General features: G+C 67.7%; 43 protein-coding genes, 1 tRNA gene and 1 pseudogene (1 of these 45 running past the window's edge). 19 read left to right on the top strand and 26 right to left on the bottom strand.

The genetic code is table 11. From position 1 onward, the window contains the following. The first annotated feature begins 254 nt into the window (after positions 1–254). The gene (locus tag SOM18_RS11605) at positions 255–1,790 is read left to right on the top strand and encodes a lipopolysaccharide biosynthesis protein (RefSeq protein WP_192007748.1); all 1,536 of its coding nucleotides are present in this window, start codon (positions 255–257) and stop codon (positions 1,788–1,790) included. 13 nt (positions 1,791–1,803) lie between these two features. On the opposite strand, the gene SOM18_RS11610 is transcribed toward SOM18_RS11605, so the two are convergent. Continuing rightward, positions 1,804–2,256: a CBS domain-containing protein gene (locus SOM18_RS11610; protein WP_031394021.1), complete on the bottom strand. Its 453-nt coding sequence runs from the start codon at positions 2,254–2,256 to the stop codon at positions 1,804–1,806. A gap of 71 nt (positions 2,257–2,327) precedes the next feature. On the opposite strand from SOM18_RS11610, the gene SOM18_RS11615 reads away from it, so the two are divergent. Further along, the gene (locus tag SOM18_RS11615; RefSeq protein ID WP_031394022.1) at positions 2,328–2,618 is read left to right on the top strand and encodes a hypothetical protein; all 291 of its coding nucleotides are present in this window, start codon (positions 2,328–2,330) and stop codon (positions 2,616–2,618) included. A gap of 101 nt (positions 2,619–2,719) precedes the next feature. Here the strand turns inward: SOM18_RS11615 and SOM18_RS11620 are convergent, their stop codons facing one another. The 4 genes and pseudogenes from SOM18_RS11620 to hisS all read right to left on the bottom strand — a co-directional run bounded on the left by SOM18_RS11620 (position 2,720) and on the right by hisS (position 7,474). Then, the gene (locus SOM18_RS11620; protein WP_031438850.1) at positions 2,720–3,946 is read right to left on the bottom strand and encodes a DUF4167 domain-containing protein; all 1,227 of its coding nucleotides are present in this window, start codon (positions 3,944–3,946) and stop codon (positions 2,720–2,722) included. Positions 3,947–4,206: 260 nt separating this feature from the next. Continuing rightward, positions 4,207–5,010, bottom strand: a pseudogene (prmC, locus tag SOM18_RS11625) (peptide chain release factor N(5)-glutamine methyltransferase); the annotation flags it as partial. A gap of 39 nt (positions 5,011–5,049) precedes the next feature. After that, complete coding sequence (gene prfA, locus SOM18_RS11630) at positions 5,050–6,123, bottom strand: peptide chain release factor 1 (protein WP_037531654.1); 1,074 nt, start codon at positions 6,121–6,123, stop codon at positions 5,050–5,052. 106 nt (positions 6,124–6,229) lie between these two features. Beyond that, positions 6,230–7,474 (bottom strand): histidine--tRNA ligase, encoded by a 1,245-nt coding sequence (gene hisS, locus SOM18_RS11635; protein ID WP_107045049.1) that lies wholly within the window; start codon positions 7,472–7,474, stop codon positions 6,230–6,232. A gap of 49 nt (positions 7,475–7,523) precedes the next feature. Here hisS and SOM18_RS11640 point away from each other — a divergent pair, with 49 nt between their 5' ends. From SOM18_RS11640 to ppa, 3 genes are all read left to right on the top strand, one after another. Beyond that, positions 7,524–8,174, top strand: coding sequence for a DUF1345 domain-containing protein (locus tag SOM18_RS11640; protein ID WP_031440458.1), 651 nt, complete (start codon positions 7,524–7,526; stop codon positions 8,172–8,174). Between the two features lie 238 nt (positions 8,175–8,412). Then, positions 8,413–10,326 carry a M61 family metallopeptidase gene (locus SOM18_RS11645; RefSeq protein ID WP_031440457.1) on the top strand — a complete coding sequence of 638 codons (1,914 nt, stop codon included), beginning with the start codon at positions 8,413–8,415 and terminating at the stop codon, positions 10,324–10,326. 77 nt (positions 10,327–10,403) lie between these two features. Beyond that, complete coding sequence (gene ppa / locus SOM18_RS11650) at positions 10,404–10,982, top strand: inorganic diphosphatase (RefSeq protein ID WP_031440456.1); 579 nt, start codon at positions 10,404–10,406, stop codon at positions 10,980–10,982. Positions 10,983–11,107: 125 nt separating this feature from the next. Here the strand turns inward: ppa and egtD are convergent, their stop codons facing one another. From egtD to SOM18_RS11670, 4 genes are all read right to left on the bottom strand, one after another. Beyond that, complete coding sequence (egtD, locus tag SOM18_RS11655) at positions 11,108–12,085, bottom strand: L-histidine N(alpha)-methyltransferase (RefSeq protein ID WP_031440455.1); 978 nt, start codon at positions 12,083–12,085, stop codon at positions 11,108–11,110. Beyond that, positions 12,085–13,362, bottom strand: coding sequence for an ergothioneine biosynthesis protein EgtB (gene egtB, locus SOM18_RS11660; protein ID WP_320481746.1), 1,278 nt, complete (start codon positions 13,360–13,362; stop codon positions 12,085–12,087). The genes egtD and egtB overlap by 1 nt, the downstream gene beginning before the upstream one ends. A gap of 67 nt (positions 13,363–13,429) precedes the next feature. Further along, a complete protein-coding gene (locus tag SOM18_RS11665) occupies positions 13,430–13,996 on the bottom strand; it encodes a cob(I)yrinic acid a,c-diamide adenosyltransferase (protein ID WP_031440452.1) in 567 nt (188 codons plus the stop codon). Positions 13,997–14,015: 19 nt separating this feature from the next. After that, positions 14,016–14,243, bottom strand: a complete 228-nt coding sequence (locus SOM18_RS11670; RefSeq protein WP_031395690.1) for a twin transmembrane helix small protein — start codon at positions 14,241–14,243, stop codon at positions 14,016–14,018. 137 nt (positions 14,244–14,380) lie between these two features. On the opposite strand from SOM18_RS11670, the gene SOM18_RS11675 reads away from it, so the two are divergent. Further along, positions 14,381–15,856, top strand: a complete 1,476-nt coding sequence (locus tag SOM18_RS11675; protein ID WP_320481747.1) for a S41 family peptidase — start codon at positions 14,381–14,383, stop codon at positions 15,854–15,856. Positions 15,857–16,010: 154 nt separating this feature from the next. On the opposite strand, the gene gluQRS is transcribed toward SOM18_RS11675, so the two are convergent. Further along, positions 16,011–16,889, bottom strand: coding sequence for a tRNA glutamyl-Q(34) synthetase GluQRS (gluQRS, locus tag SOM18_RS11680; RefSeq protein ID WP_320481748.1), 879 nt, complete (start codon positions 16,887–16,889; stop codon positions 16,011–16,013). Positions 16,890–16,963: 74 nt separating this feature from the next. On the opposite strand from gluQRS, the gene SOM18_RS11685 reads away from it, so the two are divergent. From SOM18_RS11685 to ppc, 3 genes are all read left to right on the top strand, one after another. Beyond that, on the top strand, positions 16,964–17,530 hold the full coding sequence (locus SOM18_RS11685; protein ID WP_031440448.1) for an HNH endonuclease: 567 nt from the start codon (positions 16,964–16,966) through the stop codon (positions 17,528–17,530). A 37-nt stretch (positions 17,531–17,567) separates the two neighbouring features. Continuing rightward, complete coding sequence (locus tag SOM18_RS11690; RefSeq protein ID WP_031440447.1) at positions 17,568–17,945, top strand: EF-hand domain-containing protein; 378 nt, start codon at positions 17,568–17,570, stop codon at positions 17,943–17,945. A gap of 105 nt (positions 17,946–18,050) precedes the next feature. Continuing rightward, positions 18,051–20,744: a phosphoenolpyruvate carboxylase gene (gene ppc, locus SOM18_RS11695; RefSeq protein WP_320481749.1), complete on the top strand. Its 2,694-nt coding sequence runs from the start codon at positions 18,051–18,053 to the stop codon at positions 20,742–20,744. Between the two features lie 108 nt (positions 20,745–20,852). On the opposite strand, the gene SOM18_RS11700 is transcribed toward ppc, so the two are convergent. The 3 genes from SOM18_RS11700 to SOM18_RS11710 all read right to left on the bottom strand — a co-directional run bounded on the left by SOM18_RS11700 (position 20,853) and on the right by SOM18_RS11710 (position 24,068). Next, a complete protein-coding gene (locus tag SOM18_RS11700; RefSeq protein WP_192141153.1) occupies positions 20,853–21,251 on the bottom strand; it encodes an acyl-CoA thioesterase in 399 nt (132 codons plus the stop codon). Further along, positions 21,248–21,811 carry a DedA family protein gene (locus tag SOM18_RS11705; RefSeq protein WP_320481750.1) on the bottom strand — a complete coding sequence of 188 codons (564 nt, stop codon included), beginning with the start codon at positions 21,809–21,811 and terminating at the stop codon, positions 21,248–21,250. Before SOM18_RS11705 ends, SOM18_RS11700 begins: the two co-directional genes overlap by 4 nt. A gap of 169 nt (positions 21,812–21,980) precedes the next feature. Then, positions 21,981–24,068, bottom strand: a complete 2,088-nt coding sequence (locus SOM18_RS11710) for a S9 family peptidase (protein WP_235188380.1) — start codon at positions 24,066–24,068, stop codon at positions 21,981–21,983. A gap of 380 nt (positions 24,069–24,448) precedes the next feature. On the opposite strand from SOM18_RS11710, the gene SOM18_RS11715 reads away from it, so the two are divergent. Then, the gene (locus SOM18_RS11715; RefSeq protein ID WP_031440849.1) at positions 24,449–26,260 is read left to right on the top strand and encodes an aminopeptidase P family protein; all 1,812 of its coding nucleotides are present in this window, start codon (positions 24,449–24,451) and stop codon (positions 26,258–26,260) included. 5 nt (positions 26,261–26,265) lie between these two features. Here SOM18_RS11715 and SOM18_RS11720 read toward each other — a convergent pair whose 3' ends face one another. Further along, complete coding sequence (locus SOM18_RS11720; RefSeq protein WP_168427513.1) at positions 26,266–26,415, bottom strand: hypothetical protein; 150 nt, start codon at positions 26,413–26,415, stop codon at positions 26,266–26,268. An 89-nt stretch (positions 26,416–26,504) separates the two neighbouring features. Between SOM18_RS11720 and SOM18_RS11725 the strand changes: the two genes are divergently transcribed. Both SOM18_RS11725 and SOM18_RS11730 read left to right on the top strand, forming a co-directional pair. Beyond that, positions 26,505–26,579: transfer RNA gene (locus tag SOM18_RS11725), tRNA-Thr, on the top strand. A 204-nt stretch (positions 26,580–26,783) separates the two neighbouring features. Continuing rightward, positions 26,784–28,751, top strand: coding sequence for a beta-N-acetylhexosaminidase family protein (locus tag SOM18_RS11730; protein WP_249403216.1), 1,968 nt, complete (start codon positions 26,784–26,786; stop codon positions 28,749–28,751). A gap of 25 nt (positions 28,752–28,776) precedes the next feature. Here the strand turns inward: SOM18_RS11730 and mdoH are convergent, their stop codons facing one another. The 3 genes from mdoH to SOM18_RS11745 all read right to left on the bottom strand — a co-directional run bounded on the left by mdoH (position 28,777) and on the right by SOM18_RS11745 (position 32,885). Further along, positions 28,777–30,645: a glucans biosynthesis glucosyltransferase MdoH gene (gene mdoH / locus SOM18_RS11735; RefSeq protein WP_320481751.1), complete on the bottom strand. Its 1,869-nt coding sequence runs from the start codon at positions 30,643–30,645 to the stop codon at positions 28,777–28,779. Positions 30,646–30,648: 3 nt separating this feature from the next. Beyond that, positions 30,649–32,196 carry a glucan biosynthesis protein gene (locus SOM18_RS11740; protein WP_192007764.1) on the bottom strand — a complete coding sequence of 516 codons (1,548 nt, stop codon included), beginning with the start codon at positions 32,194–32,196 and terminating at the stop codon, positions 30,649–30,651. A 113-nt stretch (positions 32,197–32,309) separates the two neighbouring features. After that, complete coding sequence (locus SOM18_RS11745) at positions 32,310–32,885, bottom strand: TetR/AcrR family transcriptional regulator (protein ID WP_320481913.1); 576 nt, start codon at positions 32,883–32,885, stop codon at positions 32,310–32,312. Positions 32,886–33,013: 128 nt separating this feature from the next. On the opposite strand from SOM18_RS11745, the gene SOM18_RS11750 reads away from it, so the two are divergent. From SOM18_RS11750 to SOM18_RS11760, 3 genes are read left to right on the top strand one after another with little or no spacing between them, the layout of a single operon-like run. Next, a complete protein-coding gene (locus SOM18_RS11750; RefSeq protein ID WP_031441553.1) occupies positions 33,014–34,216 on the top strand; it encodes an efflux RND transporter periplasmic adaptor subunit in 1,203 nt (400 codons plus the stop codon). Between the two features lie 6 nt (positions 34,217–34,222). Further along, on the top strand, positions 34,223–37,408 hold the full coding sequence (locus SOM18_RS11755) for an efflux RND transporter permease subunit (RefSeq protein ID WP_192007765.1): 3,186 nt from the start codon (positions 34,223–34,225) through the stop codon (positions 37,406–37,408). A gap of 4 nt (positions 37,409–37,412) precedes the next feature. Beyond that, entirely contained in the window at positions 37,413–38,897 is a 1,485-nt protein-coding gene (locus SOM18_RS11760; RefSeq protein ID WP_031441552.1) for an efflux transporter outer membrane subunit, read from the top strand. A 68-nt stretch (positions 38,898–38,965) separates the two neighbouring features. Here SOM18_RS11760 and SOM18_RS11765 read toward each other — a convergent pair whose 3' ends face one another. Further along, positions 38,966–39,589, bottom strand: coding sequence for an NADPH-dependent FMN reductase (locus tag SOM18_RS11765; RefSeq protein ID WP_052148883.1), 624 nt, complete (start codon positions 39,587–39,589; stop codon positions 38,966–38,968). A 121-nt stretch (positions 39,590–39,710) separates the two neighbouring features. On the opposite strand from SOM18_RS11765, the gene SOM18_RS11770 reads away from it, so the two are divergent. The 3 genes from SOM18_RS11770 (at position 39,711) to SOM18_RS11780 (ending at position 43,947) form a co-directional block, all read left to right on the top strand. Next, positions 39,711–41,900: a transglycosylase domain-containing protein gene (locus SOM18_RS11770; RefSeq protein WP_192007766.1), complete on the top strand. Its 2,190-nt coding sequence runs from the start codon at positions 39,711–39,713 to the stop codon at positions 41,898–41,900. 116 nt (positions 41,901–42,016) lie between these two features. Beyond that, a complete protein-coding gene (locus SOM18_RS11775) occupies positions 42,017–43,018 on the top strand; it encodes a threonine aldolase family protein (protein WP_031441549.1) in 1,002 nt (333 codons plus the stop codon). Further along, positions 43,015–43,947, top strand: a complete 933-nt coding sequence (locus SOM18_RS11780) for a DMT family transporter (protein WP_031441548.1) — start codon at positions 43,015–43,017, stop codon at positions 43,945–43,947. The genes SOM18_RS11775 and SOM18_RS11780 overlap by 4 nt, the downstream gene beginning before the upstream one ends. Here SOM18_RS11780 and SOM18_RS11785 read toward each other — a convergent pair. Next, complete coding sequence (locus SOM18_RS11785; RefSeq protein WP_031441547.1) at positions 43,860–44,696, bottom strand: epimerase; 837 nt, start codon at positions 44,694–44,696, stop codon at positions 43,860–43,862. The genes SOM18_RS11780 and SOM18_RS11785 overlap by 88 nt on opposite strands. Beyond that, positions 44,693–46,447: a M28 family metallopeptidase gene (locus SOM18_RS11790; RefSeq protein ID WP_037527145.1), complete on the bottom strand. Its 1,755-nt coding sequence runs from the start codon at positions 46,445–46,447 to the stop codon at positions 44,693–44,695. Before SOM18_RS11790 ends, SOM18_RS11785 begins: the two co-directional genes overlap by 4 nt. A 119-nt stretch (positions 46,448–46,566) precedes the next feature. Here SOM18_RS11790 and pepN point away from each other — a divergent pair, with 119 nt between their 5' ends. Further along, positions 46,567–49,179: an aminopeptidase N gene (pepN, locus tag SOM18_RS11795; protein WP_320481752.1), complete on the top strand. Its 2,613-nt coding sequence runs from the start codon at positions 46,567–46,569 to the stop codon at positions 49,177–49,179. 34 nt (positions 49,180–49,213) lie between these two features. On the opposite strand, the gene SOM18_RS11800 is transcribed toward pepN, so the two are convergent. The 6 genes from SOM18_RS11800 to SOM18_RS11825 all read right to left on the bottom strand — a co-directional run. Further along, positions 49,214–49,558, bottom strand: coding sequence for a tRNA-binding protein (locus SOM18_RS11800; RefSeq protein WP_031441545.1), 345 nt, complete (start codon positions 49,556–49,558; stop codon positions 49,214–49,216). Positions 49,559–49,560: 2 nt separating this feature from the next. Then, complete coding sequence (locus tag SOM18_RS11805) at positions 49,561–50,235, bottom strand: glutathione S-transferase family protein (protein WP_031396481.1); 675 nt, start codon at positions 50,233–50,235, stop codon at positions 49,561–49,563. Between the two features lie 323 nt (positions 50,236–50,558). Then, positions 50,559–55,073: a glutamate synthase large subunit gene (gltB, locus tag SOM18_RS11810; RefSeq protein WP_031441544.1), complete on the bottom strand. Its 4,515-nt coding sequence runs from the start codon at positions 55,071–55,073 to the stop codon at positions 50,559–50,561. Positions 55,074–55,075: 2 nt separating this feature from the next. After that, the gene (locus tag SOM18_RS11815; RefSeq protein ID WP_031441543.1) at positions 55,076–55,657 is read right to left on the bottom strand and encodes a DUF2059 domain-containing protein; all 582 of its coding nucleotides are present in this window, start codon (positions 55,655–55,657) and stop codon (positions 55,076–55,078) included. Further along, on the bottom strand, positions 55,654–57,096 hold the full coding sequence (locus tag SOM18_RS11820; RefSeq protein ID WP_320481753.1) for an NAD(P)-dependent oxidoreductase: 1,443 nt from the start codon (positions 57,094–57,096) through the stop codon (positions 55,654–55,656). Before SOM18_RS11820 ends, SOM18_RS11815 begins: the two co-directional genes overlap by 4 nt. A gap of 152 nt (positions 57,097–57,248) precedes the next feature. After that, a protein-coding gene (locus SOM18_RS11825) for an undecaprenyl-diphosphate phosphatase (protein ID WP_031441542.1) crosses the window boundary here: on the bottom strand, positions 57,249–57,671 show its 3' portion. It continues 387 nt past the right edge of the window; only the last 423 of its 810 coding nucleotides appear in the window; its start codon lies beyond the right edge, outside the window — the gene reads right to left on this strand; the stop codon is at positions 57,249–57,251.

Below are 57,671 nucleotides of genomic sequence, written 5' to 3' on the forward strand. Positions count from 1 at the left end.
CCGCAGCAACCAGACCGTGTGGCCGTTCGCTGCGGTGACACCCCTCTAGGCCCACTCCCCAATCCCGTCAAACGCAAATTTCACTTTTATGGCAATTTTCTTCATTTCGACCGACTTACGCCCCCAGGCAGCGTGTGTGGGCCGTGCAGGGCACGACGACGACGCCCCTGCGTGCCAGCAAGGGACGCGACGCGGCATCCTCGCGCAGCTTTCTTAAGTGCTTGTGAAGCGCAGGCGATTATAGGGCCGGTCCGATGACCACGCCGATTCCCAGCGCCCCGCCGGCGGCAGACCCGCTGGCGGCCCGGCCGCCCGACGGGCCGATCGACGGCTTGGCCGCCCCGGCGCCGCTCGCCGGACAGGTCCGCAGCGCGCTGATCTGGCGGTCGGGAAGCCAGATCGTCGCGCAACTCGTCCAGTGGAGCGCCACCTTCCTGGTGATCCGCATCCTTGCGCCCGCCGATTACGGGCTGTTCGCGATGTGCCAGGTGATCCTGACCTTCATGGCGATGCTCAACGGCTATGGCCTGGCGAGCGGGCTGATCCAGCAGGCGACGATCAGCCGCCACGAGGTGCGCCAGCTCTTCGGCATGCTGATCCTGCTCAACGCGACGCTGGCCACAGCGCAGCTGGTGCTCGCGCCGCTCGCCGCGGCCTATTACCGCCAGCCGGTCGTCGCCGACATGCTGCGCGTCCAGGCGCTGCTCTATCTCACCACGCCGTTCATCGCCCTGCCCTATGCGCTGCTGTCACGCGCGATGGATTTTCGCCATCAGGCCAAGGCGAACATCACCGCCTCGATCGCCTCGGCGAGCACCGCGCTCGGCGGCGCGCTCTACGGACTGGGAGTATGGACGCTCGTCATCGCCCCGCTCGTGCTGTTCGCGGTCCGCGGTACGATGATGACGTGGAGCGCGCGGTCGCTGGTCTGGCCGAGCTTCGACTTTCGCGGCGCGGGCCGGATCGCGCGCTATGGCGGGGTGATGGCGGCGAGCCAGCTCTTCTGGTTCCTGCAGAGCCAGGCCGATGTGTTCATCGCCGGGCGCCGGTTCTCGCCGCACATGCTCGGCATCTACACGACCAGCCTGTTCCTCACGCAGATCTTCGTCAGCAAGTTCGTGCCGCCGCTCAACGAAGTCGCCTTTTCCGCCTATGCGCGGATGCAGGCGGATCCCGACGCGATCGGACGGGCGTTCGTCAAGGGCGTGCGGCTGGTGATGATCGTCGCCATGCCCTTCTATCTCGGGCTCGCGGTCACCGCCGAGCCGCTGGTGCTGACCGTGCTCGGCGAGAAATGGGTCGAGACCGCACCGATCGTCCGGCTGCTCGCGCTGGCGATGCCGTTCATGACGCTCCAGGTGCTGCTGACCCCCGCCTCCGATGCGCGCGGGCGACCGGGTATCGGCGTGCGCAACGGCGCGACCGGCGCGGCGATCCTCGGCACCGCGTTCCTGATCGGGGTTGAGTGGGGGCCGACCGGGCTCGGCCTCGCCTGGATCGCGGCCTATCCCCTCTATTTCGCGATCAGTGCGTGGCGGAGCCTGCCGGTGATCGGCGTCCCCGCACGTGCGGTCGCCCGCGCGGTCGCGTCGCCCGCGCTGGCCGCGATCGCGATGGCGCTCGCGGTCTGGCTGGTCGATCAGCGCCTGCCAGTGCTCGATCCGGTCTGGCGACTCGCGGTGCTGCTCGCGGTCGGCGGCGTAGTCTATGCGGGCGGGATGCTCGCCTTCGCGCGCGCGGCGCTGGGCGAGCTCGTCGCAGTGCTGCGCAAACGCCCCGTTACGCCCTAACCGGGTCCGCGGGTCAGGCGGACTGGATATAGGCGCGCATCGCCGCGGCATCCGCCTCGATCCGGTCGATCCGGAATTTGACGAGATCGCCGATCGAGACGAAGCCGACGAGCTGATCATGGTCGATCACGGGCAGATGCCGGATCCGCCGCTGGGTCATCAGCGACAGCGCGCCGATCACCGATTCGGTCGGCGCGACCGATTTGACCGCGCGCGTCATCACGTCGCCGATCCGCTGCGTCAGCGCCCCCGCGCCCTTGGCCTGCAGGCAATGGATCACGTCGCGTTCGGAAAAGATCCCGACGACGCGGCCGTCGTCGAGCACCGGCGCCGCGCCGATCCGCTGTTCCGCGAGCATCGCCACCGCGTCCGCGACGCTCGCATCGGGGTGCAACGACAGCACCATGTCCGCGCGCGTGCCGTCACCGGTCCGCCGCTTCGTCTCGAGGATCGTCGCGATCGTCATCTCCGCCTCTCCTTGTCGCGTCTCCATGCGCGTGGCTTGAGAAAACCATGTTTGCGCGGCAATGAAAAGCGATGACCGATCCTTCTGCCGAGACACCGACCGGACTCGACGATCCACACTATGCCGCGTTCGCCTGGGGCCGGTTCCGGACGATCATGGCGTGGATGATACTGGCGGCGGCGATCTGCGCCGCGGGCGTCATCGTCGCGATGGCGCATCTTCAGGGGGCGCTGCACCTCGTGACGATGCTCGCGATTCTCGGCGGGGTCGGCGGGTCGGTGATCATGGCCGGGTTGTTGATGGGGCTCGTCTTCCTGAGTTCGGGCAGCGGCCATGACGAGGACGTGACTCGGATCGACTAGGCGTCCGGGCGATGCGCGCGGCCGAGGGATGAAACGAAAAAAGGCCGGTACCGCAGCGTCGCGGTACCGGCCTTTTTCGATCCTGCCGTCTGGCGCGACGGTCAGCCCGCCTCGACCTCGTCGGTGGCGACGCGGACGCGACGGCGACGCGGCTTTTCCGCAGCTGCGCCGTCCGCCGAAGCGTCGGCAGCGGGTGCCGGTGCCGAGGCCGAGATGCCGAGCGATGGCGGCAGGCGGTCTGCGTCGAACGCCGCGGGTGCGGCATCGTCCGTAGCGACCGGCGCGTCGAGACTGCGGTCGCGACGCGGGCGACCACGACGGCGGGGCTGCTCCTCGCCCGAACCGTCCGACGCGGGCGCCGGGACGCTCGTGACGTCGACCGGTTCGCCCGTGGACTGGGGCGCGGACGACCGGTCATCGGACGTGGCTGCGTCGGGCGTGGCCGGCGTTACGCTGGGGGCAGCGACCTCGTCCGCGCGCTCGCCCTGCTGCTCGGACTCGGCCTGGACCGGACGCGCGGCGCGTGGCGTGCGACGGATGGTGTCGCGGCGCGGGGCCTCGCGATAGTCGTCGCGGCCCTGGTTTTCGCGGGGCTGGGTCTCGCGCTGCTGGGCCTGCTCGTCACCGGGCTGTTCGTCGCGCGACTGCGTCATCCGCGGGCCGCGGGCCTCGCCACGCTGGCCGTCGTTACGCTGGCCCTCGTTGCGGTTCGCGTCATAGCGTGGGCGATCGTCGCGCTGCGAGCGGTCGTCGCGACCCTGGCCATCACGGCCCTGGTTTTCGCGGCCCTGGTTCTCACGGGGCGCGCGGGCGTTCGAATACTGGCCATTGGACTGGCCGCCATTCGCCATCGCCGTCTGGTCGCCGGATCCCTGCTGGCCGTTCTGCTGCCCGTTTTGCTGCCCGTTATGCTGGCTGCCCTGCTGCTCACCCGAGCGGATCGGTTCGCCCTCGTCGCCATAATCATCGTCGCCGTCGAGATCGAACGGCTGCTGGCGACGCGGCTGCTGCTGCGCCTGGGGCTGGCTCTCTTCGAAGCGCGCGCGGGTTTCGCTCAGCACGCGGAAATAATGATCCGCGAACTGGAGATAATATTCGATGTTGACGCGGTCGCCCTGCATCTGCGCGTCGCGCGCCAAGTTCTTGTACTTCTCGTACAATTGGCTCGCGTTGCCGCGCGCGCGGCTGTCGATGCGGTTGCCGGTGTCGCGGCCACCCTGGCCACCACCACCGCCGCCGCCCTGGCGTTGACCGCCACCGCCGCCACCGCCGCCATTATTATTGTTGCCACGACCGCGACGGCGGCCGGCTTGCCGGTTGTTGATCAAGCTTGTGTCCTCAGTCGTCGAACCAAAATCTGGTCGTGCTCCGAAATGCGGTGCAAACCCCCCGCCGCGCACCGATGACGATGCGTCGGACTTGCCAGGGCCGCCGGACTGCAGCGACTTTAAGGCGAAGGATGCGGGTCAACGCTCAAAAACGACCAAGTTGTCGAGATTGCGTGCCCCTGCCCACGTGATAGCGGCCCGGAAGGGCCTCCCACAAGCGAAATATGCGGCGGCAGGCCATAATCGTCAAGTCGCGCCGGTCATCGCGCAAGCAGGACGCGCGGGTTTCCGCCATAATCATGATGTAGCGCAACGTGCAGCCCCGCCGCCTCGAGCAGCGCCGAGACCGGTCCCGCCTGCGTCGCGCCGATCTCGATCACCGCCGCGCCGCCGGGTGCGATCAGCGAGGGGAGCTGCGTCGCGAGGATCCGGTAATCGTCGAGCCCGTCCGCGCCTGCGAACAGCGCCGCATGCGGTTCGTGATCGCGGACCTCGGGCGGCAGCGTCTCGGCGGTACCGATATAGGGCGGGTTGGCGAGGATCAGGTCGAACCGCCCCTCGATCGCGTCCGCCCAGCTGCCGCGCAAAAACTGCGCACGGTCCGCCATCCCCAGCGCCGCCGCATTGGCGCGCGCATAGCCGAGCGCGTCCGCCGAAAAGTCGATGCCGAGACCGCGCGCGGGCCATTCGTCGAGCGCGGCGAGCAGCAGCGTACCGGGGCCGGTGCCGAGATCGAGGATGGTCGCGGGCGCACCGCCGGCAAAATGCGCCTGCGCGGCGATCAGCAGCGTCTCGCTGTCGGCGCGGGGCACCAGCGCCCCCGGCCCGACCGCGAGATCGATCGACCAGAAGCCGCGCGTGCCGGTGATATAGGCGATCGGCTCATGCCGCAGACGGCGCTCGACCAGCGCCGCGAAACCGGCGGGAACGGCGTAGCGGTCGGGATCGAGCAGGATCGCGTTCCGCTCGACGCCCAGCGCATGCGCCATCAGCAGTTCGGCATCGAGGCGGGGGGTGGCGGAGAAGGCGAAGCGCGCGGCCGCGGTGGCGAGGGCCTGACGTACCCCCCCGCCCGCTTGCGGGAGGGGGGGAAGAAGGCAACCTCACCCATCCAGCTGCGCAAGCCGGTCCGCCTCGTCCTGCGACACCAGCGCGCCGATCAGCTCGCCCATATCGCCCGCGACGATTTCCGGCAGCCGGTGCAGCGTCAGGTTGATCCGGTGATCGGTCACGCGGCCTTGCGGGAAATTATACGTCCGGATCCGCTCCGATCGATCGCCCGACCCGACCATCGATTTGCGCGCGCCCGCGCGCTCGGCATGCAGCCGGTCGCGCTCCGCCTCGTAGAGCCGCGTCCGCAGCACGCGCAAAGCCTTGGCCTTGTTCTTGTGCTGCGACTTCTCGTCCTGCTGGATCACCGTCAGCCCGGTCGGGATGTGCACGATCCGCACGGCAGAGTCGGTCGTGTTGACCGACTGACCGCCCGGCCCGGACGAGCGATAGACGTCGATGCGCAGGTCCTTGTCGTCGATCTTGACGTCGACCTCCTCCGCCTCGGGCAGCACCGCGACGGTCGCCGCCGAGGTGTGGATCCGGCCGCCCGCCTCGGTCGCGGGCACGCGCTGGACGCGGTGGACGCCGCTCTCGAACTTGAGTTTCGCGAACACGCCCTGCCCCGTGACGCTGGCGACGACTTCCTTGAAGCCGCCCGCGTCGGACGACGATCCGGAGATCAGCTCGACCCGCCAGCCCTGCGATTCGGCATAACGCTGGTACATCCGGAACAGATCGCCCGCGAACAGCGCCGCCTCGTCCCCGCCCGTACCCGCGCGCACCTCGAGCATCGCCGAGCGCTCATCCGCGGAATCGCGCGGCAGCAACGCGAGCGCGAGCTTGCGGTCCGCGGTCTCGAGCAGCGTGCGATTCTCGTGCAATTCCTCCGACGCCATCGCGCGCAGCTCGTCATCGGCATCCTCGGCCATGAAGGCGAGGCTCTCGGCCTCCTGCCGCAACCGCCGCACCTCGGTCGCGGCCTGCGCGACGGGTTCGAGCTCGGCATATTCCTTCGACACCGCGACGAAGCGATCCGACGGCAGGTCGCCGGTCGACATCAGCGCCTGCAACTCGTCCCGCCGCGCCTCGATCGCGCGGATGCGGTCCGGGGAGATCTGGGTCATGCGGACGCTCCCTCTTGCGTCATCCCAGCGAAAGCTGGGATCCAGGGTGACCGGGCGCAGCCTTCATGGCGCTGGATCCCGGCCTGCGCCGGGATGACGGGGAGGCTCAACGCAGCGCCTCCGCCAGATCGGCGAACGCGACCTCGGTCTGCGTGCCGGTCGCGAGCGCTTTCACCGCGCCCACGCCCTTGGCGAGTTCGTCATCGCCAAGGATGATCGCAAACCGCGCGCCGAGCGCATCCGCCTTCGCCATCCGCGCCTTCATCTTGCCCTTGTACGCCATCTCGACCGCGACGCCCGCACGCCGCAGGTCCGCGACGATGCCGGTCGCGCGCGCTTCGGCCGCGGCACCCATCGGCACGACCACCGCGTCGATCCCGGCCGCCGCCGGCTCGTCGAGCAACATCGCCAGCCGCTCGACCCCCGCGGCCCAGCCGACACCCGCCGTCTCGGGCCCGCCGAGCGACCCGATCAACCCGTCATAGCGCCCACCGGCCAGCACCGTCCCCTGCGACCCCAACCGGTCGGTCACGAACTCGAACGCGGTGTGGCGGTAATAATCGAGCCCGCGCACCAGCCGCGCATTGCGCTCCCACGCGACGCCCGCGGCATCGAGCCCGGCGGTCACCGCATCGAAGAACGCGCGCGCCTCGGGCGTCAGATACGCGTCGATATCGGGGGCGCTGTCCGCGATCGGCCGGTCCTTCGGATCCTTCGAATCGAGGATCCGCATCGGGTTCTTCTCGAGCCGCGTCAGGCTGTCCTCGGACAGCTCACCGCGATGCGCCTCGAAATGCGCGACCAGCGCCGCGCGCCAGGCTTCACGCGTCTCGGCATCGCCCAAAGTGTTCAGCTGCAGCGTCACCCCGTCCGCAATGCCGAGCTCGCGCAGCAGCTGGTCCGCCAGCACCAGCAGTTCGACGTCCGCCGCGGGCTCGGCCGCGCCGATTACCTCGGCATCGATCTGGTGGAACTGCCGGAACCGGCCCTTTTGCGGGCGCTCGTAGCGGAACACCGGACCGCTCGTCGTGATCTTGAGCGGCGCGAACTGCTGCCACCCCTCGGTCAGATAGGCGCGCGCGATCCCGGCGGTGAATTCGGGCCGCAGCGTCAGCGAATCCCCGCCGCGGTCCTCGAATGTGTACATCTCCTTCGACACGACGTCGGTCGTCTCGCCAAGCGAGCGCGCGAACACCGCGGTGGATTCGAACACCGGGATGTCGATCCGCTGAAAGCAATACAACGCACGCACGCGTTCGAAGGTGCTGAGAACATGCGCGAAACGGCGCTGCTCGTCGCCGAAGATGTCCTGAGTGCCGCGGATGCGACGCGGGGTTTCTGTTCTGGCCATGATGCGCGCGTATCTAGGCGACGTGCCCGCGAAGCGCTAGCGCCGTCACATGAGCAACGACGTCCGTTATTGGGGGCTCGGCCGGCGCATCGCCCCGCCGCGCTTCGTGCTGTTTGCACTCGTCTTCGCGATCGGCCTCGTCGCGCTGATCCCCCGACTGGGGCTGGGCCGCGGCACGATGGCGGCGTTCGATATCGCCGCGGTCCTGTTCCTCGCCACCGTCGCGACCTTGTTCGGCAACGCCACCGCGGAGCGGATGCGGCGCTATGCGGACGAGAACGACGCCAACCGCGCGGTGCTGCTGGCGTTCAGCGGGACGATCCTGATCGTCGTGCTCGTCGCGGTGGCGAAGGAATTGCAGGGCAAGACCGATCTCGTCGCGGTCCTGATCTCGGTCGCGACGCTCGTGCTCGCCTGGCTGTTCTCCAACATGGTCTACACGCTGCATTATGCGCATCTGTTCTACAGCGACGCCGCGGATGGCAGCGACGCGGGCGGGCTGGACTTCCCGTCCTGTGCCGAGCCCGATTACTGGGACTTCGCCTATTTCGCCTTCACGCTCGGCATGACCTTCCAGACCTCCGACGTCGAGATCACGTCGCGGCGGGTGCGCAAGGTCGCGCTGGGCCAGTGCATGGCGGCGTTCGTCTTCAACATCGGCGTGCTCGCCTTCACCATCAACGTGCTCGGCAGCAGCTGAGGCCGCTCCTCCCGTCATCCCTCTTCCGTCATCCTGACGAAAGTCAGGATCCAGAGCCATAAACACCACCGCCCGTAACCCTGGATCCTGACGTTCGTCAGGATGACGGCGCATGTGGCAAAGCGCGACGCACCAAACGCCTGTGACGCGAGACTATACACCCCGGCAAAGGGCTGGACGACTGCCCTTTCTGCCGCTTACACCTTGACCATCGTCTCTCTGCCGGAAGGCCTTTTCCTTGATCCGCAAGCTTCTCGTCGCATCCCTGCTCGCGTCTGCACTTCCCGCGGTCGCGCAAGTCCCCGCCGGCAACACCGCACCACAGCCGGTGCCGTTCGTCGACACGATCCCCGCCGCACAGGACACGCCCTATCCCGGCACGATCCTGCTCGACATCGACGCGACCGATACCGAGCGCGGCATCTTCCGCGTGAAGGAGACGATCCCCGTCGCCAAATCGGGCAAGATGGCGCTGCTCTTCCCGAAATGGCTGCCCGGCAACCATGCGCCACGCGGCGAGATCGAGAAGCTCGCCGGGCTGGTGATCCGCGCGAACGGCCGGATCCTGCCCTGGACGCGCGATCCGGTCGACGTCTACGCCTTCCACATCGACGTTCCCGCGGGCACCAAACAGCTCGACGCGACCTTCCAGTTCATCTCCGCGACCAAGGCGGATCAGGGCCGTGTCGTCATGACCCCGACGATGATCAGCCTCCAGCCGAACTCGGTCAGCCTCTACCCCGCCGGTTATTATACGCGTCAGATCCCGGTGAAGATGACCGTCACCTATCCGACCGGCTGGACCGCCGCGGGTGCGGTCCCCGCCAAGGTCTCGGGCGCGACCTATGCCTATGACCGGACCAATTACGAGATCCTCGTCGATTCGCCGATCCTCGCGGGCAAATACGGCAAGGTCTGGCCGTTGAGCCCGAAGGTCGACCTCAACGTCTTCGCCGACACCCCCGACCAGCTCGCCGCCAAGCCAGAGCAGATCGACGCGCACAAGCGGCTCGTCGATCAGGCCGCGCGCACCTTCGGCGCCGAGCATTATGATCATTACGAGTTCCTGCTCTCGATCACCGACCAGCTCGGCGGAATCGGCCTCGAACATCATCGCAGCTCGGAAAACGGCGTCCGCCCCGGCTATTTCACCGAATGGGAGACGGGCGCGTCGGCGCGCAACCTGTTGCCGCACGAATTCACGCACAGCTGGGACGGCAAGTTCCGCCGCGGCGCCGACCTGTGGACACCCGATTTCCGCACGCCGATGCGCAACTCGCTGCTCTGGGTCTATGAGGGCCAGACGCAGTTCTGGGGCTATGTGCTCCAGGCGCGCTCGGGTCTGGTCAGCAAGCAGGACACGCTCGACGGCTATGCCTCGATTCTGGGCACCTACGACACCGCGCAGGGTCGCCAGTGGCGCCCGCTGATCGACACCACCAACGATCCGGTCATCTCGTCGCGCCGTCCCAAGGGCTGGACCAGCTGGCAGCGGTCGGAGGATTACTACAACGAAGGGCTGATGGTCTGGATGGAGGTCGACGCGATGCTCCGCCAGAAGTCGGGCGGCACCAAGTCGATCGACGACTTCGCGCGAGCCTTCTTCGGCATCCGCAACGGCGATTATGGCGAGGTCACCTACACGTTCGACGACGTCGCCAAGACGCTGAACGGCATCCTGCCCTATGACTGGGCCGGCTTCCTCACCACGCGGCTGACCGAGACGGGCAAGCCCGCGCCGATCAACGGCTTTGCGATGAACGGCTACAAGCTGGTCTATGGCCCCGTGCAGAGCCCGTATCTGAAGCAGGCGGAGAAGAGCCGCGGCACCGATGTCAGCTATTCGCTGGGGCTGGTGATGAACAAGGACGGCGTCGTGACTGCCTCGATCTGGGACAGCCCCGCGTTCCGCGCCGGGATCGACGTCGGTACCGAAATCGAGGCGGTCAACGGCGAATCCTACTCGTCGGACCGCATGAAAGCGGCAATTCTGGCGGCCCAGGGCACCAAGCTGCCGATCCGTCTGACTGTAAAAAACAACGAGCGATTCCGCGACGTCTCGCTCGATTACCATGACGGCCCGCGCTATCCGCGGCTCGAGAAGGTCGGTACAGGTGACGGCGGACTGGACAAGTTGCTGATGCCGCGCTGACAGTTCCGATATTTTTCCGGTGCCGGCCGCCTCCCCAAGGGGAAGCGGCCGGCACCGCCATTTCTGAAAGGACCGCCATGCGTATCGACCTCATCCCGACGGGCAAGAATCCGCCCGAAGACCTGAACGTCATCATCGAAGTCCCGACCGGCGGCGAGCCCGTGAAGTACGAGTTCGACAAGGCATCGGGCGCGCTGTTCGTCGACCGCATCCTGCACACGCCGATGCGCTACCCCGCGAACTACGGCTTCGTGCCGCACACGCTCAGCCCCGATGGCGACCCGCTCGATGCGCTCGTGATCGCGCGCTCGCCGTTCATCCCCGGCTGCGTCGTCCGCGCGCGCCCGATCGCGGTGCTCAACCTCGAGGACGAGGCCGGCGGCGACGAGAAGCTCGTCTGCGTCCCCGTCAACGACGTGTTCCCCTATTATTCGAACGTCGGCGGCCGTGCCGACGTGCCCGAGATCGTGTTCGAGCAGATCGAGCATTTCTTCACCCACTATAAGGACCTCGAGAAGAAGAAGTGGGTCCGCGTCGGCAAGTGGGGCGATGCCGAGGAAGCCAAGCGCATCACGATCGAGGCGATCGAGCGCTACGAAGAGGCCAAGAAGCAGGGCGACGAGCCGATGAACGCGGACGGCGCCGCAGGCCGCTGATTACAAAAGACCGAAGTCGAAGCGGCGCGCACCCGGCGCGCCCTTCGACTGCGCTCGGGGCGAACGGGGCCGCGAACTACGCCCCCCCGTTCGTGCTGAGCGAAGTCGAAGCACCTGCCCCGCCCTTACGGCGCCGGCCGCTCCGCCTGTGCCTCCGCCAGGTACAGCGAGAACAACCCCGCCGGATCGGTCCATTCGCGGATCGGCGTCCACCCGCCCGACCGCAACAGGATCCGCGCATCGCGCGACCCGTATTTGTGGCTGTTCTCGGTGTGGATCGTCTCGCCCGCGGCGATATCGAACGGCCGCCCCTCGATCGTGAACGCGGCGTCGCGCTGCGCCTCGAGATGCATCTCGATCCGCGCCCGATCGTCGTTCCACACCGCCTTGTGCCGGAACGCCTCGATTGGCACATCGGCGTCGAGCTCGCGGTTGATCCGCTCGAGCAGGTTCATGTTGAACGCCGCGGTCACGCCCTGCGCATCGTCATAGGCGGGGACCAGCACCGCCGGATCCTTGATCCGGTCCATCCCGATCAGCAGCATCGCGCCGATCCCGAGCGACGCGCGCATCGCCTTCAACAGGTCGACCGCCATCAGCGGGATCATGTTGCCGATCGTCGACCCCGGAAAGAAGCCGAGCTTGGGGGTGTCGGCGATTGTCTTCGGCAATGCGAGCGGCCGCATGAAATCCGCCTCGAACGGCAGGACCAGCAGCTCGGGGAACTGCGCCGCGAGCACGCGCGACGATTCGCGCAGGAAATCGCCCGAGATATCGATCGGCACATAGACCGACGGTGCCACCGCGCTCAGCAGGATCGGCGTCTTGGTCGACGACCCCGACCCGAATTCGACCACCGCACGTCCCGCACCGGCAATCTCGGCGACCTCGGGGCAGGCGGTCTCGAGGATCGAGCGCTCGGTCCGCGTCGGATAATATTCGGGCAGGTCGGTGATCGCCTCGAACAGCTCCGACCCGCGCCGGTCGTAGAACCAGCGCGCCGGAATCGCACGCGGCCGCCGTTCCAGCCCGGCGAGCACATCCGCCCGGAAGGCGGGGTCGGCCAGGCTCTGCTCGCCGTCTTCGATTTCACGCTTCAACATCAGATATCCTTGGCGAGCCGGACGCCGGTGAACTGCCAGCGCTGGTGCGGGTAGAAGAAATTGCGGTAGCTCGCGCGCGCATGGCCGCGCGGCGTCGCGCAACTCCCGCCGCGCAGCACGAACTGGCCGCTCATGAACTTGCCGTTATACTCGCCGACCGCACCCTCGACCGCGCGGAAGCCGGGATAGGGGCGATAGGCGCTGCCCGTCCATTCCCAGACGTCGCCGAAAAAGGCGGGGTCGCCGGCGCGTGCCGGCCGCGGCTCGACCGGGCCCGCCGCATCCATCTGATTGCCGCCATCACCGGCATAGTCCGCCGCGACGGCCTCCCACTCGGCCTCGGTCGGCAGCCGCGCGCCCGCCCAGCTGGCATAGGCGTCCGCCTCGTAGAAGCTGACATGCGTCACCGGCGCCGCCGGATCGATCGCGCGCCGCCCGTCGAGCCCGAACCGCGTCCAGCCCCCGTCGCGCTCTTCCCAGTACATCGGCGCGACGATGCCTTCCGCCTTCACCCAGGCCCAGCCATCGGCGAGCCAGTGGCGCGGCTCGCTATAGCCGCCATCGGCAATGAACGCCGCCCATTCGCCATTGGTCACCGTCCGGTCGGCGATCGCGTGACGCGCGAGCAGCGTGTCGTGCCGCGGCGTCTCGCAATCGAACGCGAAGCCGTCGCCGTCATGCCCCATCCGCGCGATCCCGGCGTCGCGTTCGATCCAGCCGATCGCGCCCGGCATCTCGACCGGCACCTTGCGCGGCGCGGCCCAGACCGCGGGCTCGAGCGGATTTTCCGAAAACAAATGGAGGATGTCGGTCACCAGCAATTCCTGGTGCTGCTCCTCGTGATGACAGCCCAGCGCCACCAGCTCGCGCGCCGCCTCGGGCAGGTCGGGCAGCGCCGCGATCAGCGCCGCATCGACATGCGCGCGGTACGCCCGCACCTCGTCGAGCGTCGGCCGCGTGATCATCCCGCGCCGGTCGCGCGCATGCCGCCGGCCTTCCGCCTCGTAATAGCTGTTGAACAGGAACGGAAAGCGCTCGTCGTGCAGCCGGTACCCCGCGACATGATCGCGCAGCACGAACGTCTCGAAGAACCAGCTGGTATGCGCCAGATGCCATTTGGTCGGCGACGCGTCGGGCATCGACTGCACCGTCGCATCCGCATCCGACAGCGGCGCGGCCAGCGCGATCGACAGGTCGCGCACGGCTGCAAAGCGGGCACCGAGCGCGTCCGTGTCAGGCAGGGTTGCAGGATCATGGGTGGGGACGGGGTTCGGCATCGACTGTCCTCGTGCGGGCGATGCACGCGGCACGGCCCCTTATAAAAGGATGCAGCGATACGGAGCGCTATCCGCGCGTTGCCCCCGGTCGCCAAAGAACGTCGCTCGCCCCGTTTTGGTTCACCGCACGCGCGGCGACGAACAGGAAATCCGACAAGCGGTTAACATACGCTAATGCCAATGGATTGATCGGGTCGTCGACCGCGACCACCGCGCGTTCGGCGCGCCGCGTGATCGCGCGCGCTAGATGCAGCGCCGCGGCGCCCGGCGATCCGCCCGGCAGGATGAAGCTGGTCAGCGGCGCCATCTGTGCGGTCATCGCGTCGATCTCGCCTTCGAGCCGCTCGACCTGCGAACCGACGATCCGCAGCGTCATCTCCGACGGCGCGAAATCCTCGCCCGGCGTCGCGATGTCCGCACCGAGATCGAACAGGTCGTTCTGGATCCGCTCGAGCGCTCGGCCAAGCGGATGATCGCCCAGCGCCACCGCGGCGACGCCGATCGCGCTGTTCGCCTCGTCGACATCGCCGATCGCCTGCATCCGCGGGCACGCCTTGGACACGCGCGATCCGTCGACCAGCCCCGTGGTCCCCGCGTCGCCGGTCCGCGTGTAGATCTTGTTCAGCTTTACCATGACGTTAGGCCCTTCGGGCTCAGGTCCGGCCCGCGGCGAACAGGATCAGCACGACGATCAGGATCGCGATCGCCTGGAAGAAGATGCGCTGCTGCATCATCCGGTTCGATTTCAGCGACGCGGCGCTCGGCCCCCCGTCCTTCACCTGCGCCGACTGGTCCTGCAGGAACGTCACCACCCCGCGCACCAGAGCAACGAGCGTCGCGATCATCGCCGCGATCAGGAGGATGACGAGGAAGGTGTTCATGACGACAATCTAGGCATGCGCGCGCCGCCCCGCAATGGCCGTTCCGCCGGTCGCCGGACAAGCCTCGAAACGGGCGGAATTCTACGCTGACAGCCCCGATCTTCCCGGCTAGCATCGTGACAAATGGGGGAATGAGTATGCGTAACGGACGGATCGGCGCCAGCCTGGCGATGCTGGCTATGTTGAGTGCGTGCGGCGGAGACTCCGGCGCGGTGTCGGGATCGACCGGCGGTACGCCCGGGGTGTCCACCCCGACCACCGGCACGACCACCCCGACGACCGTCGCCGGGTGCAGCCTGCGCGAGCGGCAGGACTGGGTCGCAGGCCAGCTGCGCGAATGGTATCTGTTCCCCGAGACGCTGCCCGCCAGCCTCGACCCGACACCCTATACGACCGTCGACGCCTATATCGACGCGCTCACCGCGACCGCGCGAAGCCAGCGCCGTGACCGCTATTTCACCTATCTGACGTCGATCAAGGAGGAGGACGCCTATTATGAGGCGGGGTCCAATGCCGGCTTCGGCTTCCGTCTCGGCATCGATGGCAGCGGGCGGCGCGCCTATGTCATCGAATCCTTCGAAGGCGGCGCCGCGCTGGCGGCGCAGGTCGATCGCGGTGCGGAAATCGTCGCGATCGGGACCAACGCCAACACGCTGCGGACCGTCAGCGCGATCTTCGCCGCAGAGGGCAGCGCGGGCGTCTCGACCGCGCTCGGCCCGGACACGGTCGGTACCAGCCGCGTACTGCAGATCCGCGACGCGCAGGGTACGCGCGACATCACGCTGACCAAGACCGATTTCGCGCTGCTCCCGGTCTCGAGCCGCTACGGCGCGAAGGTCATCGCCGATGGCGGGCGCAACTATGGGTATATCAACCTCCGGACGTTCATCTCGACCGCCGACCCCGCGCTGCGCGCCGCCTTTGCCAGCTTCCGCGCACAGAACGTCACCGATATCGTCATCGACCTGCGCTATAATGGCGGCGGGCTGATCTCGATCGCAGAGCTGATGACCGACCTGCTCGGCCGCAACCGCGCGACCTCCGAAGTGTCGAGCTACACGACCTTCCGCACCGAAAAATCCGCCAACAACACGACGCGCTTCTTCGCGCCGCAGCCCGAATCGATCGCGCCGACGCGCGTCGCGTTCATCGGCACGGGCGGGACCGCCTCGGCGAGCGAACTCGTGATCAACGCGATGATCCCCTATCTGCACAGCGCTGCCGGGCTGATCGGCACCAACACCTATGGCAAGCCCGTCGGCCAGATCGGGCTCGACCGCGCCGCCTGCGACGACCGTCTGCGCGTGGTCGCGCTGTCGACGCAGAACGCCGCACGCCAGGGCGCCTATTATGACGGGCTTGCCGGCACCGTCGAGGCGAGCTGCCGGGCCGAGGACGACATCCGCTATCCGCTCGGCGACCCGCGCGAAGCCTCGACGCGCCAGGCGATCGACTTCCTCGCCGGCCGCAGCTGCCTGCCGGTCACCGCGACCGCGGCCACCGCGTCCGCCCGCACCAGCACGCCCGCGCCGACGACCGACCTCCCCACGCGCGCGCTGCTGATCCCCGACCACCCCACCACCCCGCAACGCGAAGTCCCCGGCCTCTATTGATCCGCCCGGCGCGACGGGGCCGGGTCACCCCACCCACCCCGTCAATCCCGCTCACCCCGTCCTCCGCGCTCACCCACCCACCCCGTCACCCTGACGAAAGTCAGGGCCCAGAGCCAAACACGCCGAACGTCGTAACCCTGGGTCCTGACGCTCGTCAGGATGACGGCAGGTGGGGAGCATCCCCCGCCAGCATCCCGCGCACCCCAGCCGCGACCGCGAGCCCATCCTCCCCCCGTTCGCGCATGGCCGCGAGCGAGGGCGCGCCGGTGCGCTTGGCGAGCCGCGCGCCATCCGCCCCCAGCATCAGCGGATGATGATGATAACGCGGCGTCGGCAACCCCAGCAGCGCCTGCAACAGCCGGTGCACGTCGGTCGCCGCGAACAGGTCGTCGCCGCGCACCACGTCGGTGACGCCCTGCGCCGCATCGTCGAGCGTCACCGCGATATGATAGCTGGCGGGCGCATCCTTGCGCGCGAGCACCACGTCAGCCTGCGCCGCCGGATCGGCCCGCACCCTCCCCGCCCGCGCATCCACCCATTCGAGCGGTCCCGTCACGCTGAGCGCCGCTACCATGTCGAGCCGCCAGCAATGCGCCTCCCCCATCCGCGCCGCGACCTCCGCGGGCGCCAGCCGCCGGCACGTCCCCGGATAGACCGCGGCGTCTCCGGCATGCGGCGCCGACAGGCTCGCCGCGATCTCCGCGCGCGTGCAGAAACACGGATAGAGCAGCCCGCGCGCGTTCAATCCGTCGAGCGCCGCCTGATAGGATGCGAGCCGCGCCGACTGGTACGACAGATCGTCCCAGTCCAGCCCCAGCCAGCGCAGATCCTCCACGATTCCCGCGACATGCTCGGGCCGGCTGCGGCCCATGTCGATATCCTCGATCCGCAGCAGGAACCGCCCGCCGCGCGCGCGTGCGAAATCATGCGCGCGGATCGCCGACAGCGCATGGCCAAGGTGCAGCCGCCCGGTCGGACTGGGCGCGAACCGCGTCGTGACGAATTCCGCGCTGTTCACTGGACTTGACCCCATGTCCCGCGCCGTGCTGTCATGACCCTGTCATGCCGGTGCGCGAAAGCGCGTCCGGGACTTTTGTGGGAGGAGCCGTGTTTCACCCCGACCTGATACGCCACCCGGATGGATGTCCGGCGCTCGTGCTCAACGCCGATTATACGCCGCTCTCCTATTATCCGCTCAGCGTCTGGCCCTGGCAGACCGCCGTGAAGGCCGTCTTCCTCGATCGCGTCGATATCGTCGCCAATTACGAACGCGAGGTGCGCAGCGCCAGCTTCGCGCTGAAGCTCCCCTCGGTGATCGCGCTCAAGCAATTTGTCAAACCGTCGCAATTTCCCGCCTTCACCCGTTTCAACCTGTTCCTGCGCGACAAGTTCACCTGCCAATATTGCGGCAAGCTGCGCGATCTCACCTTCGACCATGTCATTCCCCGCGCGCAAGGCGGGCGGACCACCTGGGAAAATGTCGTCACCGCCTGTGCGCCGTGCAACCTCAAAAAGGGCGGGCGCACCCCGCGCCAGGCCGCGATGCCGCTCCATCTCGAGCCGATCCGCCCGACCAACTGGCATCTGCACGAACATGGCCGCAGCTTCCCGCCGAATTATTTGCACGAAACCTGGCATGATTGGCTCTACTGGGACATTGAACTCGAAGCGTGACCGTCCGGCCGCGCAGCATTGTGCGGGAGACGGGTCGATGCGGGTGATGATGGGTGTGATCGCGGCGGGACTGATCGTCGCGGGGTGCGGCGACAATGACGCGCAGCGCGCAGAGGCGGATGCCGGCGCGGTCGGCTTCGTCCCCCCCTCGGTCACCTCGCGGCTCGATTTTGGCGCGAGCATGGAACGCCGCTTCCGCACGCTCGACCGCAACGCCGATGATCGCATCACCAAGGACGAGCTGCCCTCCCCCAATGCACGGATCAAGGCGTTCGACCGCAACAAGGACGGCGTGATCACCGAAGTCGAGTGGAGCGAAGGCACGCTGCGATGGTTCGACCGGATGGACCTGAACCACGACGGCACCGTCACCTCCGAAGAGCGCGCCGAAGCCCGCAAGCGCGAGGGGCGGTGATCGCCTGTAACTTTATGTCCTGATCGCACAGCTTCAGACGCGGATTTCATCGCCGATTGCGGGTTCGGCGGTTGACCTGATCCCTGTCGCAGCGCAGCAAGGCGCATGGCCAGTCTTCCCGCAATCGCGAACAATTCCGACATCCGTTTCCTCGGCACGCTGCTCGGCGACGTCATCCGCAGCTATGGCGGGCCGCGTCTGTTCGAGGCGACCGAGACGATCCGCAAGGCCTCGGTCGAGCGTCACCGCGGCCTCGCCGAGGGCCGGACCGACGATCATGCCGCGGTCGATCTCAGCCTCGAAAAGCTCAGCCTCGACGAGACGCTCGATTTCGTCCGCGGCTTCATGCTGTTCTCGATGCTCGCCAATCTGGCCGAGGACCGGCAGGGGATCGCGGCCGAACACGGCGCCGACCTCGCCTCCGCGATCGCGCAGCTCGAAGCCGAGGGGATCGACCGGACGCAGGTCCGCGCGCTGCTCGACCATGCGCTGATCGTCCCCGTGCTCACCGCGCACCCGACCGAGGTGCGGCGCAAGAGCATGATCGACCACCGCAACCGCATCGCCGAGCTGCTCGCGCTGCGCGATGCGGGTCGCGACACCACCCCCGATGGCGACCGGGTCGACGACGCGATCCTGCGCCAGATCGCATTGCTGTGGCAGACGCGCGTGCTGCGCCGCGACCGGCTCTACGTCACCGACGAGGTCGATACCGCGCTCAGCTATCTGCGTGACGTCTTCCTCCCCGCCTTGCCCGCGCTCTATCAGCGCTGGGACCGCGCGCTCGGCGAACGCACGCCGAGCTTCCTCAAGCCCGGCAGCTGGATCGGTGGCGACCGCGACGGCAACCCCTATGTCACCGCCGATTCGCTCAAGACCGCGCTCGCCCGCGCGAGCGAGGCGGTGCTCGGCTATTATTGCCAGGCGGTCCACGCGCTCGGCGCCGAACTCTCGATCTCGACCGAGCACGCCGTCGCCGACCCCGCGGTCGAGGCGCTGGCTGCGGCAAGCGGCGACGACGCCACCAGCCGCGCCGACGAACCCTATCGCCGCGCCTTGTCGGGGATCTATGCACGCCTCGCCGCGACGCAGCAGAAACTGACCGGCAAGACCGCGCCGCGCCCCGGCCGCCTCACCGGCGCGCCCTATGCCAGCCCCGCCGATCTGCGCGCCGATCTCGTCACGCTCGCGCACGGGCTCGGCACCGCGCTCAAGACCGGCGGCGCGCTTGGCCGGCTGATCCGCGCGGTCGAGACGTTCGGCTTCCACCTCGCCACGCTCGACCTGCGCCAGAACAGCGCGGTCCACGAACGCGTCGTCGCCGAACTGCTCAAGGTGTCGGGCGTCGAGGCGGACTATCTCGCGCTCGACGAGGACGCGCGCGTCGCGCTGCTCCGCCGCGAACTTGCCAATGCGCGCCCGCTCACCACCCGCTTTGCCGCCTATAGCGACGAGACCGCGGGCGAGCTCGCGATTCTCCAGGCCGCCGCCGACGCGCATGCCGCCTACGGCCCCGCCTGCATCACCAACTACATCGTCTCGATGGCGCAGTCGGTCAGCGACCTGCTCGAGGTGAATCTGCTGCTGAAGGAGGTCGGGCTCTACCGCCCCGGCGACACGCCCAGCGCCGCGATCATGGCGGTGCCGCTGTTCGAGACGATCGGCGATCTCGAGGCCGCGCCCGCGGTCATGACCGCCTGGTTCGCGTTGCCCGAGATCGCGACGATCGCCAAGGCGCGCGGTCATCAGGAGGTGATGATCGGCTATTCGGACAGCAACAAGGATGGCGGCTACCTCACCTCCACCTGGCAATTGTCGAAGGCGTCGACCGCGCTCAGGCCCGTGTTCGAGCAGGCGGGCGTCGGCATGCAGCTGTTCCACGGCCGCGGCGGCGCGGTCGGGCGCGGCGGCGGCTCGGCCTTTGCGGCGATCCGCGCACAGCCCGGCGGCACCGTGCAGGGCCGCATCCGCATCACCGAACAGGGCGAGGTGATCGCCGCCAAATACGGCACGCGCGACGCCGCGATGACCAATCTCGAGGCGATCGCCTCGGCCACGTTGCTCGCCAGCCTCGAACCCGAACGCCTGTCGAACGCCGACACCACACGCTTCTGTGCCGCGATGGACTGGCTCAGCGACACCGCGTTCCACAGCTATCGTGACCTCGTCTACGGCACGGTCGGCGGCGACGAGCGCGGCTTCCGGACGTTTTTCCGCCAGATGACGCCGATCGCCGAGATCGCCGGGCTCAAGATCGGCAGCCGTCCCGCCAGCCGCACCAAGTCCGACCGGATCGAGGATCTGCGCGCCATCCCTTGGGTGTTCAGCTGGGCGCAGGCGCGCGTCATGCTTCCCGGCTGGTACGGCGTCGGCCAGGCGCTCGCCGGGTTCGAGGACAAGGCGCTGCTGCGCGACATGGCGCAGGGCTGGCCGCTGTTTGCCTCCGCGCTCGCCAATCTGGAGATGGTGCTGGCTAAGTCGGACATGGCGATCGCCGCACGCTATGCGGGGCTGGTCGAGGATCCGGCGCTGCGCGACACCGTCTTCGGCCGGATCCGCGACGGCTGGCAGCAGACACATGACGGGCTGCTCGACGCGACCGGCCAGTCGCGCCTGCTCGAAAAACACCCCGCGCTCGAGGCGTCGATCCGCCTCCGCCTGCCCTATATCGAGCCGCTCAACCTGCTCCAGATCGAACTCATCAAACGCCGCCGTGCCGGCGAAGAGGATGCGCGCATCGGCGAAGGCATCCTCCTCTCGATCAACGCGATCGCGACGGGTCTGAGGAACTCAGGCTAACCTCCCTCTCCCCTCGGGGGAGAGGGAAGGGGCCCGCGGCCCTTGCCGCGGGAAGGGTGAGGGCCAGTGAGGCCAAGACCCTCACCCCAAACCCCCCACCCAGAACCCTCAGCCCGCCGCACCAAAAAACGGCGCCGCAATCTCCGGCCGCACGCGCAGCAACCGCCCGCTCGCCCGGTCGAGCAGCGCCCAGGTCGTCACCGCCTCCAGCTTCACGCGCCCGTCATCGCCGACGAACCGCACATGCCGGTCGAACCGCGCGCCCTTCGGCCCGCCCTCGACCCAGGTCTCGCCGGTCACGGTCTCGCCCGCGACCACGCTACCGCGATAGTCGATCTCGTGCCGCGTCACGACCCAGACATAGGCGGCCTTGTGCTCGGCGGGCGCGACCGCCTCCCAATGCGCGGTCGCGATCCGCTGAATCCACTGGACCCAGACCGCATTGTTGACGTGCCCCAGCTCGTCGATATCCGCCTCGGCCGCGGTGATCGTCATCGTGAAGGTCATGCGCTGCGCTCCCGCCATTTCCGCCACGCGAACCAGCCGCCGCCGACCGCCAACAGCGCCGCCGCGCCGAACAGGATCAGCCGCCCGGTGCCGATCCGCCCCAGCATCTCCTCGATGACGTGGCCGAACGCATAGCCGATCGCGCTGAACGCACAGCCCCACACGATCGCCGCGGCGAGGTTCGCCGCCAGGAACAGGCGCTGCGAAATCCGGCTCGTCCCGATCGCGATCGGGCTGACGGTGCGGATCCCGTAGACGAAGCGATAGGCGAAGATGAACCGCCGCGGATAGCGTTCGAGCAGGTCAATCGCGCGCGCATAGGCCGAGCGCCGCCGGATCGCCGCAACGGGGCGCGATTCGCGGAAATACCGCCCGCCCGCAAAGAACAGCTGGTCCGCAACGAACGACCCGACCACCGCCGCCGCCATCGCACCCGCCAGCGACACCAGCCCCTGATGCGCGAGCACCCCGCCCGTCACGACCGCCGCCTCCCCCTCGACCCCCGCGCCCAGAAAGATCGCCACGACGCCATAGCGCGCCACCAACGCCTCGATCGTCACGCGGCAGGCAGTCCTTGTTCACGCGAAGGCGCGAAGGCGCAAAGATAGGTGGTTCGCGCAGAGGCGCAGAGGACGCTGAGAATGGTGTGCATCTTCTCTCTGCGTCCTCCGCGTCTCCGCGCGAAAACTCTAAATCTTCGCGCCTTCGCGCCTTCGCGCGAACCAAGAATCATCCCGCGACGCCCAACTGCCACAGCACGAACGCATGCTCCTCCGCCGCCTCGCGCAGCGACTCGAACCGGCCCGACTTGCCGCCATGCCCCGCGCCCATGTTGGTCTTGAGCAACAGCACATTGTCGTCGGTCTTCATCAGCCGCAGCTTGGCCGCCCATTTCGCCGGCTCCCAATAGGTCACGCGCGGATCGTTCAGCCCTCCGCTGATGAACATCGGCGGATAGGCCTGCGCCTTGACGTTGTCGTACGGCGAATAGGAGCGGATCAGCGCGAACGCCGCCGGATCCTCGATCGGATTGCCCCATTCGGGCCATTCCCCCGGCGTCAGCGGCAGCTCGGCATCGAGCATCGTATTGAGCACGTCGACGAACGGCACGTCGGCGATCACCGGGCCCCAGAGCTCGGGGTCGGAATTGACCACCGCCCCCATCAGCTCGCCACCCGCCGACCGCCCCGCGATCGCGATCCGCCCCGCCGACGTCCACTTCGCGTCGACCAGCGCCTTGGCCACATCGACGAAATCGTTGAACGTGTTCTCGCGCTTCTCCAGCTTGCCGTCGAGATACCATTGCTGGCCAAGGTCATCGCCGCCGCGGATATGCGCGATCGCATAGGCGAAGCCGCGATCGAGCAGACTCATCCGCCCGGTCGAGAAGCCCGGCGGGATCGCATAGCCGTAAGCGCCATAGGCATAGAGGAACACAGGCGCCGACCCGTCGCGCACGAACCCGGCCGGATAGACGATCGACACCGGGATCTCGGTGCCGTCGCGTGCGGTGATCTTCAGCCGCTCGGTCGCGTATTTCGCCGCGTCGTAACCGCTCGGAATCTCCTGCACCTTGAGCATCGTCCGCTCACCGGTATCGACGTCATAATCATACACCGTCCCGGGCGTGACCATCGACTCATAGCCGAGCCGCAGCACGGTCATGTCATATTCGGGATTATCGCCGAGCCCGGCGACATAGCTCGCCTCGGGAAACTCGATCCGCTTCCCCTCGGTCGGCGTCTCGTACCGGTGGATCGCGATCTGATCGAGCCCGTCCTCGCGCCCGTCGACCACGAAGAAGTCCTGATAGCACTCCACCCCGGTCATGTAGAAGGTCGGGCTGGCCGGGATCAGCTCGGTCCACGCGCCCGGCTCCTCGACCAGCGCGGTGCACAGGCGGAAGTTGGGATCGACGTCGTTGGTGTGGATGAACAGCGTCCCGTCATGCTCGTCGACGTCATATTCGCGGCCAACCTTCCGCGCGGACACAAGGATCGGTACCGCCAGCGGCTCGTGCGCGGGCAGCAGGTAGATCTCGCTCGTCACATGGTCGCTCGTCGCGATCACGATCCACTTGCGCGAACTCGTCTCGCCGACGCCGACGCGGAAGCCCTCGTCCTCCTCGTGGAACAGCACGACGTCGTCCGCGATCGGCGTCCCCAGCCGGTGGAACCGCGCGTTGTCGGTCCGCCACTGCTCGTTCGCCAGACCGTAGAGGAAGCCTGCATCGTCCGCGGTCCACACGATCTCGCTCAGCATGCCCGGAATCACGTCGGGCAGATGCTCGCCGGTGTTCAGGTCCTTGACCCGGACCTCGAACCGCTCGCTGCCATTGTCGTCGATCGCATAGGCGAGATAGCGCCCGTCATTGCTGACCGAGAACGCGCCGAGCCGGAAATATTCATGCCCCTCGGCCAGCGCGGGCTCGTCAAGCAGCAGCTCGTCGTCACCGCCCGCGACGGGCTTGCGCCACCATTTCTTGTACTGGCCGCCGGTCTCGTAGGCGGTCCAGTAAAGCCAGTCGCCGTCCTTTTGCGGGACCGAGGATTCGTCCTCCTTGATGCGTGCCTTCATCTCTTCGTACAAAGTGTCGGTCAGCGCCTTGTGCGGCGCCATCTGCGCCTCGAAATAGGCGTTCTCGGCGGCGAGATACGCCAGCACGTCCGCGTCATCGACCTCGGGATAGTTGGGATCCTTCAGCCACGCATAGGGATCCTCGATCGTCACGCCATGCGCGGTGAAGCTGTGCGGCCGCTGCTCGGCACGCGGCGGCACGGATGGGGTCTCGGGCGAAGAGATGGCAGGGGAATTCATGGTCATCCCCCCTGTTACCGCCCCCACGACCGGAAGCCAACGCACCACGCCCGCGCCCCGGTTATCCTTCCCCCCGTCATCCTGACGAAAGTCAGGACCCAGAGCCACAAGCGCCGAGGCCAATAACCTTGGGTCCTGACTTTCGTCAGGATGACGAACGGGGGGGGTGGCGGGGTGACGGCCCGACACCCCCGCAAGCAAACCCCGCTGTCCTACACGCCGCGTTTCTGTCACAACACGCGCCATGCCCTGTCCCGGCCCCAATTGCCCGCACACGCCCCGCCCGCGCGGCACCCGACCGGCACGCTGGACCTGACAACGCCGCATTTTTTGCTGCCAGCGTCTCAACATTCACAACATTCAGATCGACGAAAGCCCCGATGACCCGATCCAGCCCGACCCGACTCACCGCCCTGCGCGCCCATCTCGCCGCCGCCGGCCTCGACGGCTTCGTCGTGCCGCTGACCGACGAGCATATGAGCGAATATGTCGGCGGCTATGCGCAGCGGCTCGGCTGGCTGACCGGGTTCCAGGGCTCGGCGGGCAGCGCCGCGGTCCTTGCCGACCGCGCCGCGATCTTCACCGATGGCCGCTACACGCTCCAGGTCCGCGAACAGGTCGATGGCGATCACTGGGAATACGCCCCCGTGCCGCAGACCAGTGTCGCCGCCTGGCTCGGCACCCACGTCGCCGAGGGCGCGCGGATCGGCTATGACGCGTGGCTGCACACCAGCGCCTGGGTCGCCGAAGCCAGCGCAGTGCTCGCCGATCGCGGGGCTGAGCTCGTCGCGGTCGACGCCAACCCGATCGACGCGATCTGGACCGACCGCCCCGCGCCCTCGCCTGCGAAGATCACCATCCAGCCAGACGCGTTCGCCGGCGCCTCGTCCGCCGAAAAGCGCGCGCGGATCGCCGACTGGCTCGCCGAACAGCGCGCCGACGCGGTCGTGCTCTCCGCGCTCGATTCGATCGCCTGGACGCTCAACATCCGCGGCGACGACGTCAGCCACACCCCCGTCGCGCTCAGCTATGCGATCGTCGGCGCCGACGGCACCACCGACCTGTTCGTCGCACCCGAAAAGCTCGACGACACCGTCCGCCAGCATCTCGGCAACGCGGTCCGCGTCCATGACCGCACCGCGTTCCAGCCCGCGCTGCGCAACTATGCGGGCAAGCGCGTCGCCGCCGACCCCGAACGCGCCGTCGCCGCGATTTCCGACGCACTGATCGCGGGCGGGGCCAAGGTGCTCGCGCTGCGCGATCCCGTCGTGCTCGCCAAGGCGCTCAAGAACCCGGTCGAGATCGCCGGCCACCGCGCCGCCTCGGTCCGCGACGGCGCCGCGCTCGCGCGCTTCCTGCGCTGGGTCGAGACCGACTGCGCCGACGGCAGCGAGACCGAATTGTCCGCCACCGCGAAGCTGCTCGCCTTCCGCGAGGCGACCGGGCTGCTGAAGGACACGTCGTTCGACACGATCTCCGCGACCGGCGCGCACGGCGCCAGCCCGCACTACCACTGCACCGAAGAGTCGAACGTCCCCCTCGAGCCCGGCCAGCTCTATCTGGTCGATTCGGGCGGGCAATATGCCGACGGCACCACCGACGTGACGCGCGTCATGCCGATCGGCGCGCTGGCACCCGAACAGGGCAAGGAGCTCCGCGACCGCTTCACCCGCGTGCTCAAGGGCCATATCGCGATCGCGACCGCGGTCTTCCCCGACGGCACGCTCGGCGGCCAGATCGACGCGTTCGCCCGCCGTCCGCTCTGGGAGGCGGGGCTCGATTTCGCGCACGGCACCGGTCACGGTATCGGCGCCTATCTGGCGGTGCACGAGGGGCCACAGCGGATCGCCTCGCCCAACTACCCCGGCGGCGCGGCGATGGAGCCGCTGCGTGCCGGCATGATGCTCTCGAACGAGCCCGGCTATTACAAGGCGGGCGAATACGGCATCCGGATCGAGAATCTGCTGCTGATCGAACCGCGCACGATTCCCGGCGCGGACCGCGCGATGCTCGGTTTCGAGACGCTGACCTTCTGCCCGATCGAGCGCACGCTGATCGAGCCGTCGCTGCTCACCCACCCCGAACTCGCGTGGCTGAACGCCTATCACGCGCAGGTGCTGGACACGCTCTCGCCCGAAATGACCGGCGACGACCTCGCCTGGCTTCAGGCAAAATGCGCGCCGATCGGCTGACCGCCTCAGTCCACAGGCGGCTCATCCGTAGGGGGAGCCGCGGCGGGCTCGGCCGCCGCGGCACGCGCCTGCGCCTTGCGACGGCGCAGATTCTCGCGCAGCGCGGCGGCCATGCGGGCCGCTTTTTCCGCCGCCTTTTCATCGTTCGATTGCATAATAACGCTCTACATCGTCGCGCGACGCCTTGACAATCGTCCCGCCCTCGTCTCTTAGCCCCACTCCGCCGACAGCGATGTCGACGAGTGCTGCCGTAGCTCAGTGGTAGAGCGCATCCTTGGTAAGGCTGAGGTCGTGAGTTCAATCCTCACCGGCAGCACCAGCTTTTTTCATCCGACCGCCGCGTGGACCCGACGTCCCGCCGGCCCTGCGATAGGGGCCCAAGGTCGGTCACCCCATCCTGACCAAAGTCTGTCGGCAATGGCCGCCATGGCAGCGACGCCTTGCCGTGACGCCGTCCTGTGCCTAAACCGCTCTCATAATACCAATGAAATACCGGAGAGCTGTTATGACGCGATGCATGGCCATGACGGGGACGTACGCGGCCCTGATCGCGACGGGCTTGGCGACCACGGTCTCCGCGCAGGGTGCCGCGCAGCCGGTGACGATGCCCGCCATTTTCCCCGCGCCGACGTCGGTCGCGCTTCAGGCCGGCACGATAACGCTCGGCCGATCGGTGGTGCTCGTCGCCCCCGCCGGCACCGACGGTGACAGCGTCGCGCTGGTCCGCGAGATCCTGCGCGCCGCCGGAGTCACGACGATCACGACCGCACGGCGGCTGCCCGCCGCCCCCGATCGCCCGCACATCCTGCTCGGCACCGGCGATACCGCGATCGTCCGCGACGCGCTGGCCCGCGCCGGTACCGTCCGCGACACGCATCCCGAAGGCTATACGATCGCCACGCTCGCGGCGGGCAACAGCGGCATCATCACGCTGGCGGGCCACGACGCGGACGGACTATTCCATGCCGTCCAGACGTTCCGACAGCTCGCGGCACGCGCGGTCCTTCCCGCGCTGGTGATCCACGATCATCCCGCGATGCCGATGCGCGGCACGATCGAGGGCTTTTACGGCAAGCCCTGGACGATGGCGGACCGGACGAAGCATCTCGACTTCCTCGCCACCGTCAAGGCGAACACCTATGTCTACAGCCCCAAGGACGATCCCTATGCGCGCGATCGCTGGCGCGAGGCCTATCCCGCGGCGACTTTGTCCGCGCTCGGCACGCTGGTCGCGACCGCACGGCGCAATCATGTCGATTTCGTCTATGCGGTCTCGCCGGGCCCATCTGTGTGCTTCTCCGACCCCGCCGATGCTCAGGCGCTCGAACGCAAGTTCGCCGCGCTGCGATCGATCGGCGTCCACAGCTTCTACGTCGCGCTCGACGACATCGAATATACCAAATGGAACTGCGAGCGGGACAAGGCCAGTTTCGGACCATCAGGCGCCGAAGCCGCCGGCATCGCGCAATCGCGCCTGCTGAACGCGGTTCAGGCGGATCTGCTCGCGAAGGATCCGTCGTCGCGCCCGCTGATCATGGTCCCGACCGAATATTACGACGCGAAGGAAACCCCGTACAAGGCGGCGCTGCGCAAATATCTCGATCCCCGCGTCGTGGTGCAGTGGACCGGCACCGATGTCGTCCCCCCCGCGATCTCGATCGCCGATGCGAAGACCGCGACCAAGGCCTTCGGGCGCAAGACGCTGCTGTGGGACAATTATCCGGTCAACGACTATGCGCAGACCACCGGGCGGCTGCTGCTCGCGCCCTATGCGCGGCGCGAGGCGGGGCTGGCGGGCGAACTGACGGGGATCCTGTCGAACCCGATGAACCAGGAGGCGCCAAGCCGCGTCGCGGTGACCGGCGTTGCTGCGTTCGGCTGGAACGACAAGGACTATGACGCGGACCGCACGTGGCAGTTCGCCGCCCGCGAGCTGGCGGGCGGCGATGCGCGCGCGACCGCGGCGCTGCTGAGCTTCTTCGACACGCAGCATCTGGCCCCGACCTTCGGCAGCCAGCCCTGGCAGCCCCAGGCGCCCAGGCTCAAGGCCCAGCTCGACGCCGTGCGCCTCGCGCTGGCGGAGGGCGATGCGGCCGCCCGCGGTCTCGCGCTCGCGGATCTGGCCAGGGCGGCCGACGCCCTCGCGGCGGCGCCCGACACGATCCGCTCGGGCACGATCGATCCGGGCTTTGCGGACCAGGCTCGGCCCTGGCTCGATGCGATGCAGATCTGGGGTCGCGCGTTGCAGATGACCGCCGCCGGACTTGACGCCGCGAACCACGACGGCACGGCCGCCCCCGGCTATTTCACCGAAGCGCGCCGTCTCGCCGCACAGGCTGCGGCCGTCCAGACCATCCCCGGTGCGACGCGGTTCGACGGTGCGATCCGGGTCGCCGACGGCGTGCTCGACCGGTTCGTCGCGGATGCCCCGACGCTGATCGCCGCCGCATCCGCCCCAGCCGTTTCGGCCTCCGCCGAAGCCGTGCGGTAGCGTCGGCGGCGCCGCGCGTCGCGCGTCAGTGCGCGATCGCGTGGAGCGCCGACGCCTCGGTCGCGGGCAGCTGGTCGATGCCGCTGGCGGGCACCTGGAACAGGCCGCGCGCGTCAGCGCGGCTCCCCGCCGCGTTGCTCGCGCTCCATTTGGCGAGCCACGGCGACAGCAACAGCCCCAGCGTCACTGGCGCCAGCCACAGCGCGGTGATCGGAACGGCGGGCGAGATCAGGAGCAGGGCGACCCCCGCCGCCAGATGCCAGCGATAGCGCGGCACGACATCCGCGATCGACAGCCCGTCGCGATCCCTGTTCTGCGGGCTCCAGCCCGAGGGCTGGCCGCGGAAGATGCTGATCAGGTCCATCGTCTGCGTCAGCATGATGACCGGCGCGGACAGCATCGACAGCGGGATCTCGGCAATGGCTGACGCGATGATCGCCCGCGCCCCCCCGAACGCCGCGCGCCGGCTCCGGTCGGACACCGCCCAGATGATCCCGAGCAATTTGGGGCCGAACAGCAGGATGACCGTCAGCGCCAGCACGCGCGCCGAGGTCGTCGCCTCGACCAGCTTGCTTTCGCCGGCAAAGGCCTGCGCGATGGTCGTCAGGATCAGGACCAGCCAGGCGGGCGACGTCATGTACGCCGACGCCCCGATCGCGAGCTGCAGCCGGTTGACCGGATGGAACCCGTCCGACCCGAGCAGCTTCAGATGCTGGATATTGCCCTGCGCCCAGCGCCGGTCGCGCACCGCCATGTCGATCAGCGTCGGGGGAAACTCCTCATAGCTGTCGTCGATCATGATCAGGTGGACCGCCCAGCCGCGCCGCCGCAGCAAGGCGGCCTCGACCATGTCGTGGCTCATGATCGCGCCGCCGAACGGCGGGCCGCCAGGCAGCACGGGCAGGCCGCAGCTTTCGGCAAAGGCCCGGGTGCGGATGATCGCATTATGCCCCCAGAAGCTCGCCTCCGACCCCGACCACCAGACCAGACCGGCGGTCGAGATCGGGCCGTAGAGCCGGCTGTTGAACTGCATCCAGCGCTGGAACAGCGTGGTCGCGCCGCGGATCGTCGGCACCGTCTGCAACAGGCCGACCGAGGGGCGGCGCTCCATCACCTGCGCCATGCCGATCATCGCGTCGCCGCTCATCAGGCTGTCCGCGTCGAGCACCAGCATGTGATCATAGCCGCCGCCGAAGCGCCGGACCCAGTCGGCGACATTGCCCGGCTTGCGCGCGACATTGTCGGTCCGGCGGCGATAATAGAGCGGGACGCGCGATCCAGGTGCGAGCACCTCCCAGGCCGCGACCTCCTGTGCGCCCGACTCTTCGCCCGAATCGCTCAGCACGAAGAAGGCGAAGCTCCCCGCCTCGCCCGCAGCCTCGATCGCGTGTATCATCCGCGCGATCCGGCCAAATACCGCGTCGACATCCTCGTTATGGACCGGGATCAGCACCGCGGTCTGCCCGGTCAGCGGCTGGCGGTTCTGCGGCACCGGCACGAAGCCGGGATGCATCCGCGTCATCAGCAGGACGAACCCGATCAGCGCGTTGAGAAACCCGAACGCGATCCACGCGAAGAGCGGGAAGAACAGCACGAGCAGCGCGACGTCCCACAGATCGATGCCGTCGCCGAGCAGCGAATCCTGGACCGCCGCGGAGGCGGTGGTGGCGAGCAGCATCGTCAGCAGGAACAGGAGCAGTCGCCGCGACGACATGCCCTCGGGCGAGGTCAGCGTGTCCGAGCCGTTCGACGGTCCGGCCAGCGGGTCGGGCGTCGGCCCGCCGCCGGTGCCGCGCGCCCGGAAATTCTGCAGCGGCATGTCGATCGGGACGTCGGCGGGCAATCGTGCCGGAAGTGCGGGATGACCGGGGCGGCCCGGGCTGTCCACGGTCATGGCTCAACCCACCTGCGTCAGCACGGTTTCGCTGAGCGACTGCCCGCCGCGCTTCAGGAACAGCCGGACATCGGCCAGGACGCCGCGTTCGGGGGCGACATCGAGCGTGACGCGCCAGCGGTTCGGCTGGCCGACGACCGGATAGGCGGCGCTAGCGAGGACCCGGCCACGGCTGACATCGGCCTGCACCGTCACCCCGCTCGACCGGTCGAGACCGGCGAGCGTCGCACCGACGAAATCGACGACGACCTTCCGCGCGCCCGGCGTCGGCTCGGCGCCCGGCCGGCCGGCCGAGCCACGCCAGTTCTCGACCGCATGCGCGGCCTGCGCGACCGACGGATCGCGCGACGACCAGGTCAGGCGATAGTCGAACTGCATCGTCTTGCCAGCGGTCGCCGGCGCGGCGGGCACCCAGAAGGCGGCGATATTGTCGACCGTCTCGCTCGCGGTCGGGAAGGCGTACAGCGTCACCGCGCCCTTGCCCCAATCGCCCTTCGGCTCGATCCACAGGTTCGCGCGGCGATCGTAGAAGGCGCCGTCGTCCTGGTAATGATCGAACGCCCGGTCACGCTGGATCAGGCCGAAACCGCGCGGATTGTCATCCTGGAAGCTGTCGAGCGTGGGGGTCGCGGGATTGGCGAGCGGACGCCAGATCCGCTCGCCGGCACCGGTCGCCATCGCCAGCCCGTCCGAATCATGGATTTCGGGGCGCCAGTCGATCGCCGCGGCGCGATTGCCCTCGCCATACCAGAACATGCTCGTCGCCGGCGCGATGCCGAGCCGCGCGACGTCCTTGCGCAGCGTGATCGTCGACGAGACATCCTGGACGACGCCGCCATCGGTCCCGTCGGTGTACCGGCACACGAAGCGGTACGCACCGGTCACGCTGGGCCCGTCGAGAAGGGCATAGACGGTATAGCTCTGCGCGCCCGTCGCCTCGATCCAGAAGGCGGTGAAGGCGGGAAATTCCTCCTTGCCGTCGATCCCCGTGTCGATCGCGATACCGCGCGCGGACAGGCCATATTGATCCTGAGAACCGGCGGTGCGGAAGTAAGAGGCGCCGATGAACGCCATCCAGTCGCTCTTGCCGTCGCTCGACACCGCGCGGAAGCCGGCGATGCCGAGGGCGGCGTGATGCCCGGATTCGGTCTTGAAGAGATCCGCGGCGAAGTCGACCGCGCGCGCCTGCCCGCGTTCGACGACATGGATCGCGACAGGGGTCGGCGCATAACGGCCGAGCGGGAACAAGCGGATGCCGCCCGCCAGCGTCCGTTCGGGCTTGTAGCTGATCGACCCTACCGCATCATAATCGATCGCCTCCGCCGCCGCGACCTTGGCCGGTGCGCGGTAGGGCGCGCGCGCCAGCGCCGCGGCGCGCTGCTGCAGAGCCTCCCAGGAAAACGACTCGGGCTTGCCCAGCGCGGGGGCGGACGACGCCGCGGCGCCGCGCTTGCGGGGGGTGCCCGCCCCCGTCTGTGCCAGTGCCGCCGCCGGCCACAGGCCCGTGGCCGCAAGGGCCATCATGATGTCGCGTCGTGTCGTTTCGGTCATGGACCGCTTATCCGACTTCGCGCGCCGCAGTGCAACAATCGGTAATGCCCCGCACCGCCGCCCGCCCGCCAAACGGGGCCGCCTGCCCCGTCGTCAGGACACCGTGTCGTGTCTCAGAGCGCGTGGAGCGCCGCGAGGATCATGCGCCCGGTGACTTCTGCGGTCTCGGTCTCGGACAGCCGCGGACAGGACAGTGTCCGATGCCCCAGCCCGAACATGCACGCCAGCACCAGCTCCTCCGCGCCGTCGAGCGCATCCGCCGACAACGCGGGATTGGCGACGCAGGCGAGATCGCGCACCACCGCGCGAAACCCCGCGCACAGCGAACCGATCGTGTCCGCGACCTCGCCGTTGCGATGCGCTTCCGCCATAATATCAAACGACAACGCCTCATCCCCCTTGGCGAGCGACCGCCGCGCGAGCTCGACAAATCCGCGCTCGATCGACAGCCGCCCCGTCGACACGTCGTCGGTCAGCTTGCGCAGGTCTGAGAGTTTGGCCTCGGCATCCTCGAGGATCAGCGCCTGGATCAGCGCGTTCTTGCCGGTAAACAGGCGGTAGATCTGGCCGACGCTGACGTCCGCAGCGGCAGCCAGTTCGGCCATCGACGTCTGATGGAATCCCTGCGTCGCATAAAGATGCCGGGCCGCATCAACGATGTGCGAACGCGCCGACTTCTCATGTTGCACTGCACTCAAAATTCCACTCCGGACGACGTTTTAACTTGACCCGGCGTTCGCACGTCCATAGCGGCGGCGCAAGCGGAATGAACGTTCATTCCGGTGAACTCTTCTGCACGGACGTCGGGATGCTCAACATGCAGCGATTGAATCTCAAGGGATCGGTGGCCCTGGCCGCGCTGGCGCTGATGGCGGCGTGCAGCAAGGAAGAGGCCCCCCCGCCCCCGCCGACGCCCACGGTCGGCGTCGTGACGGTCGCGCAGGAGGCGGTGACGCTCACCACCGAGTTGCCGGGGCGGATTGCCGCGGTGGAGACGTCCGAAGTGCGGCCGCAGGTGTCGGGCGTCATCCGCCGTCGCCTGTTCACCGAGGGCGCGATGGTCCGTTCGGGCCAGGTCCTCTACGAGATCGAGGACGCCCCCTATCGCGCCGCGCTCGGCACTGCGCAGGGCCAGCTTGGCGCCGCGCAGTCGCAGATCAATGCGACCCGACTCCAGGCGCAGCGTTACGGCCAGCTCGTCGCGCTGAACGCGGTCAGCAAGCAGGAGGCGGACAACGCCACCGCGTCCGCACAACAGGCGCGTGCCAATGTTGCAGCGCAGCGTGCAGCGGTCGAATCCGCGCGCGTGAACCTCAATTTCACCCGCATCAAGGCGCCGATCTCGGGTCGTATCGGCCGTTCGATCTTCACCGCCGGCGCGCTCGTCCAGACCGGGCAGACCGACGCGCTCGCGACGATCCAGCGGACCGACACCGTCTATGTCGACGTCACCCAGTCGGCGGCGCAGCTGCTCGACCTGAAGGCGGCGATGGCGTCGGGCGGCGTGACGCGCGGCGACGGTACCGCACGCGTCCAGCTGATCCTGCCCAACGGCCAGACCTATCCGATCGAGGGTCGCCTGCAATTCGCGGAAGTGACCGTCGACCCCGCGACGGGCGCGGTCACGCTGCGCGCCAGCTTCCCCAATCCCAACGGGCTGTTGCTGCCGGGCATGTATGTCCGCGCCAAGCTGGTCGAGGGTATCCGCAGCCAGGCGATCATGGCCCCGCAGGAAGGCATCACGCGCGATCCGCGCGGCAAGGCGACCGCGATGGTCGTCACCGCGCAGAACAAGGTCGAGCAGCGCAATGTCGTCACCGACCGCGTGATCGGCGACAAGTGGATCGTCACCAGCGGGCTGAAGCCCGGCGACAAGCTGATCGTCGAGGGGCTGCTCAACCTGCGCCCCGGCACGACCGTCAAGCCCGCCGCTCCGCAGCAGGTCGGCAAGGCCGGTGGCAAGGACGCTGCCGGGAATGCCGCAGCTGGCGGCGCCGCCTCCACGCAGGCCGGGAAGTAACGCCTCATGTCACGCTATTTCATCGATAGACCCATCTTCGCATGGGTCATCGCGATCATCCTGATGCTGGCCGGCGTCCTGGCGATCCGGTCGCTGCCGATCGCGCAGTTCCCCGAGATCGCCGCGCCCAAGGTGACGGTCGCAACGTCCTATCCGGGCGCCGACGCGCAGACGCTCGAGAACACGACGACGCAGATCATCGAGCAGCAGATGAAGGGGATCGACAACCTTCGCTACTTTGCATCGACCAGCGATGGCGCGGGCAATCTCGCGATCACGCTGACCTTCGAACAGGGCACCGACGCGGACATCGCGCAGGTCCAGGTGCAGAACAAGCTGCAACAGGCGACCCCGCTCCTGCCGCAGGAAGTGCAGCAGGCCGGGCTTCGCGTGACCAAGGCGACCGCCAACTTCCTGCTCGTGATCGCCGCCTATTCGCAGGACGGCAGCCATGACCAGGTCGATCTCGGCGATCTGATCGCCTCCAAGCTCCAGGATCCGCTCAGCCGGATCAAGGGCGTCGGCGACACGCAGGTGTTCGGCGCGCAATATTCGATGCGGATCTGGGTCGATCCGTTCAAGATGTCGAACCTCGGCGTCACCGTCACCGACATCACCTCGGCAATCACCGCGCAGAACGCACAGGTTTCCGCCGGTCAGGTCGGCAGCCTTCCCGCGGTCAAGGGCCAGGCGCTCAACGCGACCGTCACCGCGCAGTCGCGTCTGCAGACTCCGGAACAGTTCCGCCAGATCATCATTCGCTCGGCCACCGGCGGCGCCACCGTGCGCCTTGCCGATGTCGCCCGGGTCGAAATGGGCTCGGAAAACTACAGCTTCCAGGCGCGCTACAACGGCAAGCAGGCAGCAGGCTTCGGCGTGAAGCTGGCGCCGGGCGCCAACGCGCTCGACACCGTCACGCTGGTGAAGGCCGAGGTCGAGAAGATCGCCAAGCAGTTCCCGGCCGACGTCAAGATCGCCTATCCGGTCGACAATTCGACGTTCGTCCGGCTGTCGGTCGAACAGGTGGTCCACACGCTGATCGAGGCGATCATCCTCGTCTTCCTCGTGATGTTCCTCTTCCTCCAGAACTTCCGCGCCACGCTCATCCCGACGATCGCGGTGCCGGTCGTGCTGCTCGGCTCGCTCGCCGTGCTTCAGGTCGCGGGCTTCACGATCAACACGCTGACGCTGTTCGGCATGGTGCTGGCGATCGGCCTGCTCGTCGATGACGCGATCGTCGTCGTCGAGAATGTCGAACGCCTGATCCAGGAAGAGGGGCTGAGCCCCAAGGAGGCCGCCAAGAAATCGATGGACGAGATCAGCGGCGCGCTGGTCGGCATCGGCCTCGTGCTGTCCGCGGTGTTCCTGCCGATGGCGTTCTTCAGCGGCTCGACCGGCGTGATCTTCCGCCAGTTCTCGATCACCATCGTCTCGTCGATGGTGCTTTCGGTGCTGGTCGCGCTGATCCTGACGCCCGCACTCTGCGCCACCATCCTGAAGCCGTCCAAGCAGGATCACGGCGACAAGAAGGGCTTTTTCGGCTGGTTCAACCGGACCTTCGATCGCGGCGTCGACAGATATGGCAAGGGCCTGCGCCGCGTCGAAAAGGGCTGGGTACGGACGATGATCGTCTATGCGGTCATCGTCGGCGCGATGCTGTTCGTCTTCCTGCGACTGCCCTCGGGCTTCCTTCCCGAAGAGGATCAGGGCCTGATGTTCGCGCAGGTGTCGATGCCCACGGGCACGACGATGGAAGAGACTGCGCGGACGATGGACAAGCTGCGCGATCACTTCCTGGTCGACGAAAAGGCCAACATTGCGGGCATCTTCACGATCAGTGGCTTCGGCTTTGTCGGCCAGGGTCAGAATGTCGGTCTCGCCTTCATCCAGCTCAAGCCGTGGGAGGATCGCGAAGGCGACGCGAATACCGTCGCCGCGGTCGCCCAGCGCGCGAACCAGGCCCTCGCCGGGATCCGCGCCGGCATGGTGATCGGCTTCGTGCCGCCCGCCGTGCAGGAACTGGGCAACGCCAACGGCTTCGACTTCATGCTGAAGGACAATGCCGGCGTCGGCCACGACAAGCTGCTCGAGGCACGCAACATGCTGCTCGGCATGGCCAGCCAGGACAAGCGCCTGATGCAGGTCCGTCCGAACGGCCTGGAGGATGCGCCACAGCTCAAACTGAACGTCGACCAGGCCCAGGCAGGCGCGCTCGGCCTGAGTCAGGCGGACATCAACACCACCGTCAGCACCGCGTTCGGCGGATCGTACATCAACGACTTCATCGACCGCGGTCGCGTGAAGAAGGTGTTCGTCCAGGCCGATGCGCCGTTCCGCAAGTCGCCCGCAGACCTCGGCAATTTCTATGTCCGCGGCGCGACCAACGCGATGACGCCGATGTCGTCCTTCTCGACCACCGGCTGGACCTACGGTCCCGCACGTCTCGAACGCTATAACGGCGTCGCCTCGTTCGAGATCATGGGGTCGCCCGCACCCGGCGTCAGCAGCGGCACCGCGATCAAGGCGATGGAGGAAATGGCGGCCAAGCTGCCCCCCGGCATCGGCTATGAGTGGACCGGCCTCAGCTATGAGGAACAGCTTTCGGGCGGGCAGTCGACCTATGTCTATGCGCTGTCGCTGCTGATCGTGTTCCTGTGCCTTGCCGCACTGTACGAGAGCTGGTCGATCCCGATCGCCGTGCTCCTCGTCGTACCGCTCGGCGTGCTCGGTGCGGTGCTCGCGGCGATGGTCGCGGGGCTCAACAACGACATCTATCTCCAGGTCGGCCTGATCACGACGATCGGCGTGGCGGCGAAGAACGCGATCCTGATCGTCGAGTTCGCCGAGGAAAAGATGGGTGACGGGATGAATGCGGCGGATGCCGCGGTCGAGGCCGCCAAGCTGCGTCTTCGCCCGATCCTGATGACCTCGTTCGCGTTCATCTTCGGCGTTCTCCCGCTCGCGCTGTCGAGCGGTGCGGGCGCGGGCGGCCAGAACGCAATCGGCTGGGCGGTGGTGGGCGGCATGCTGTCCGCGACTGTGCTCGCGATATTCTTCGTGCCGCTGTTCTTCCTGCTCGTGAAGCGCGTCTTCAAGCAGGACAAGCCCGGCCAGCAGGACGGAGACCGCCACCGTGATGACACCCGTGACGGCGACACCACGACCCACGACCAGCGGCCGCAGGAGGCCTGATCCGATGTTCTCGCGCAAAATCGCTCTGACGTTCGCCGCCGGGCTCACGCTCGCCGGCTGCAACTTGGCCCCGAAATATGTCCGGCCCGAGCTTCCGGTGGCTCCGTCAACGCCGACCGGACCGGCTTATGCGGCGACCGATGCGGCGGGTGCGATCATGCCCGCGGACACCGCATGGGAGGCGTTCTTTACCGACGACCGCCTGCGCCGCGTCATTCGCACCGCGCTCGACAACAACCGCGATGTCCGCATCGCGGTTGCCAATGTCGCGCAGGCGCGGGCGCAATATCGCGTCCAGCGCGCGGACCTGTTCCCGACGCTGGGTGCGACGGGCAGCGCAACCTATCAGAAGTCCCCCTTCGGCGCCGTCGGTGGCGGTACGGGCGGCACGACGGGCGGCGGTACTGGAGGCGGCAACGGCGGCGGCGGCACCGGTGCCGGGGCGGTCGCCGGCGGCGGCCGGTTCGATATCTATTCGGCCAATCTCGGCGTCTCGGCCTGGGAGATCGATCTGTTCGGCCGGGTCCGCAATCTGACCCAGGCGCAGCAGCAGGCCTATTTCGCCGCGGAGGAAAACCGCAACGCCGCGCAGGTGTCGCTGATCGCGGAAACCGCGACAGCCTGGCTGACGATGGCGGCGGACCAGGATCGGCTGAAGATCGCGCAGGACACCGAACGGGCCTTTGGGGAAACGCTCAAGCTGACGCAGGATCGATTCCGCATCGGCATCGCGTCCGAACTCGAAGTGCGCCAGGCGCGGACGACCTATGACCAGGCGCGCTCCGACATCGCCGACGCGACGACGCTCATCGCGCAGGACCAGAACGCACTCAACCTGCTCGCAGGCACCACGCTGAGCGCCGACCTGCTGCCGGCCCGGATGCCGGAGAAGACGCCGACGCTGGAAAACCTGCCCGCCAACCTGTCCTCCGAAGTCCTGCTGCGCCGCCCCGACGTCGCGGCCGCCGAGCATCAGCTGATTGCGGCGAACGCCAATATCGGTGCGGCCCGCGCGGCGTTCTTCCCCAATATCTCGCTGACCGCGTCGCTCGGCACGCTGAGCCTCGGCCTGTCGAACCTGTTCGGCAAGGGCAGCGAATCCTGGTCGGTCGCGCCGTCGATCACGCAGCCGATCTTCGACTTCGGTCGCAACAAGGGCAATCTGGACTACGCCAAGGCCTCGCGCGACGCGATGCTCGCTACCTATGAGAAGAGCGTCCAGACCGGCTTCCGTGAAGTCGCCGATGCGCTCGCGCGCCGCGGTACGATCAACGGCCAGCTCGAAGCGCAGACGTCGCTGCGCGACAATGCGGCGGGCGCGTTCAACCTGTCGCAACTGCGCTTCCGCGCGGGGATCGATCCGTTCCTCAACACGCTCGATTCACAGCGGTCGCTCTACACCGCGCAGCAGAGCCTGCTGGCGACGCGGCTGGTCCGCGATACCAATGCGGTCGAGCTCTATCGCGCGCTCGGCGGCGGGCTGCGCTAACACCGGCCCGTCCCGCCCACCGCGTCATTCCGGGCCAGGCCCGGGTGACGCGGCGGTGCGACGCGCGGTCAGTTTGCCGGTTCGGACAAAGGTGCGAACCGCGCGACCTGCCGGCCGACCAGCCGAAGCTGCTCGAGGACCGCGGGATCGCTCGCCCCGCCCTCGGCATCGAATTTCGTCACCTGTGTGTTGATCGCCGCTGCGAATGGCGTCGGCCAGCCGCGAAGTGCGTGGACGATCGAGCGCAGCGCCGCGATCGTGCTGCCCGTCGCCTGCCAGCCATAGGCGGTCGCGATCAGCCCGACCGGCATGTCCGCCAGATAGGGCCGTTCGGCATCACGTGCGGTTTCCTCGAGCAGGTCGAGCGCATTCTTCACCACGCCTGAGATGCTGCCATGATAGCCCGGGCTGGCGATGATCACCGCCGATGCCGCGCGCACCGCCGCGACAAAGGCACGCTCGTCCTCGGTCCGCTCGGTCGCCTTGGGATCGTAAAGCGGCAGCCGGGCCATGTCCGCGCCGCCGAACATCTGTGTCCGGTATCCGTGTCGCTCGACCGAATCGAGCGCGATCCGCAATGCGCGCTCGGTCGACGACACGCCGCCGATCGTCCCGCCAATGCCGACGACAAGCGGCAGGGAGGGCGATAGAGAGTCGGTAGCTGCCACGGTGTCACCCTGTTCGAACGTCATCATTATGCTCTTCCCCGTTTCGCCCGGTGATGACAACAGGCCAATGCTGTCGCTCAGCGCGCGTACACGTTAAGCGTGCGCATAGGCTTGTCCGAACTGTCATAGAACGATAACACACCAGATGCCCGACCGCTGGAACGATCCGATGCGCCCCGATCCCTTCGACCCCGCCCGATCCGGCTCCGGCATGTCCGGCGAACGCGAGCCCTATGCCTATGAACGCGAACGGTTGATCACCGAGCGCGAACGCCTGCGCGAGAAATATGAGCGCGAGCGACTGGGCGAAGATCCGGACGGCAATTACGATCCCCGCCAGGACGATGGCTACCCCCAGCCCGCAACACCGCGGCGCAGGCGGGGCGGGATCGGCCGGTGGATCGTGCGCGGCACCGGTATCGGCATCATCCTGCTGGTGATCGCGATCATCTGGCTGGCGATCACCGCGCCCCTGTCGAAATCACTGCAGCCGCCGACCCCGCCCTCGATCACGCTGACCGCCGATGACGGCACGCCGATCGCACGGCGCGGCGCGATCATCGGCAAACCGGTCGACGCGGCGACGCTGCCGCCGCACGTGCGCGAGGCGTTCCTCGCGATCGAGGACCGCCGCTTCTATTCGCACTGGGGTATCGACCCGCGCGGGATCGCGCGCGCGGCCTGGGCGAATCTCGGGTCGGGCGGGGTGCGTCAGGGCGGCAGCACGATCACGCAACAGCTTGCGAAGAACGCGTTCCTCGATTCGGATCGCACCGCGACGCGCAAGATCCGCGAGGCGATGATCGCCGTCTGGCTCGAGGCATGGCTGTCGAAGGACGAGATCCTCTCGCGCTATCTGTCGAACGTGTATTTCGGCGACAACACCTATGGGATCAGCGCGGCTGCCAAGCATTATTTCGGCCGGACACCCGCGGCGCTGAACGTCGGCCAGGCAGCGATGCTCGCCGGCCTGGTCAAGGCGCCGTCGCGGCTCGCCCCGACCTCCAACCTCGAGGGTGCGCGCAAGCGTGAAGCCGTCGTCGTCGGCGCGATGGTCGCCGCAGGCTTCCTTACCGAAGCGGAGGGCGATGCGGTCCGCCCGCAACGCGTGCTGGCGAACCGCCCGACGCAACTCCCCAACGGCACCTATTTCGCCGACTGGATCCTGCCCGAGGCGCGCGACCAGGCGGGCGAGGTGAAGACCGAGACGACCGTCCGGACCACGCTCGATCCGCGGCTGCAACGCGCCGCCGAACGCACCGTCGCGCGCGCCGGACTGCGCGAGGCGCAGGTCGCGCTGGTGGCGATGCGCCCCGACGGCCGGGTCGTCGCGATGGTCGGTGGCAAGGATTACCGCAAGAGCCCGTTCAACCGCGCGACGCAGGCGCGTCGCCAGCCCGGATCGACGTTCAAGCTGTTCGTCTATCTCGCCGCGATGCGCGCGGGGATGACACCCGATTCGACGATCGAGGACCGCCCGGTGACGATCGGCGACTGGACGCCCAAGAACAGCGACGGCCGCTATCAGGGGACGATCACGCTGCGCCAGGCATTTGCCCGATCGTCCAACGTTGCCGCCGCCCGGCTGACGCAACAGGTCGGCGTCCGGGCGGTGATCAAGGCCGCGCGCGACCTGGGGATTTCCACGCCCATTCCGAACGAGGCGACGATCGGCCTCGGCACCTCGACCGTGTCGCTGCTCGAACTGACCGCCGCCTATGCCGCGATCGCGCGCGAGACCTATCCGGTGCAGCCGCGCGGGCTGGCCGATGTTCGGGAAAAGGGCTGGTATCAGTCGCTGACCGGCGGTTCGACCGCCCTGCCGCCGAAGATCCATGACGAGATGCTCGATCTGCTCGCCGCCTCGATCCGCAACGGAACCGGGCGGAGCGCCAACCTGACGGTCGATGCGTTCGGCAAGACCGGGACGACGTCGGACAACAAGGATGCGCTGTTCGTCGGCTTCGCGCGCGACCTGGTGGTCGGCGTATGGGTCGGCAACGACGACAATAGTTCGAATCCCGGCCTGTCTGGCGGTGGCATCCCGGCGCGGATTTGGCGCGACTTCATGCAGTCCGCGCTGGGCATCGCCCCCGTCGCCGCCCCCGCGCCGCCGGTCGAGGAAATCGACCCCGATGCACTGCCCCCCGAAGACGGGGACAACAGCGTCCTGCCGCTCGGCGGCGAGATCGAGGGGCTCGGCTTCAACCTGAAGATGGGCGAGGACGGGACGATCTCGGTCGGCCCCGCACGCCGCGATCGACCGGAGGATGGGCCACCACGCGACGATCGCCGGCCGCCCGAGGAGGAACCGGGATTTGACGAGGGGCAGTAGTTCGATCCCCCGCCGTCATCCTGACGAAAGTCAGGCCCCGGGATAACGACGTCGAAGGGGGCGACCCAGGCGAAGCGCCCGTTGACGCCATCACTGCATCGCAGCATGTCCTCACCATGCGCTTTTTCTCCGACAACGCCGCCAAGATCCATCCGCAGGTCATGGCCGCGATCGCCGCCGCCGATACGCTCGACACCGCCTATGCGGGCGATCAATGGAGCCAGCAGCTCGACGGCCGCCTGTCGGCGCTGTTCGAGACCGAGGTCGCGGTGCTGTGGGTGCCCACCGGCACGGCCGCCAACTGCCTCGCGCTCGCCGCGCTGTGCCCGCCGCATGGCGGCATCGTCTGCCACCGCGACGCGCATATCCAGAACGACGAGGGCGGCGCGCCCGAATTCTACACCCACGGCGCCAAGCTGTTCCTCGCCGATGGGGAGGGCGCGAAGCTGACACCGTCGACGATCCGCACCGTTCTCGACGCGATCCCCGACGACGTCCACCGCGTCCAGCCGCACGCGATCTCGATCACCAACGCCACCGAATATGGCCAGGTTTACCGCCCCCACGAAGTCGCCGAGATCGGCGCGCTCGCGCGTGAGCGCGGCCTCGGCTTCCACATGGACGGCGCACGTTTTGCAAATGCGATGGTCCATGCGGGATGCTCGCCCGCCGACATGACGTGGCGCGCAGGCGTCGACGCGCTGAGTTTCGGCTTCGTCAAGAACGGCGCGATGAGCGCGGAGGCGCTGGTGTTCTTCAAACCCCAGCTCGCCGCCGTCACCCAGTATCGCCGCAAGAGGGCGGGCCTGCTCCTGTCAAAGGGGCGATACCTCGCCGCACAGATCCTCGCGATGCTCGAGGACGACCTCTGGCTCGCCAATGGCGAGGCCGCGAACCAGGCTGCCACGCGACTGGCCGCGGCCGCGGGCGACCGCCTCGTCCATCCGGTCGAGGCCAACGAGGTCTTTCTCCGCGCGACCCCCGACGAGGCCGCCGCGCTCCGCGCGCAGGGGTTCGATTTCTATGACTGGGCAGCGGGCGAGATCCGGCTGGTGACCGCGTGGGACACACCGGTCGGTCCGGTCGACCAGCTCGCGGACGCGATCCGGTCGTTATGACCGGGCCGTCCGGTTCGCCGCAACCCCCGATCCAGTCGACGCGCGCGGCGGTGCTGGTCCCGTTCGGGATCGTCACGCTGATCTGGGGGTCGACCTGGCTCGTCATCCGCGACCAGATCGCGGTGGTGCCGCCGAGCTGGTCGATCAGCTACCGCTTCCTCATCGCCGGCATTGCGATGGCCATCTATGCGCGGGTGAAGCGCGAAAGCCTCCTGCTCGACGCCCGCGGCTACGCCTTTGCCGCGATCATCGGCACCGCGCTGTTCACGTTCAACTTCAACTTCGTCTACCGTGCCGAGCATTATGTGACGTCGGGGCTGGTCGCGGTGGTCTTCGCGTTGCTGCTCGTCCCCAACGCGGTGTTCGGCCGCATCTTCCTGGGGCAGAAGCTCGGGCGACAATTGATGCTCGGGTGCGCCGTCGCGATGGCGGGCGTCGCATTGCTGTTCGTCAACGAGGCGCGGGTCGATCCGCATGGTCCGCAGTCCGCGACCATCGGCATCGCCCTGACGCTGGGCGGCGTCCTGGCCGCGTCGATCGCCAATGTCATGCAGGGCAGCGCGTTTGCGAAACGCTATCCGATGGCCCCGATGCTGGCGATCGCGATGCTGATCGGCGCGACGCTCGACGCGACCTTCGCCTGGATCACCACCGGGCCGCCGGTGTTCGAGCTGCGGCTGGGCTATATCGCCGGGATCCTCTATCTCGGCATCTTCGCCTCCGCGCTCGCCTTCCCGCTCTATTTCAACGTCATCCGCGCGATCGGGCCTGCCAAGGCGGCCTATTCGGGGGTGATCGTCCCGGTCATCGCGATGATCTTATCGACGATCTTCGAGCATTATCACTGGTCGACGCTGGCGGTGGCCGGTGCGGTACTCGCAGGGGCAGGACTCGTCATCGCGCTCAGCGCCCGCAGACCCGCCCGGTAATCCGGCCAGGTCGGGGTCCAGCGCAGGACGCGCTTCGCCTTGCCGTTCGCGACCCGCCGGTTCTCGGCATAGAAACCACGGCCCATCGCCGACAGCTGCTCGATCGTCACGAACGGCGGCGCGGGCAGACCGAGCAGCGCCGCGGCGAAGGCGACGACGTCGTTCTGCGACGCCGGAACGTCATCCGCCAGATTATAGGCGCCCGCCGGCGCATCGAACGCCGCGATCACGCCCGCGCCGATATCGTCGACATGCGCGCGACTGAACACCTGGCCCGGCTGGTCTATCCGGTGCGCCTTGCCCTCGCGCACGCGGTCGAGCGGCGACCGGCCGGGGCCGTAGATGCCGGGCAGGCGAAAGGTCCGCGCGCCGATCGCGAGCCAGTCGGCATCCGCCGCCGCGCGCGCACTCCGGCGTCCGCCGCCGATCGGCGCGGTCTCGTCGACCCAGGCACCACCGGCATCGCCGTAGACGCCGGTCGACGACAGATAGCCGAGCCAGGCGCGCGTTCTAAGCAGCGCCGCTCCGTAGCGCGCCAGAACGGGGTCGGCGTCATGCTCGGGCGGGACCGAGGACAGGATATGCGTCGCCGCGGCGATCTCCGTCATGACCGCGGCGGCGTCGTCGAACCGGATCGTGCCGTCGCGACCGTCGCGCGACGTGCCGACGACATGCCACCCGTCCCCGGCCAGGCGGCGTGCGATCCGCGACGCGGTATAGCCGAGGCCGAAGACGAGCAGCCGGCTCATTTCGCGGCCGCCGCCCGACCCATCGGGCCCTTGTAGAGCGTGCCGAAATAGTCGCCCGCATTCCAGACCGGCCGCTCCGCGCCATCGGCGATCTCACGCGCGATCCGGTAGTTCGCATCAACGAACCGCACGCCCTGATCCCACAGGATCGGCTGCGACAGATCGTCAGACGGCTTGTGATAATTGTTCGCCATGAAATAGGCGACCGCGGCCTTGCCCGGCCCCTTCTGCCCCGGCCACAGGAACACCGCCGGGATCCCCTTCTGAACGAAGCGGAAATGATCCGAGCGGACGAAGATTCCCTCTTCGGGCATCGGATCGGGCGACAGGCCGACACCGATCGCCGCGACCGCCGTCTGGACGATCGGACCGAGCGTCGATCGCTCCGCGCCGAACACCACCATGTCCTCGAACTTGTAGGTCAGGATCGGCATGTCGAGGTTCACGTCCGCGACGATATTGGCGAGCGGCACGGTCGGGTGGTTGGTGAAATAATCGCTGCCGACCAGCCCCTTTTCCTCGCCCGTGACCGCGAGGAAGATCAACGTGCGCTTCGAACCCTTGCCGCTGGTCGTGAAGCGCTTGGCTTCCTCGATCAGGCTGGCGATGCCGATCGCATTGTCGAGCGCGCCGTTGTTGAGCGCATCGCCGTCCTTCGCGCCGTTCGCGGGCCGGGTGATGCCGATATGGTCGAGATGCGCGGACAGCACGACGACCTCCTTGCCGAGCACCGGATCGGTGCCGGGAATGACGCCGACGACATTGCTGCTTGCCGCCGGCGCGAAGCTCGTCTTGGTCGCGACCGTCAGCGTGCCCGCAAGCGGTGCGGACCTGAACTTGGCATTGTCCGACCGCGCCTGCTTGGCGATCGCCTTCCACGACGCGCCGAACAACTTGGTCGCGCCTGCGACGCTCAGCGTGCCGAGCGACGGCGCGCCGGGCGCGTCGACCTTGCCGGTGCCGTCGGGGTTGGCCCAGGTCATCCGGGCAGCGTCGTAAAATTGTGCAGATCGCGCGAACGGGCGGGCCTTGGCGGTGCGCGGGCTTTCGAGCGTGATCACGCCGACCGCCCCCTTGCTTTCGGCGGTCCGGGCCTTGGTGCCGCCGGATCCGAAAAAGGCACGTTCCTCGCCGCTGAACCGCGCCGGCGCACCACCGAAATAGGCGACGATCTTGCCGCGCACGTCGACGCCGGCATAGTCGTTCTGGCCGTATTGCGGGGCGTCGATGCCATAACCGACGAACACGATCGGCGCCGACACCGCGGTATCCGCCTTCGCACCGTTGGCGGCGGGGACATAATCTGCCGCAAACACGAGCGGCTGCGCGGCGCCAGACTGCGGCGTCCAGGTGAAGCTGCCCTTGTCCGCGGCCTTGTAGCTGACCAGCGGCACGCGCTGCAGATAGCCGGCATCGTCACCACCTGGCCGCAGACCGGCGGCATAGAATTGCGCCGCGACATATTGCGCGGCGATGTCGAACTCGGGGCTGCCCGCCTCGCGCCCCTTCATCGCATCGGAGGCGAGGAACAGGACGTGCGCCTTCATCGCCGCCTGATCCGCCGGCAGCGGCGCTGCGAGCCGTGCATTGAGGATCGCCGGGTCGGGCTTTGCCGCCGGGGTGGCCGCCGGGGTGGACCCCGATGCGGCTGCCGGTGTCGGCGCGGCGGCTTTCGGTTGCGGGGCCGACGTCTGCGCCAGCGTCGCCGTGGAGAGGGCGAGCACCGAGAGCGCGCCGATGAACCGATACATGCCGAAATCCTCGCAAGACGAACGTGTTGCAGCCGGGTAGCACGCCGGCCGCGACACGCAAGCACAGCCCGGCAAGCTTTGGCTGGCGGAGCCCGCGACGGCCCCTATATTCGACGTCTATGCTCGACATCCAACACAGCCTCGCCCAGCCCGACATCGCTGCCCCGGTCGCCATTCGCCGGGTGGATTATACGGCGCCGGCCTGGCTGGTGCCGACGACACGGCTGGAGTTCACGCTCGATCCGTCCGCGACGCGCGTCATCGCGACGCTGTCCGTCACCCGCAACGGTGACCACCGCGATCCGCTGAAGCTCGATGGGGCAGGCCAGCGACCGCTGTCGATCATGGTCGACGGCGTCGCGGTCAACGACTGGCATTTCGAGGGCGAGCAGCTGGTGATCCCCCTGTCGGGCGACGCGCATGTCGTCGAGACCGAGGTCGAGATCGCCCCCGACCGCAACACCCAGCTGATGGGGCTCTATGCCTCGGGCGGCAATCTGTGCACGCAGTGCGAGGCGGAGGGGTTTCGCCGCATCACCTATTTCCCCGACCGCCCCGACGTGCTCAGCCGCTATTCGGTGCGGATGACGGCGGACAAGGCGCGCTTCCCCGTGCTGCTGGCGAACGGCGACCCCGTCGCACAGGGCGATCTCGCCGATGGCCGCCACTGGGCGGAATGGAACGACCCCTTCCCCAAGCCCTCCTATCTCTTCGCGATCGTCGCCGGGGATCTCGCGGTCAATTCGGGCCGTTTCACGACGATGTCGGGGCGCGAGGTTTCGCTCGGCATCTGGGTGCGCAAGGCGGACCTCGCCAAGACCGATCATGCGCTCGAGGCGCTGGCGCTCTCCATGGCCTGGGACGAGGCGACCTATGGCCGCGAATATGATCTCGACGTGTTCAACATCGTCGCGGTCGACGACTTCAACTTCGGCGCGATGGAGAACAAGGGGCTCAACATCTTCAACTCGCGCTACATCCTGGCCGACCCCGATACCGCGACCGATTACGACTATGACGCGATCGCCGCGGTCGTCGCGCATGAATATTTCCACAACTGGTCAGGCAACCGGATCACCTGCCGCGACTGGTTCCAGCTGTCGCTGAAGGAGGGCTTCACGGTCTATCGCGACCAGGGTTTCTCCGCCGACCAGGGCAGCCGTGCGGTCAAGCGGATCGAGGACGTCCGCGGCCTGCGTGCGTCGCAGTTTCCCGAGGATTCAGGGCCGCTCGCGCATCCCGTCCGCCCCGAATCCTATCAGGAGATCTCCAACTTCTACACCGCGACGATCTACAACAAGGGCGCCGAGCTGATCCGCATGATGGCGGCGATCCTCGGGCCGAAGAACTTCCGGGCGGGGACCGATCTGTATTTCGACCGCTTCGACGGCACCGCCGCGACCTGCGAGGATTTCGTCGCCAGCATGGAAGAGGCGAGCGGGATCGATCTGACGCAGTTCCGCCTCTGGTATTCGCAGGCGGGCACCCCGCGCCTCTCGGCGAGCCTGTCGCATGATCCCGTGGCGCAGAGCGCGACGCTGACCCTGGCACAGCATGTACCCGCCACGCCGGGCCAGCCGGACAAGGCGCCGATGGTCCTGCCGCTCGCGATCAAGCTGTTCGGCGCCGACACGGGCACCGCGCTGATCGACGAACGGCTCGTCCTGCTCGACGGGCCGGGCGAGACGATCCGGTTCGAGGGGATCGACGAACGCCCGGTCCTGTCGATCAATCGCGGCTTTTCCGCGCCGGTCGTGGTCGAAAGCGATCGCAGCGCCGCGGATCTCGCCTTTCTCAGCGCGCATGACGACGATCCCTTCGCGCGGTACGAGGCGATGCAGCAGCTGATGCTCGAGACGCTCGTGGCCAGCGCGAGCACGGGTCGCGCGGAGCATGACGGTGTGATCGCCGCGGTCGCCCGGACGCTGGAGGATCCCGATCTCGACCCCGCCTTCATCGCCGAAGCGGTGATGCTCCCCTCCGAGAGTTTTATCGGCGACCAGATGCGGATCGTCGATCCCGACGCCATCTTCCGCGCGCGCGACGGCCTGCGTCGCGATCTCGGCACGCAGCTCGAACGCCAGTGGCGCCAGGCGCATGCGCGCGCCGGTTCGGCACCCTTTGCCTATACGCCCGAGGGCAAGGGCCTGCGCCGGCTGCGCTCGGTCGCGCTCGCCTATATCATGGCGAGCGACGCCCCCGACGCCGCCGAACTGGCACTCGCGCAGTTCGAGGGGGCGGACAACATGACCGACCGCCAGGGCGCGCTGACCGCGCTCGTCAGCTCGACGGCGGCACAGCGCGACGCGGCGCTCGACCGCTTCTACGCGCGCTACAGCAGCAATCCGCTGGTGCTCGACAAATGGTTCCAGACCCAGGCCCAGTCGTCGCGCGACGATACCGGCACGGTCGTCGCGGCGCTCGCCCGCCATCCCGACTTCACGCTGACCAATCCGAACCGCGCGCGCGCGCTCATCGGCGCGTTCGCGGCGAACCAGCGCGCCTTCCATGCGATCGACGGCAGCGGCTATCGCTTCCTCGCGGATCATCTGATCGCGCTCGACCGGCTCAATCCGCAGACGGCGGCAAAGCTCCTGCCGCCGCTTGGTCGCTGGCGCCGGTTCGACGCCAAACGCGCCGGGCTGATGCGCGCGGAACTCGAGCGGATCCTGCACACGCCCGGCTTGTCGCGCGACATGGTCGAGCAGAGCTCGAAAAGCCTCGAGGGCTAGGATCCGGGCCGTATTCGGCCCGGACGGCGCCGCGTCAGAAGAGGCGGCCGCCGTTCGGGACGGGCTCGGACGGTGCGATCAGCACGACCTTGCCGTCGGCATCGGGAAAGCCCAGCGTCAGCACCTCGGACATCATCGGCCCGATCTGCCGCGGTGGAAAATTGACCACCGCGGCGACTTGGCGGCCGACGAGCGTCTCGGGCGAATAATGGTCGGTGATCTGGGCCGAGGATCGCTTGGTCCCGATCGTGTCACCGAAATCGATCGTCAGCTTGAACGCAGGCTTGCGGGCCTCGGGAAAGGGCTCGACCGCGATGATCGTCCCGACCCGGATATCCACCCTAGCAAAGTCGTCGAACGCGATTCCGGGCTCGGCCATCGTCAGAAGTCCACATTGTCGTAATGCGCGGGCGGCGCGATCAATTCCATGCGCTCGCTCAGCAAGGGACGAAAGCTCGGCCGGCTCTTGAACCCGCGATACCAGCGTGCCGTCTGGTCGTGCCCCTTCCAGTCGATCCCGCCGAGATAATCCGTGACCGAGATCTGCGCCGCGGCGGCCAGATCAACGAGGCTCATCGTCGCGCCGCCGAGCCAGTTGCGGTGATCGAGCAGGTAATCGGTGTAGTCCAGATGCCCCACCGCCGCCTTCATCGCCTCGCGCAGGCCCTTGGCATCGGGTGCGGCGCGGTGCGCGAGGCGCTTGACCATCCGCTCGTGGAGCAGCGGGCCGGTCACGTCGCGATAGAAATGCGTGTCGAACCACGTCACCAGCCGGCGGATCTCCGCGCGGTTGGTCGCGGTGCCGTTGATCATCGCCGACTTCTCGACGGTTTCCTCGAAAAATTCGCAGATCGCCATCGAATCGATCAGCGGCGCGACGCCGCGCGACGCATCGACCATCACCGGCGTCTGCCCCGCGGGGTTCATGTCCATGAACTCGTCACGCCGCTCCCAGGGCGATTCGCGCACCAGCTCGTAGCCGATGCCCTTCTCGCCCAGCAGCAAGCGCACCTTTCGCGAGAAGGGACATAAGGGGAATTGATAAAGCTGCCACATAGCCTCCGTTTAGGCGGCATCGGGCGGGTGTGTCACTAGCGCGGGTTTGCCGGTGCGTAAGAAGATTGGGTTCGCGCGGAGGCGCGGAGGCGCGGAGGTGTTGCGCTCGCTGTGAGCGAAGCTCCTTCATCACCGTTCGCGATCGAAAAGCGACGAGGGGATTCAAGCTCCGCGTCTCCGCGTCTCCGCGTGAACCCCCTTCTTTCCCCCTCCCCGGCGAAGGCCGGGGCCCAATTGGGGGCCGTAGGTAACGAAGCACCGCGCTCCGTTACTGCGACCTTTTCAACTGGGCCCCGGCCTTCGCCGGGGTGGTGGAAGCACCGCTATTCCGCCGCGACCAGCTCCGCGCTGTCGTCCAGCGGATGCGGCAGGCGCGTCAGCATTTCCTTCGGCACGATCTGCCAGAAATGCGGTGCCACCCGGTCCCAGTCCTCGAGCAGGCCCTTCGACCATTTGCTGTCGGTCGTATCCGCATGGTCGCGCACCAGGTCGAGCAGGACGTCCGCCCAGTGGAGCGACTTCACCCGGTCCCAGGTGATGTTCTCGGGGTTGGCGCGCTTTGCGAACAGGCCATCGGGATCATAGACGAACGCCATCCCGCCGGTCATCCCCGCGCCGAAGTTCGCCCCCACCGCGCCGAGCACGACCGCGATTCCGTTGGTCATGTACTCGCAGCCATTCGCGCCACAGCCCTCGACGACCACGGTCGCACCCGAGTTGCGGACTGCGAACCGCTCGCCCGCCTGCCCCGCCGCGAACAGCCGGCCGCTGGTCGCGCCATAGAGCACGGTGTTGCCGATGATCGTGTTGTCCTGGCTGGCGAGCGGCGAGCTCACCGCGGGCCGGACGATGATCGTCCCCCCCGACAGTCCCTTGCCGACATAGTCGTTCGAATCGCCGAACACCTCGAGCGTGATCCCCTTGCAGAGGAACGCGCCGAGCGACTGGCCCGCCGAGCCCCGCAACCGGATCGTGACGTGATCGTCCGCGAGCGTCGACATGCCGAACTTGCGCGTGATCTCGCTCGACAGCCGCGTCCCCACCGCACGGTGCGTGTTGCGCACCGAATAGGTCAGCTGCATCTTCTCGCCGCGCGAGAACACCGCCGCGGCATCCTTGATGATCTGCGCGTCGAGGCTGTCGGGCACTTCGTTGCGGAAGGTCGAGAGCGAGAAACGCCGCTCGGCATCCGAGGCGTCGACCTTGGCAAGGATCGGGTTGAGATCGAGATCGTCGAGATGCTCGGCACCGCGGCTGACCTGCCGCAACAGCTCGGTACGGCCGATCACGTCGTCGAGGCTCTTCACACCCAGCCGCGCGAGGATGTCGCGGACTTCCTCGGCGATGAACGTCATCAGGTTGATGACCTTCTCGGGCGTGCCGACGAACTTCTGCCTGAGCGCGTCGTTCTGCGTGCAGATACCGACCGGGCAGGTGTTCGAATGGCACTGGCGGACCATGATGCAGCCCATCGCCACCAGCGACAGCGTGCCGATCCCGAACTCTTCCGCGCCGAGGATCGCGGCGATCACGATGTCGCGTCCGGTCTTGAGCCCGCCATCGGTGCGCAGCCGCACGCGGCCGCGCAGACCGTTGAGCGTCAGCACCTGGTTGACCTCGGACAGCCCCATTTCCCACGGCGTGCCCGCATATTTGATCGACGTCTGCGGCGACGCGCCGGTCCCGCCGACATGCCCCGCGATCAGGATCACGTCGGCATGTGCCTTCGCGACGCCCGCCGCCACGGTGCCGATGCCCGCCGAGCTGACGAGCTTCACACAGACGCGCGCGCGCGGATTGATCTGCTTCAGGTCATAGATGAGCTGCGCCAGATCCTCGATCGAGTAGATGTCGTGATGCGGCGGCGGCGAGATCAGCGTCACGCCGGGCGTCGCATGACGCAGCTTGGCGATGAACTCGGTCACCTTGAAGCCGGGGAGCTGGCCGCCCTCGCCGGGCTTGGCGCCCTGCGCGACCTTGACCTCGATCTCCTCGCACGCGTTCAGATATTCCGCGGTCACGCCGAACCGGCCGGAGGCGATCTGTTTGATCGTCGAGTTCGCATTGTCGCCGTTCGCGTACGGCACGAAGCGCGACTTGTCCTCGCCGCCCTCGCCCGACACCGCCTTCGCGCCGATCCGGTTCATCGCGATCGCCAGCGTCTCGTGCGCCTCGGGGGAGAGCGCACCGAGCGACATGCCCGGCGTCACGAACCGCTTGCGGATCTCGGTGATCGCCTCGACCTGGTCGACGGGCACGCCTTCGGCCGGGAAGTTGAACTGGAGAAGGTCGCGCAGATACACCGGCGGCAGGTCCGACACCCCGCGCGAGAATTGCAGATAGCTCGTATAGCTGTCGGTCGCGACCGCGGTCTGGAGCAGATGCATCAGCTGCGCCGAATAGGCATGCGTCTCGCCGGTGTGGCGCTGGCGATAGAATCCGCCGATCGGCAGCGTCGCGACCGCCGGATCGAACGCCGCCTCGTGGCGATCGGTCGCGTTGACGTGAAGCGAGGCATAGCCCTCGCCGCTGATCTTCGCGGGCATGCCGGGGAACAGGTCGTTCACCAGGCTGCGCGACAGGCCGACCGCCTCGAAATTATAGCCGCCGCGGTAGGACGAGATGACCGCGATGCCCATCTTCGACATGATCTTGAGCAGCCCCTCCTCGACCGCAACACGGTGGCGGCGGAGGCATTCGGCCAGATCGAGATCACCGAACAGCCCGCGGCTCTGGCGATCGACGATCGCGGCCTCGGCGAGATAGGCGTTCACGGTGGTCGCGCCAACGCCGATCAGCACCGCATAATAATGCGTGTCGAGGCATTCCGCCGTCCGCACGTTGATCGACGCATAGGAGCGCAGGCCGCGACGGACGAGATGCGTGTGCACCGCAGCCACCGCGAGCACGCCGGCGATGCCGACCCGGTCCTCGCCGATCGCCTCGTCGGTCAGGAACAGCTCGCTCTTGCCCTGGCGGACCGCCTGCTCGGCCTCGTTGCGGATCCGCTGGATCGCCGCGCGCAGCTTTTCCGGGCCGCCGCCGGCATCGAAGGTGCAATCGATCTCGGCGACCGCGCCGCCGAAATGCGCCTTCAGCCGCGCCCAATGCTCACCGGTGAGGACCGGTGAATCGAGCACCAGCACGCGCTCGCGCTGATCGCGCACGTCGAGGATGTTGGCGAGATTGCCGAACCGCGTCTTGAGCGACATCACGTGCCGCTCGCGCAGAGGATCGATCGGCGGGTTGGTCACCTGGCTGAAATTCTGGCGGAAGAACTGGCTGATCAGCCGCGGCTTGTCCGAAATGACCGCGAGCGGCGTGTCGTCGCCCATCGATCCGATCGCTTCCTTGGCCGATTCGACCATCGGCGACAGGATCAGCTCCATGTCCTCGATCGTCTGCCCGGCCGCGACCTGGCGTCGTGCCAACTCGGCGCGATCATAGCGGACCACGGCGTCCTCGACCGACGGCAGGTCTGCCAGCGTGTGGAACTCGCCGATCATCGCGGCATAGTCCGCCTCGCCGGAGATGCGATCCTTGACCGCGCGGTCCTGCAGCAGCCGCCCTTCGTCGAGGTCGACCGCGATCATCTCGCCCGGCCCGAGCCGCCCCTTGGCGATGATCGTCGATTCGGGGACGACGACCATCCCGCTTTCCGATCCAACGATCAGCAGCCCGTCGACGGTCAACGTGTAGCGCAGCGGCCTGAGCGCGTTGCGGTCCATGCCTGCGACGGCCCAGCGGCCATCGGTCATCGCCAGCGCGGCCGGGCCGTCCCACGGCTCCATCACCGACGCCAGATACTGGTACATCGCGCGGTGCTCGGGCGGCATGTCGGGGCTCGCGGCCTCGGGCACCAGCATCAGCTTGGCGGTCGGCGCGTCGCGGCCCGAGCGGCAGATCGCCTCGAACACCGCATCGAGCGCGGCGGTATCGGACGCGCCTGCCGGGATCACCGGCTTGATGTCCTCCGAATTATCGCCGAACGCGAGGCTCGCCATCCGGATCTCGTGGGAGAGCATCCAGTTCTTGTTGCCGCGGATCGTGTTGATTTCGCCGTTATGCGCAAGGCACCGGAACGGTTGCGCCAGCCACCATTGCGGGAAGGTGTTGGTCGAATAGCGCTGATGGAAGATCGCGACGCGGCTCTCGAACCGCTGGTCGCACAAATCGGGATAGAAGACCGACAGCGATTCGGCGAGGAAGAGCCCCTTGTAGATGATCGAGCGGCACGACAGCGAACAGATGTAGAAGCCCTGGATCTGCGCCGCGATCACGCGCTTCTCGATACGCCTGCGGACCAGGTACAGCGTCTTCTCGAACTCGGCGGCGTCCTGTTCTTCGGGCAGCGGCCCGGCGATCATGATCTGCTCGATCTCGGGGCGCGTCGCCTGCGCCTTCTGGCCGATCACCGACACGTCGACGGGCACCTGGCGCCAGCCATAGATGGTATAGCCCGCCTCGATGATCGCGCTCTCGACGATCGTCCGGCAATCCTCCTGCGCCCCCAGATCGGTGCGCGGCAGGAAGATCATGCCGACCGCGAGCCGGTTCGGCCGCACCTTGTGCCCCGAAGCGGCGACCGCATCGTCGAAGAACTTGAGCGGAAGGTCGATGTGAAGACCTGCGCCATCACCGGTCTTGCCGTCCGCATCGACCGCGCCGCGGTGCCACACCGCCTTCAGCGCATCGACCGCGGACTGCACGACGCGCCGCGACGCGCGGCCATCGGTCGCGGCGACGAGACCCACGCCGCAGGCATCACCCTCGAATTCGGGACGGTACATGCCGTGCTCGGCGAGATATTGGCGCTGATCGGTGCTGGAGTCGGTCATCGTCACTTCTTCTTTTGCTCGGGCGTGGCAACCTGCTTGGCGAATTCGGCGACATCGGCCTGCATGTGGCGCATCGAGGATTCCATCATCGACCGCTGCCACGCGGCGACGTCAGGATCGGCCATGATCGTCAGCGACTGCTGCATGTACAGGCGTCCGCTCGGCGTCGCGAAGAACGCCTTGATGTCGCGACACTGGGCGACGTCGAAGCGGCGCGCATAGGCACGCGCCATCGCATCGAACATGCCCGGCATGCCGTCGCGCATCAACGTCAGCGTGCGAGTCTGCTGCTGGTTCATGAAGGCGGCAAACTGCGCCTGCATCTGCGGATTTTTAGCCATTGCGCTGCTGAACATCGGGCTCTGCGCCATGCCCTGCTGGAGATTGCCCAACATCGGCGCGATCATGCCCTCGATCATCCGCGCGCGCGATTCGGGCGGCATCAAGACGTCGATCAATTCGCGCGCTGCTGCGAGTCGGGCCGGATCAGGGGCCGCGGCGGCAACAGGCGGTGCCTGCGCATGCGCCGCCGACGGGACTACCGCACCCGCCAGCAACACCGCCCCAAGAAACCCGAGCCTCATGCCGCGACCTTCGCGTTCGCAGCCTTGGTCTTGAGATATTTGTGCATCGTCGCCGCCACGTCGCGGCCGTCGCGGATCGCCCACACGACCAGGCTTGCGCCGCGGACGATGTCGCCCGCTGCGAACACGCCGTCGAGGCTGGTCATCAGCGTCTTGCCATCGACCAGCACGGTACCCCAGCGGCTTACCCCCAGTTCGGGCGTCGCGAACAAGGTCGGCAGGTCCTCGGCATCGAAGCCCAGCGCCTTGATGACCAGGTCGGCATCGACCGAATAGTCACCGGCAGGATCGGGTTCGGGCGTGCGGCGACCGCTCGCATCGGCTGCGCCCAGACGCATCTTGCGCACCTTGACGCTCGACACGCTCTCGCCGCCGTCGAAGCTCTGCGGGCCCGACAACCAAACGAATTCGACGCCCTCCTCCTCGGCATTGGCGACTTCGCGCTGCGACCCGGGCATGTTCGCGCGGTCGCGGCGATAGAGGCATTTCACCGACTTGGCGCCCTGGCGGATCGCGGTGCGGACACAGTCCATCGCGGTATCGCCGCCGCCGATCACGACGACGTCCTTGCCCTCGGCATTCAGGCTGCCGTCGTCAAACGCGGGGACCGCATCACCGAAACCCTTGCGGTTCGACGCGACGAGGAAGTCGAGCGCCGCCACCACGCCATTGGAACCGCCACCGGGCAGGTCCATCGCGCGCGCCTTGTACACGCCGGTCGCGATCAGGATCGCGTCGTGGCGCTGCCTCAGCTCGTCGAGGCTGGCGTCGTCACCGACCGCAAAGCCTTCGTGGAACACGATGCCCGCGGTCTTCAGTCGCTCGACCCGACGCATGACAATCGGCTTTTCGAGCTTGAACCCGGGAATGCCATAAGTGAGCAGGCCGCCCGCGCGGTCGTAACGATCATAGACGTGCACGTCATAGCCGTGGCCGCGCAGATATTCGGCGGCGCTCAGCCCGGCAGGCCCTGCCCCGATCACGCCGACCGACTGGCCGCGAGACTTGCCGGGGACCAGCGGCTCGACCCAGCCATTCTCCCAGGCGGTGTCGGTGATGAACTTCTCGACCGAGCCGATCGTGACCGCGCCGTGGCCCGTGAACTCGATGACGCAATTACCCTCGCACAGCCGGTCCTGCGGACAGATGCGACCGCAGATCTCGGGCATGGTCGAGGTCGCGTTGCTGAGCTCATACGCCTCGCGAAGCCGGCCCTCAGCGGTCAGGCGCAGCCAGTCGGGGATATGATTGTGGAGCGGACAATGGACCGAGCAATAGGGCACGCCGCATTGCGAACAGCGCCCCGCCTGCTCCTCGGCGGGTTCGACTGCATAGCGCGCGGCGATCTCGCGGAAATCGTCCGCGCGTTCCACCGCATTACGCTTGTCGGGATAGGATTGCTCCCGCCCGACGAATTTGAGCATCGAATCGTTCGCCATTTATGCCTCCGACAATCGCGTTATTGCGTCGTCGAAGGTTTGTCACGGCAAAAACGCCTATTATGTCAGCTAAACTGACCTATATATTACGCCAAATCTCGCAGGTCGGGGGATATATTCACAAATCTCACGGAATATATCCCGACTCGGACCTATTTCGATAGGAGCCATACCAGCGCGGCGGAGCCCGCGGCGATGCGATACCATGCAAACGGCACAAACCCGTGCTTGGTGACGATTCCGACGAACCATTTGACCACCAGCAACGCGACGACGAACGAAACGAGCGCGCCGATCGCGATCGACAGCAGGCCGACACCCTCGCCGCTGGTCAGCGCCGCATGGTTCTTCATCAGTTCGAGCCCGCTCGCCCCCAGCATCGTGGGGATGGCGAGGAAGAAGCTGAACTCGGCGGCGGTGCGCCGCTCGACGCCGAGTGCCAGCGCCCCGAGGATCGTTGCGCCCGAGCGGCTGACGCCAGGGATCATCGCGAGGCACTGGAGCAGGCCGATCCCGACGACGGTGCGCAGCGGGATGTCAGCGACACCGCTTATGTCGCTGCGCGGTGCGAACCG

The organism is Sphingomonas sp. CFBP9019 (genome assembly GCF_034045155.1).
In the GTDB taxonomy this organism is placed as follows: domain Bacteria; phylum Pseudomonadota; class Alphaproteobacteria; order Sphingomonadales; family Sphingomonadaceae; genus Sphingomonas; species Sphingomonas aerolata.

Excerpts from the sequence above, each read along its gene's own strand:
- SOM18_RS11605 (WP_192007748.1), top strand. The coding sequence starts at position 255 with ATGACCACGCCGATTCCCAGCGCCCCGCCGGCGGCAGACCCGCTGGCG.
- SOM18_RS11610 (WP_031394021.1), bottom strand. The coding sequence starts at position 2,256 with ATGACGATCGCGACGATCCTCGAGACGAAGCGGCGGACCGGTGACGGC.
- SOM18_RS11615 (WP_031394022.1), top strand. The coding sequence starts at position 2,328 with ATGACCGATCCTTCTGCCGAGACACCGACCGGACTCGACGATCCACAC.
- prfA (WP_037531654.1), bottom strand. The coding sequence starts at position 6,123 with ATGACCCAGATCTCCCCGGACCGCATCCGCGCGATCGAGGCGCGGCGG.
- hisS (WP_107045049.1), bottom strand. The coding sequence starts at position 7,474 with ATGGCCAGAACAGAAACCCCGCGTCGCATCCGCGGCACTCAGGACATC.
- SOM18_RS11640 (WP_031440458.1), top strand. The coding sequence starts at position 7,524 with ATGAGCAACGACGTCCGTTATTGGGGGCTCGGCCGGCGCATCGCCCCG.
- ppa (WP_031440456.1), top strand. The coding sequence starts at position 10,404 with ATGCGTATCGACCTCATCCCGACGGGCAAGAATCCGCCCGAAGACCTG.
- egtD (WP_031440455.1), bottom strand. The coding sequence starts at position 12,085 with ATGTTGAAGCGTGAAATCGAAGACGGCGAGCAGAGCCTGGCCGACCCC.
- egtB (WP_320481746.1), bottom strand. The coding sequence starts at position 13,362 with ATGCCGAACCCCGTCCCCACCCATGATCCTGCAACCCTGCCTGACACG.
- SOM18_RS11665 (WP_031440452.1), bottom strand. The coding sequence starts at position 13,996 with ATGGTAAAGCTGAACAAGATCTACACGCGGACCGGCGACGCGGGGACC.
- SOM18_RS11670 (WP_031395690.1), bottom strand. The coding sequence starts at position 14,243 with ATGAACACCTTCCTCGTCATCCTCCTGATCGCGGCGATGATCGCGACG.
- SOM18_RS11675 (WP_320481747.1), top strand. The coding sequence starts at position 14,381 with ATGCGTAACGGACGGATCGGCGCCAGCCTGGCGATGCTGGCTATGTTG.
- gluQRS (WP_320481748.1), bottom strand. The coding sequence starts at position 16,889 with ATGGGGTCAAGTCCAGTGAACAGCGCGGAATTCGTCACGACGCGGTTC.
- SOM18_RS11690 (WP_031440447.1), top strand. The coding sequence starts at position 17,568 with ATGCGGGTGATGATGGGTGTGATCGCGGCGGGACTGATCGTCGCGGGG.
- ppc (WP_320481749.1), top strand. The coding sequence starts at position 18,051 with ATGGCCAGTCTTCCCGCAATCGCGAACAATTCCGACATCCGTTTCCTC.
- SOM18_RS11700 (WP_192141153.1), bottom strand. The coding sequence starts at position 21,251 with ATGACCTTCACGATGACGATCACCGCGGCCGAGGCGGATATCGACGAG.
- SOM18_RS11710 (WP_235188380.1), bottom strand. The coding sequence starts at position 24,068 with ATGAATTCCCCTGCCATCTCTTCGCCCGAGACCCCATCCGTGCCGCCG.
- SOM18_RS11715 (WP_031440849.1), top strand. The coding sequence starts at position 24,449 with ATGACCCGATCCAGCCCGACCCGACTCACCGCCCTGCGCGCCCATCTC.
- SOM18_RS11720 (WP_168427513.1), bottom strand. The coding sequence starts at position 26,415 with ATGCAATCGAACGATGAAAAGGCGGCGGAAAAAGCGGCCCGCATGGCC.
- SOM18_RS11730 (WP_249403216.1), top strand. The coding sequence starts at position 26,784 with ATGACGGGGACGTACGCGGCCCTGATCGCGACGGGCTTGGCGACCACG.
- mdoH (WP_320481751.1), bottom strand. The coding sequence starts at position 30,645 with ATGACCGTGGACAGCCCGGGCCGCCCCGGTCATCCCGCACTTCCGGCA.
- SOM18_RS11740 (WP_192007764.1), bottom strand. The coding sequence starts at position 32,196 with ATGACCGAAACGACACGACGCGACATCATGATGGCCCTTGCGGCCACG.
- SOM18_RS11750 (WP_031441553.1), top strand. The coding sequence starts at position 33,014 with ATGCAGCGATTGAATCTCAAGGGATCGGTGGCCCTGGCCGCGCTGGCG.
- SOM18_RS11755 (WP_192007765.1), top strand. The coding sequence starts at position 34,223 with ATGTCACGCTATTTCATCGATAGACCCATCTTCGCATGGGTCATCGCG.
- SOM18_RS11760 (WP_031441552.1), top strand. The coding sequence starts at position 37,413 with ATGTTCTCGCGCAAAATCGCTCTGACGTTCGCCGCCGGGCTCACGCTC.
- SOM18_RS11765 (WP_052148883.1), bottom strand. The coding sequence starts at position 39,589 with ATGACGTTCGAACAGGGTGACACCGTGGCAGCTACCGACTCTCTATCG.
- SOM18_RS11770 (WP_192007766.1), top strand. The coding sequence starts at position 39,711 with ATGCCCGACCGCTGGAACGATCCGATGCGCCCCGATCCCTTCGACCCC.
- SOM18_RS11775 (WP_031441549.1), top strand. The coding sequence starts at position 42,017 with ATGCGCTTTTTCTCCGACAACGCCGCCAAGATCCATCCGCAGGTCATG.
- SOM18_RS11780 (WP_031441548.1), top strand. The coding sequence starts at position 43,015 with ATGACCGGGCCGTCCGGTTCGCCGCAACCCCCGATCCAGTCGACGCGC.
- SOM18_RS11785 (WP_031441547.1), bottom strand. The coding sequence starts at position 44,696 with ATGAGCCGGCTGCTCGTCTTCGGCCTCGGCTATACCGCGTCGCGGATC.
- SOM18_RS11790 (WP_037527145.1), bottom strand. The coding sequence starts at position 46,447 with ATGTATCGGTTCATCGGCGCGCTCTCGGTGCTCGCCCTCTCCACGGCG.
- pepN (WP_320481752.1), top strand. The coding sequence starts at position 46,567 with ATGCTCGACATCCAACACAGCCTCGCCCAGCCCGACATCGCTGCCCCG.
- SOM18_RS11800 (WP_031441545.1), bottom strand. The coding sequence starts at position 49,558 with ATGGCCGAGCCCGGAATCGCGTTCGACGACTTTGCTAGGGTGGATATC.
- SOM18_RS11805 (WP_031396481.1), bottom strand. The coding sequence starts at position 50,235 with ATGTGGCAGCTTTATCAATTCCCCTTATGTCCCTTCTCGCGAAAGGTG.
- gltB (WP_031441544.1), bottom strand. The coding sequence starts at position 55,073 with ATGACCGACTCCAGCACCGATCAGCGCCAATATCTCGCCGAGCACGGC.
- SOM18_RS11815 (WP_031441543.1), bottom strand. The coding sequence starts at position 55,657 with ATGAGGCTCGGGTTTCTTGGGGCGGTGTTGCTGGCGGGTGCGGTAGTC.
- SOM18_RS11820 (WP_320481753.1), bottom strand. The coding sequence starts at position 57,096 with ATGGCGAACGATTCGATGCTCAAATTCGTCGGGCGGGAGCAATCCTAT.